Origin of the sequence: Pseudomonas sp. S32 (genome assembly GCF_016648095.1) — a bacterium.
Classification (GTDB): domain Bacteria; phylum Pseudomonadota; class Gammaproteobacteria; order Pseudomonadales; family Pseudomonadaceae; genus Aquipseudomonas; species Aquipseudomonas parafulva.
This window is the reverse complement of record NZ_JACVVF010000011.1, coordinates 55,869-112,400: the sequence shown is the minus strand read 5'-3', so window position 1 is coordinate 112,400 and position 56,532 is coordinate 55,869. Positions and strand designations below refer to the sequence as shown.

The following is a 56,532-nucleotide window of genomic DNA, read 5'->3' as shown; positions in this document are numbered from 1 at the left end:
CGCAGCGAGGCTTCATCCAAGTCCAGGCTTGGGTTGAGGCCGAGCAGGCCAGGCGTGCCGGTGGCGTCCGGGTTGGCACCGATACCGATGGTGTAAATACGCACGGCCTCCTGCGCTGCCAGCCGGGCAGCAGTGAGCGGGTGGATCTGCCCGCCGTTGTTGGCACCGTCGGTGATCAGCACCAGCACCCGGCTTTGCGCGGGGCGCTGACGCAGGCGCTTGACCGCCAGGCCAATGGCGTCGCCCAGCGCGGTGTTCTTGCCGGCGATGCCGATTTGCGCTTCGTCAAGAAAGGTGCGTACGGTGCGACGGTCGAAGGTAAGCGGGGCTTGCAGGTACGCCTGGCTGCCAAACAAAATCAGGCCAACCCGATCGCCCCGGCGGTCCTGCAAGAAGTCGCCCATCAGTGCCTTCACCAGGTCCAGCCGGCTGATATCGTCGTTTTTCCACTGCATGTCGGGGAAGTCCATCGACCCCGACACGTCCACCGCTACCAGCAAGTCGCGACCGCTGGCCGCCACTGGCACGGGTTCGCCCAGCCATTGTGGGCGTGCGGCCGCCAGCAGCAACAGCGACCAGATGATGATGAAGGGTGCCTGGTGGCGCCAGGTGGGCAGGTTCAGCCGCGCCCGGCGCCCGGCCAGGCCTTCCAGCTCGCGCAGGAAGCCCACCTTCAGCACCGGCTCGCCGCTGTCGGCAGCCGGCAGCAGCAACCGCGCCAACCAAGGCAGCGGCAACAACACGAAGACCCACGGCCAGGCCAGCTCAAACATGTTTGCGGATCCAGGTTTCGACGGCCTGGCTGAGCCCGACGATTGCCTTGTCGTCGAGCCGACACTCAGGCTTGTAGGCGCCTTCTACCAGCACCATCCAGCGCGTCAGGCCAGCCGCTGGGCAGCGGTTGTCGAGAAACGCCAGCCATTGCCGGCCATTGAGCGTATGACTGTTGGCGAAGGGGTAGTGGCTGCGGCACAAGCGCTTGAGCAATGCATTGAGCTGCTGCAGCCAGGCACCGGCCGGGGCGTTGTCGTAGGGGCGCGCCAGGCGGGCCAGCTCGTCGAGGGCGGCAACACGGGCCGGGTCCAAGGGTTGCTCGGCACGCACCACGCGGCGCTTGCGCGGCCGCCAGTGGCGCACCCGCCACAGGCCCCAGCCTGTCAGTGGCAGCAACGCCAGCAACACCCACCAGCCCGGTGCCGGTGGCCACAGGCTTACAGCGGCCGGTGCGATCAGTGGCTGCAACTGGTCCAGGGGGTTCACGGGTTGCTCCCCCCGCGCTGGGCGCTCAGGTATTCACGCAGTTGTTCGATCATCTCGCTCTGGGTGCTCAGCGGCATCAGCAGCACCCGCAGCTTCTGCGCCATCAGCTCCCAGCGTTCGACACGGGCCTCTGCCTGCTGTCGGTAGGCCAGGCGCAGGCCATCGTCCAGGGTGTCGAGCTCCAGTTGCGCGCCACGCTGGGCAAAGCGCAGCAGGCCAGCGGCCGGCAGGGCATGGTCGAGCGGGTCTGACACCGGCATCAGCAGCAGGTCGCAATGCCGCGACAGCATGGCCAGGTGCTGCTCGCACTGAGGGGTCAGCGAGCGCTCGTCACAGATCACGATGGCCAGGCTGCCGGGGCGCAGCACCTCGCGCGCACGGCGCAGGGCCAGGCCCATGCTGTCGGGCTGGGCAACGCCTTCGGTGTGCAGCGACTGGTTGACCTTGGCCAGCCGGTTGAGCAGTTGCAGCAGGCTCTGCTTGCTGCGCCTGGGCTTGATTTCGTGCGGGTCGTTGTCGCCGAACACCAGGCCGCCGATCCGGTCGTTGTGGCCCAGCGCCGCCCAGCCGAACAGTGCCGCCGCCTGAGCCGCCAGCACCGACTTGAACATCAGCCCCGAGCCAAAGAACAACCGTTGGCTTTGCTCGACCAGAATGAAGATGGGCCGCTCGCGCTCCTCATGGAACAGTTTGGTATGCGGTTCCTGGGTACGTGCGGTAACCCGCCAGTCGATGTTGCGCACGTCGTCGCCAGCCTGGTAGACCCGCACCTGGTCGAAGTCCACGCCGCGCCCACGCAGCTTGGAGTGGTGCAGGCCCACCAGCGGGCTGCGTTGGCCTGGCTTGGAGAACAGCTGGATCTCGCGCACACGGTGGCGCATGTCGATCAGCTCGGCAAGGCCGATGCGGATGCCGGGTTCGGCCAGCTGGGAGGGCGGCATGGGTCAGGCGACGGCGACGACGTCGAGGATGCGCTGGACCACCCGGTCCTGGTCGATCCCCGCTGCCTCGGCCTCGAACGAGAGGATGATGCGGTGGCGCAGCACATCGAACAGCACCGCCTGGATGTCCTCGGGGCTGACAAAGTCACGCCCGGCCAGCCAGGCGTGGGCACGGGCGCAGCGGTCCAGGGAGATGGAGCCACGCGGGCTGGCCCCGTAGGCAATCCAGTCGGCCAGCTCGGTGTCGAACTTGGCCGGGGTGCGGGTGGCCATCACCAGCTGCACCAGGTATTCCTCCACCGCATCAGCCATGTACAGGCCCAGGATTTCCTTGCGTGCGGCAAAAATGGCCTGCTGGCTGACCCGGCGCTCGGGCTTGGTTTCGCCGCCCAGGGCTTCGCCGCGGGCCTGCGCCAGAATACGGCGCTCTACAGCAGCGTCGGGAAAGCCGATCTTGACGTGCATCAGAAACCGGTCGAGCTGGGCTTCGGGCAGCGGGTAGGTGCCTTCCTGCTCGATCGGGTTCTGCGTGGCCATCACCAGGAACAGCGGCGACAAGTCGTAGGTGCTGCGGCCCACGCTGACCTGGCGTTCGGCCATGGCCTCGAGCAGGGCGGACTGCACCTTGGCCGGCGCCCGGTTGATTTCGTCGGCCAGCACCAGGTTGTGGAAGATTGGCCCCTGCTGGAACACGAAGCTGCCGGTTTCGGGGCGATAGATCTCCGTACCGGTGATGTCGGCCGGCAGCAGGTCAGGGGTGAACTGGATGCGATGAAACTGCGCTTCGATGCCCTCTGCCAGTTCCTTGATGGCCTTGGTCTTGGCCAGGCCCGGCGCGCCCTCTACCAGCATGTGGCCATCGGCGAGCAGGACGATCAGCAGCCGCTCGACCAGCTTTTCCTGGCCCAGGATCTGGGTGGAGAGAAAGGTGCGCAGCGCGATCAGCGCTTCACGGTGTTCCATCGATGGCGGTTCCTGGTAGGGGGCCACGGGCTGCTGATAGCAGCAGCCCTGGCAAGGGCTGATACTTTAATCCATCCGGGGGGGCGGCGACCAATGGCGGCTTGGAAATTTATCTGCGGCCGTGCGCCGGCAACTGCAGAAATGTCCGGCCCAGGGTGGTGCATCGGCTGATAGCGGGGCGGTGCGGGGCGGCGCTTGCTTGTGCTTTTCAGGCGAGCAGGAGCGACCATGATGAAAGCCGATAGCCCCACCTTTGAATCAACCAGCCCAGTCACGCTGCGCTTTGGCGTGTTTTTCGACGGTACGGGTAACAACCAGCACAACGTGCTGGCGCCACCACCCAAGGGCGGGAAAGGCGCGAGCTACGAGAGCGCCCTGACCAATGTGACCCTGTTGCATGCGCTCTACCCGGTGCATTCGTTGCGGGGCGAGCCATTGCAAGTGTGCTTCAAACGTTACGTGGCCGGTATCGGCACCCAGGCCGGGGAGGCGGACGATGCGTATTCGTCGGCGACCGGCCGCGGCCGTAGCGGGGTGCAGGCGCGGGTGGAGGATACCTTGGCCGACATCGCCCGGGCGTTGGCGCAGTGGCGGCAGCAGCACCCGCACGCCAGTGTGCAGTGCGTGGCGTTCGACCTGTTTGGTTTCAGCCGTGGCGCCGCAGCGGCGCGGCACCTGGCCAACCTGCTGCACGATCGCGGTGCGGTACCGCTGAACTGCGCTGTGAATGTGAATTTCGTCGGCCTGTTCGACACGGTGGCGGCCATCATCGCACCGCTACAAGGCGGTTTCGACCCGGCTGACGAACGCCTGGGTGGCCTGCGCCTGGGCCTGAGTGCCGGCATTGCCCGGCAGGTGGTGCAGTTGGTGGCTGCCGATGAGCAGCGGCACAACTTCCCGTTGGTACTCAGTGGCCACGACATCCGGTTGCCGGGCGTGCATTCGAACATCGGCGGGGGCTACCCGGACACGATCCATGAGCAGGTATTGCTGTGCAAACCCGAGTCACAGCGTGTGCCGTTGGCCGCGCGTGTCGAGAACACGGGTGCCTACGCCAGAGTGGCCGCCTTGCAGGGTGGCTTGGCTGGCAAACTGGGCGATCCGGCCCCGGAACTGGTGACCTGGGAGCACCCCATCCCCGGCGGCGCGCGGGGCGAGGAACAGAAACAGGTCTATGTGGCGCTGAGCCGGGCACGAGACGTGGCGGGGCATCTGTCGCGGGTGTACCTGAGCATCATGCATGCATTGGCGCTGCGGGCCAGCGTACCCCTCGCGCCGCTGGGCAATGACCCGCATCACCAGGTGCCTGCAGACTTGCATGCCATAAGCCGCAAACTGCATGCTTACGCGTTGGGCGAACAGAAGCAGCTGGGGCTGGACGCCGCCGAAGCCCGCCTGCTGCAAGCCCGCTACGTGCATACATCGGCGCACTGGAATGCCCTCAAAGGGCTACGCAGCAGTGCACTCGACGCGCTGTTCATCAACCGGCCCGCGGCGGCAGGCCGGGTAATACTTGCCAACCCGGTCTAGCGGCTGTTTGGGGCGCGGCTGAGCGCCAGGGTTGGCGCCACCTATCGATCACGTTGATGAATACTATCGACTGGCGTGCCTCCGGCTCTGCCGCCGAGCCCTTTACAATCACCCCCCTGATGTCACCCGCCTTGCGCCTGTTCCAGGCGCCCTGTAATGGAATTTTGCCCAATGCCAAGCGCCAGCCCGGCCCCTCGCGGTCTGCCCGAGCACAATCAACAGAGCCTGACCCAACAGTGGTTGGCGATTCTTTCGGTCGCCGTCGGCGCATTCGCCCTGGTGACCAGTGAATTCCTGCCGGTGGGGGTGCTCAACGATGTGGCCAACGACCTGGGCATCAGTGCCGGCCTTGCCGGGCTGATGGTGACCTTGCCCGGTATCATGGGAGCCCTGGCGGCACCGGCCATTTCCGTAGGGGTCGGCGGGCTGGACCGTCGTTACCTGCTGATCGGCCTGACGCTGGTGATGATCCTGGCTAACGCGATAGTGGCCTTCGCCGGCAACTTCCACCTGTTGCTGCTTGGCCGCGTGCTGCTGGGCGTGAGCATCGGCGGCTTCTGGGCAACCGCCATCGCGCTGAGCGGCCGCCTGGCACCTGACGGCATGGGCGTGGCCAAGGCCAACTCGATCATCATGGCCGGTGTCACACTGGCCACGGTGGTGGGCGTACCGGTAGGTACCTGGCTGAGTGGCTTGATGGGCTGGCGCATGACCTTTCTGGTCACTGCACTGGTCGGCGTGCCGGTGCTGTTGGCCCAGGTGTTCCTGCTGCCACGGCTGATGCCGGAGCAGGCCATCCGCGTGCGTGACCTGCCCGCGCTGTTCATCAACCCGCAGGCGCGTGTCGGCCTTATTGCGGTGCTGCTGATAGGCATGGCGCACTTTGCCGCCTACACCTACGTCGCGCCGTTCTTCAAGCAAAGTGCGGGTTTCGACGGGCCCACGATCGGTTCACTGTTGCTGCTCTACGGGGTGGCCGGCTTCATGGGCAATATCTTTGCAGGGTTCGCTGCTAACCGAAGCGTGCGCCACAGCCTGTTGCTGGTAGCGCTGCTGATTGCGCTGAGCACCGCGTTGTTCCCGCACTTCGCCACCGGCATGAGCGGTGCGGCGATGCTGATTGCCCTGTGGGGCTTCGCCTTCGGCGCGTTCCCCGCGTGCGCCAACATCTGGATGTTCGTGGTAGCGCCCAAGGATGTGGAGCGGGGCATGCCGCTGTTCGTGGCCATGTTCCAGGTGATTATCGCGGTGGGGTCGTTCTTTGGCGGCCAGGTGGTCGACCACCTGGGCACCGGCGTATTGCTGAGCATGGCCACTGCCCTTGCAGGGTGTGGCTTTGTGACCGTGCTGGTATTGGGGCGTGGTGTCAGCAATGAGTTGGCTGGGCAGCCTGGCTGATCGAAGTGGCAGCCCCATCCAACTGAACGTTGCGCAATGCTGCCCGGTCGCATCTTTACACCACTCGATAAGGATGTGCGTCATGAAAGCGATCAAGCAATTGTTCACTGGCCTTGCCCTGATTGGCACCCTGGGCGCCGCTTCGGCCTGGGCTGATCAGCCTGGCGCTGACTGGAAAGTGAACAAAGACCAGGCCGAGGCGGCCCTGAAAGGTGCCGGCTACACCCAGATCACCAAGATCGAGGCAGACGATGGTCACTGGGAAGGTGAGGGCATCAAGGCCGATGGCAAGCAGTATGAGTTCAAGGTCGACCCTCGCGATGGGCGCATCGTCAAGGATGAGTTGGACGACTGATCAGGTGCCAGGCCCGCGCAGTCGTGCGGGCCTGGTGCGTTCGATCAGCGGCGGAGCAGGCGCGACACCACCAGGGTGATGGCTGCGATAATTGCCAGTGCGGCAATGGGTTTTTCCTTGACGAAGGTCGACACGCAATCCACGGCATCGCCGTAGCTCTTGGTCACCTGGCCTGCCGCCTGGCGGCCTTCGCCTTCGGCTTCCAGTGCCGGGTCATCTACCAGCCGGCCCACAGCGCTCTGTGCCTTGCCTGCAAGATTCTCTGCTACACCTTCGATCTGTTCGCGCTTCATGGTTTGGTCATCCTTTCTCTGAACGGCATGGGTTAACAGCACAAGGTTAGGGCGCCTAGGGTGTGGAATGGTTCAAACTCAGCGTAATCGGTGCAGCCTTGGCCATCTCGCCGTCAGCGTGCCTTGTCTTCCAGCAGGCGCGCTCCGCTGCCTTGCTGGCCCAGTACGTCCTGCGGGTTACGCAGCGGGCATTCATCGAGTGACAGGCAGCCGCAGCCTATGCAGTTGTCGAGGTTGTCGCGCAAGGCCTCGAGCATGCGAATGCGGCTGTTCAGGTCTTCGCGCCAGGCGCTGGACATTTCGCTCCACTGGGCGGCCGTGAGCTTGCTGTTGGGCGGATAGCGCCCCAGGGCGCGCTTGATTTCTTCCAGGGCGATGCCGGTACGTTGGGCCACCTTGATGATTGCCAGCGTGCGCAGCACCAGGGACGGGTAGCGGCGCTGGTTGCCAGCCGTGCGGGTGCTGGCGATCAAGCCTTTGCTTTCGTAGAAGTGCAACGCCGATACGGCCACGCCGCTGCGTCTGGCCACTTCGCCCACCGTCAGCATCCGGGTTTTGTCCGCTGCCATGCGTCTTTTCTCCAGAGTCAGGGGGCAGGTGAGGGGGAGCGGTCCCGGCGCATCTGCGTCACCAGGCTAAAACGGTCGGCAGGGTGGACCGTTTCAGAGACTGCCATCAAATCACCGTTTTCTTCACGGTAGTGGCGGATGATCTCAAGCCCGGGCGCCCCAACCTCGGCTTTCAGGGCACGGGCCACCTCGGCGCTGAGCACCACAGCCCGTACCTGCTGGTCCACCACCGCGATCACCCGGCCATAGTGCTGCTCGATGAGCCCTGCAATCAGCTGATCGGGGTTTGCCTGAGCCTTCTCGATGACCTGTTCGTAGTCCCGTTGCGCGTACACATCCGTCCAGCACAGCGGCGCGGCGTTCTGCTGGTGGTCTATACGGATGCTGGACACACAGAAGTAATGCTCGCCCGGCACCAGGCCCAGCCGGGCCGCCTCGCTCAGGTCCGCCACAAAGTGACGCACGTTCTGGATTTCCCGCTGCTGGGTCTCGGCAAGGTGGGCGAGGTCGGCAATGCTGGCCAGCGAGTGGGAATAACCACCACGCGGGCTGCTGGCCTCGACCCGGGTACCCACGCGCTTGCGCCGCGACACCATGCCCTGGCCCAGCAACTGGTCAATCGCCGCCCGCACCGTGTGGCGGCTCACGCTGTACAGCTCGCACAGCTCGAACTCGGTGGGCAGCAAGCCGCCCACCGGGTAGCGGCCGCTGGCAATGGCCTCCATCAAGTCCTTGGCCACGATGGCATAGCGCGCCTTGTTCATACCTTTGGTCTGTCTCGCAAATTTCGTCGGTTGACAGTGTAACAGCGACGAGGCAAGAATTATGTACGTACATTACATATATGTACGGTCAAAAAATAACATTTCAGGATTTCAGCCCATGTCCACCACTGTTTTCGACTCCACCCTGTTCCGCGACATGTTCGGCACTGCCGAAATGCGTGCCGTGTTCTCAGACAAATCGCTGATCGAGCGGTACATCGAAGTGGAGGTAGCCCTGGCCAAGGCCCAGGCGCGCTGCGGTGTGGTGCCTGCCGAAGCGGCCGCTCAGATCGCCCGGCTGTCGCGCTACGAAGACCTGGACCTGGCGCTGATGCAGCATGAAACGGAGATTGTCGGCTACCCGATCCTGCCGTTGGTGGAGCAGCTGTCCAAGCTGTGTGGCGAGGCTGGCCGCTACGTGCACTGGGGCGCCACCACGCAGGACATCATGGACACTGCCGTGGTGCTGCAAGTACGCGCTGCACTGGCCATCGTCGGCCGGGATATCCAGGCCGTTCGCGGCCTGCTGGCGGAGCTGGCGCAGCGTTACCGTGACACGCCGATGGCCGGCCGCACGCACCTGCAGCACGCGCTGCCCATCACCTTTGGCTACAAGTGTGCCGTGTGGCTGAGCATGTTTGACCGCCATGCCGAGCGCCTGGTGCAACTGCGCTCACGGGTAGAAGTGGGACAGTTCGCCGGTGCCGCCGGTACCCTGGCTTCGCTGGGTGACAAAGGCCTGGAGGTGCAGGCCGCGCTGATGGACGAACTGGGCCTGGGCATACCGCAGGCTACCTGGCACGTGGCGCGCGACGGGCTGGCCGAAGCGCTGAACTTCCTGGGCCTGGTCAGCGCCTCGCTGGGCAAGGTGGCGCTGGACATCATGATGATGATGACCAGCGAGTTGGGCGAAGCCTACGAGCCGTTCGTCAAGGGCCGCGGCGCCAGCAGCACCATGCCGCAGAAGCGCAACCCCATCTCCTGCGAGCTGATGTACGCCGCGGCCAAGGGCGTGCGCCAGCAGGCCGGCCTGATGCTCGATGCCATGATCCAGGACTTCGAGCGCTCCACCGGCCCATGGCAGGCCGAATGGATCGCCATACCCGAAGCGTTCGCGCTGACCGCCGCCTCCCTGGGCCAGGCGCGGTTCATGCTGGCCGGGCTGGACGTGCGCACCGAGCGCATGCGCAAGAACCTGGACATGACCCAGGGCCTTATCGTTGCCGAAGCCGTGATGATGGGGCTTGCCCCGGCCTTGGGCCGCCAGGTGGCGCATGACGTGGTGTATGCCGCCTGCCGCCTGGCCAACGACCAGGGCATCAGCCTGCTGGAAGCCCTCAAGGCCCAGGGTGAAGCGACTGCGCGCCTGGACATGGCAACGCTGGAGCACCTGTGCGACCCGGGCAACTACCTGGGCCTGGCGCCACAGATGGTCGACCAGGCACTGGCCTGGCCCGCTGCCGTACCCCGCTGAAAGCCCGCTGCCCGGCCAGGTCGGGCCATGACGGGTGACTTCCTACAAAAACAATGAGAACGCTACCATGGCTTCCACTTCGAAAAAGCCGCTGTACAAGGACCTCACGTTCCAGGTGCTGGCGGCAATGCTGCTCGGTATTGCCTTCGGCTTCATCGCCCCCGAACTCGCTGCCAAGTTCAAGATGCTCGGGGACATCTTTCTCAAGTTGATCAAGACGGCCGTAGCACCCCTGGTGTTCTTCACCGTGGTGCACGGTATTGCCTCCGCCGGCGACATCAAGCGGGTCGGCAAGGTGGGCTGGCGGGCGTTGGTGTACTTCGAGCTGTTGTCCACCTTCGCCCTGGCGCTGGGGCTGCTGTGGGGCAACCTGATCGGCATCGGCTCGGGCATGCACGGGGCCCACGCCAGCGGGGCGGCCACGGCGGCGGCCAGCGCAGCGGTGGCCACAGGGCATGCGCCCACGTCCACGGTCGAGTTTATCTACGGCATCTTCCCCGACAACTTCGTCGGTGCCTTCGCCGGCGGGCAGTTGTTGCAGGTGCTGGTGATTGCGGTGCTGTTCGGCTTCGCGTTGCTGGCGCTCAAGCAGGACCGCCGGGTGGTGATCGAGGACGGCCTGAACCGGGTATCGGAATGCTTCTTCGAGTTCATCAACCTGATCATGAAGTTCGCCCCGCTCGGTGCATTTGGCTCCGTTGCCTATGCCGTGGGCAGCAATGGCTCGGCCGTGCTCATGTCGCTGGCCAACCTGGTGCTGATGTTCTACCTGGCCATCGCGTTCTTCCTGTTCGTGGTGCTGGGCGCCGTGTGCCGGCTCTCGGGCTTCAGCCTGTGGCGCTTCTTGCGCTATATCAAGGACGAGATCCTGATCGTGCTGGGCACGGCCTCGTCGGAAAGCGCATTGCCGCGCTTGCTGCAGAAGCTCGAGCGCTTCGGCTGCTCCAAGCAGAGCGTTGGCCTGGTGTTGCCCACCGGTTACGCGTTCAACCTCGACGGTACGTCCATCTACATGTCGATGTGCGTGCTGTTTATCGCCAACGCCTACGGTGTGCCGCTGGGCTGGGAGCAACAACTGGGTATTCTGGCCATCATGCTGGTGACCTCCAAGGGCGCCGCCGCCGTATCCGGTGGCAGCTTTGTGGTGTTCGCCGCCACGGTGACGGCCATCGGTATACTGCCGGTGGAAGGGCTGGCACTGCTGTTTGGCGTATACCGCTTCATGTCCATGACCATGGCAGCCTGCAACACCATCGGCAACAGCGTGGCGACCGTAGTGGTGGCCAAGTGGGCGGGGGAGTTCACAGAGCAGTCGGCGCGTGAGGAATACACCCGCGTGCTGGGCCGAGCGCCAGGTGCCGTGCTTTGACATGATTCACCCAGCAAAACGTGCCGGGGCGCTTGCGCCCCAGGCATTCAGCTGGCCGGGCGTGTTCTGAGCAACAACGCCCCCAGCGCGCAGCCGAGCAGTGCCAGGCACGCCAGGTAGAACGCGTCGCTGTAGGCCATCAGGTAGGCTTCGCGGCGAATGGTCCCGGTCAGCCCTTCCAGCATCTGCTGCGGGTGGGGCAGCCAGGTGGGCACCGTTTGGCCGAGGCGGGCCTGCACCTGGGGCTCGAATACCGTCACGTGCTCATGGATGCGCGCACTGTGAAAGCGCTCGCGGCTCGCCACCAGTTGGGTCAGCCCTGCGGTACCAATGGCACCGCCCAGGTTGCGCAGCATCGAGAACACCGCAGACGCCGAGCCGGCCTCGCGCTTGTCCAGCCCGGCCACGGCCAGTACCGACAAGGCCACCATGATGAACGGCTGCCCGATGCCACGCACCACCGTGGATGGGATGATCACGTTGTCGGCGCTGTCCGCGCTCAGGCTGGCCCCCAGCCAGCACCCCAGGGCCATGATCAGAAAGCCGCTGGCGACCATGAACTTGGCACTGGTCCAGCCCATTAGCCGCGGCATCAGCGGCGCCAGCACCAATTGCACAACCCCATAGGCAACCAAGGTGACGCCCACATCGTGGGCGCTGAACCCCTGTATCTGGGATAGATAGTTGGGCACCAGAAACACCAGGCCAAACGTGGCGGCACCGAAGATGAACATCGCCAGGCTGGCCACGCCGAAGTTGTAGCGGCCCAGCAAGCGCAGGTTGATGAAGGCGCGGCGGCCAAGCAACTGCGTCGCCACGAACACCACCAGGGCGGCCGCCGACACCACGCTCATGCCGGTGATGAAGGGCGAGCCGAACCAGTCCAGCCGGCCGCCTTCCTCCAGCACCACCTGCAGGCCCCCCAGGCCGACCACCATGGCCGCGATGCCAGGCCAGTCACCCTTGCGCAACAACTGCAACTGCATGGGTTTGGCGTCGATCGACCAGGCGATGGCCATCAGCAGGGCGATGCCGGGGAACAGCTGCAGGTAGAAGATCCAGCGCCAGGAGTAGGCATCGGTCAGCCAACCGCCGATGGACGGGCCTGCCGCCTGTGCCACACTGTTGGCCAGGCTGAACAGCGCCATGCCCATGGCCACGCGGCTGGGTGGCAGTTCGGTGATGATCAGCTGGAACGACAACGGGATCAGCACGGCCCCGGCGGCACCCTGGATAACCCGAATGGCAATCATTGCCTCCAGGTTGGGCGCCCAGGAACAGGCCACCGAGGCGATCAGGAAGATCAGGGAGCCGGTCCACATCACCCTGCGCAGCGAAAACACCTCCACCAACCATGCCGTCAACGGAATCATCACGATCTCGGCCACCAGGTAGGCGGTGGAAATCCATGAGCCTTCTTCGAAGCTGGCGCCCAGCGAGCCGCGAATTTCCGGCAGGGCAGCACTGGTGACGTGCACGTTCATGCCCGCCATGAAGCAGCCGAACAGGCCCCCCAGCACGGCCACCCAGGCACGCAACGGCACTGCAGGTTCAGGGCGCATCGGCAGGCTCCGCATCGCGAGTATCCACGGTGGCCACCACCGACATGCCTGGCCGCAGTGGGCCGTGCAGCGGTGAATCGAGCAGGATGCGCACGGGAAAGCGCTGCACGATCTTGGTGAAGTTGCCGGTGGCGTTATCGGACGGCAGCAGGGCGAAGACGTTGCCCGAGGCAGGCGAGAAACTCGCCACGTGCCCCTGCAGTGGCTTACCGGCGAAGCTGTCCACCTGAATGCGCACTGCTTGCCCGGGGCGCATACGGGTCAACTGGGTTTCCTTGTAGTTGGCCACCACGTAGGCCTGCTGTAACGGCACAACCGCCAGCAGTGGCTGGCCGGGCACCACGTACTGGCCGGCACGCGCTCGGCGTTGGCCGACGACGCCGTCGATCGGGGCGCGGATAACGGTGTCCTGCTCGTCAAGCTCGGCCAACTGCTGTTCTGCGCGGGCACGGGCCAGGGCAGCCTGGCGTTGCTCCAGTGTGGCATCGGCCTGAGCGGCAAGGGCCTTGGCCACACGCTGCTGCGCCCGCTGCTCACGCCAGGCTGCTTTGGCGCCTTGCTCGGTGGCCAGCGCCTGGCTGGCCTGGGCGCTGGCGCTTTCCAGCCGTTGCCGGGTGGCGGCTTCGTCGCGCACCAGGCCGCGGTAGCGCTGCAGGTCCAGCTGGCTTCGCTGGCGTTCGGCCCGGGCGCTGCGTACGGCTGCTTCGGCCTGGAGCACAGCCTGTTGTTGCTGGTTGATGCGCTCGGCCGCCACCTGTTGATGGGCCCGGGCCGCCGTGACTGCCGCCTTGGCTTCTGCCACGGCGGCCATGGCGCTGCCCAGGCGGGCGCGATAGTCGCGTGCCTGCAGGCGTACCAGTACATCGCCCGCTTTTACCGGCTGGTCGTCGTTCACTTCCACCTTGGCTACATAACCGGCCACACGCGGGCTGAGTGCTACCCAGTCTGCACGCACATAGGCGTCATCGGTGCTTTCCAGGTAGCGGCCTGTGGTCACCCAGTAAAAGGTAAACGCCAGCGTGGCGAGCAGGCCCACCGCACCGGCACTCATTGACATCAGGCGCTTGCTTGCCAGGCTGCGGGCCTGGGGCTCGGTAGACGCCGGTGTGGAGGTTTGTGCGGCAGCATTCATGGTGGTTGCTTCCTGGGTGAGACTGTTGCGGGTGTGTTGCAATGAACTACCGTTCGGCGACGAGGCTTACCAGCCGCCGCCCAGTGCGCGGAACAACTCGATCTGGGCACTGGCAACACTGCCTTGGGCGGCGATGTGGCGGTCTTGCAGGCGGATCAGCTCGCGCTCACTGTCGAGCAGTGCCAGGCCGTCCACGGTGCCAGCACGGTGGTTGCTGCGGGCCAGGTCATAGCCGCGCTGGCTATGCGCCAGGGCACTGGCCAGTGCCTGCAGGCGTTGCTGCGTGGCGTCATGGCGCGCCAGCGCCTGGCGGACGTCTTTCAGAGCCCCCAGCGCCACGCTCTGGTGATGGGCAACCTGGGCTTGCTGCAGCGCCTGGGCCTTGCTCAGGCGGGCACGGTTGGCCTTGAGGTTGGGGAATTCCCAGTGGATCAACGGGCCGATGCCGAAGGTAATCGCCCGGCTGCCCCCCACATTGCCCAGCCGGTGGTCTGAGGCGCTGAGTTGGGCACCGAAACTGACTTTGGGGTACAGGTCGGCCTTGGCGATCTGCGTTTGCAGGCTCGCGGCCTGCAACTCACGTTCGGCCTGGCGCACGTCTGGCCGGCGCGCAAGCAGGTGCCAGCCATCGCCGGCTGGCAACGGGCCTGTGAGCCTGGGGATGGCTATGCAGGGCGGCTGCGCCTGAACGGTTGCCTGCCCGCCCAGCATGCTCAGCTCGAACTGCGCAATGTCGCGCCCGGCCTCAAGCACTGGCAGCCGTGCCCGCACCTGGTCACGCAGGCTGAGCAACCGTTCGCTGTCCAGTGCGGTAGCGGCGCCAGCCTGGCGTTGACGATCACTGAGCCATACGCTGTTGTCCAGCGTGCTCAGGGCTTGGTGCGCGGCTGCTATTCGGGCCTGGTAGACGCACTGTTGCACGTACGCCCGGGTGGTCTGGGCGACTACCTGCAACCGCAGCAGGTCGTGGGCCGCCGCGCTCGCCTGCGCGTGCGCTGAGGCCCGCTCGATGGCGGCCTGCACCTGGCCCCAGGCGTCCACCTGGTAGGCCAGCTCGACACCGGGGCTGAACTGCCATTGGGCCGCAGCATGGGTATGGGTCGCCTCGGCGAGGGTCTGGTCATCGGTGCTTTTGCCGTAGGTGGCGGCTATGTTCAGCGAGGTGGCAGGCAGGCGCTGCGCCTGGAGTTCACCCATACCTGCCAGCATGGCCTGCAGGTTCGCCTTGGCCTGCGCCAGGTCCTGGTTGTTGGCGAGGGCCTGTTCGACCCAGCGGTCGAGTTGCGGGGCGCGCAGTAACTGCCACCACCGCTCAGGCACTGGTTGCTGGCTGATGCTAGCCGAGGTATCAGTCAGCGGGTTGGGCAGGCTGCCTGCGAACGTGAGGTCGGGTGCAGGCTGCCGGGCGCAGGCTGCCAGCAGGCTCAAGCCGATCACGGTGCACAGCCGTGTGGGGGAGGGCAGGGTTGGCAGTAAACGCATCACGACGCTCTCGGAAGGTGTGATGCGAGGTTAGCGAGAGCGCAACGGGCGGCGCTGCCGCAAGCGGGACAACCCTGCGCGTCAGCAGGACAATGTGCGCTCGCCAGGGCGGGGGTTCTGGCATTGGCTGGGGGCGTAGCCAAGGATGCGCTTGAACATCGCCGCGAAGGCGCTGGCGCTCTGGTAGCCGTGGTCCAGGGCGACAGCGAGAATGGGCTGGCCAGCCGCCAGGCGTTGCTGGCTCAGCATTACCCGCGCCCTGGCTCGCCATTGCCCATGGGACATGCCCAGTTCACGCTGGAACAGCCGGGCCACGTTGCGCGCACTCATGTTCAGCTGCTGGCCGCACTGCTCCAGGGTGAGGTCCTGGGCGGGGGCCTGCAGGAAGCGTTCGCACCAGGTGCGCAGGCGTGCATGACGGGGCATTGGGATGAAGGTATCGACGCGCACGGCACCGGCCAGTTCGGCCAGGATCAGCGCCCGCACGTGGTCGCCATCCTGTACGCCCAGCATGCGCGAGGCGGCGAGTATCAGTTCGCGCAGCAGGCCTGATACCACGATTACTTGGCAGGTTTCGACCTGCGCTTCAAGCAACAGGGACCGCATGGACACCACGCCCTCGGTGCGAATGCCATGGCTGACCCCGGCTGGCATCCATAGCGCATGGCCGCCCTGAATCACCCAGTTGCCGCGCTCGCTGCTGACATGCACCACGCCACTGGCCGCGTAGATCAACTGGTCATGGGCGTGGCAGTGACTGGCGACGACATCGCCGTGGGTGTAGTCCATTTCAAGCGTTTGCATGCAGGGGATCCTCAATAATGGATCCAATTGTAAGCCTGTCAAAGCTGCTCAAGATTGCTCAGAATGTCTGATACGTAGGGTTTATTGATCAAATATCGCTTCAATGGAGCGATCAGTGATGTTCAATTGCTTGGCTGCACACTGTTCAAGCAAGGCTGGGCGAACCGCCTACGCGTTCGCCCAAAGCGTTTAGTGGCATTCAGATTCCAGTTTGAGCAGATCCTCGAGGGTCTGCCTGCGTCGAATCATCCGCAATGTTCCGGCTTCGATAAGGAACTCTGGCAGCAGCGGCCGGCTGTTGTAGTTGGATGACATGGATGCCCCGTACGCGCCGGCATCATGAATGACCAGCAGGTCGCCCACCTGGGCCTGGGGCAGGTCCTGTGGCGTCAGTTCGTGCTCGTCCTGGGTGAACACGTCACCCGATTCGCAGAGCGGCCCGGCGACGACGGTCGGTTGCCGTGGGCGCTCCACGGGCTGGCCGTTTGCGTCCAGCAGCGTCATGCGGTGGTAGGCCCCGTACATGGCCGGGCGCATCAAGTCGTTGAAGCCGGCGTCGATCATGACGAACGTATTGCGCCCCACCTGCTTCACGGCGCGCACCTCAGCCACCAGGTAACCGGACTCGGCTACCAGAAAGCGCCCGGGTTCGATTTCCATGCGCACGGGGTGGCCCAGCATGGCTTCGACTTCCTTGCGGGCAACGGCCCAGGTTTGCGCATAGCGCTGCAGGTCAACCGGTTTGTCGGTGCTGCGGTATGGCGTGGACAGCCCGCCGCCGATGGAAAACGCCTCGATATCGGTGCCCAGGCGGCCCACGAGCTCGATCATCGACCTGGCCACCTGCTCCAGGTGCTGGTAATCCACCCCGGAGCCGATGTGCATGTGCACGCCCACCAGGTGCAAACCGTAGGCCCGGATACACGCCAGTGCCTCGTCCAGTTCTTCGTGCCAGATACCGTGCTTGCTGTTTTCACCGCCGGTATTGGTCTTGCGGCTGTGCCCATGCCCGTAACCCGGGTTGATGCGGATCCACACCCGGTGCCCTGGGGAACGTTCCCCCAACTGGCGCAGCATGTCGATGGAGCCTGCATTCACCTCGATGTGCTCGGCCACCACGCGCTCGAGGGTGGCCCGGTCCAGTGCATCGCAGGTCAGCACCACCCCGGCAGGTTCGCCATCCACGCGAGCGCCCGCGGCAAAGGCGCGTTCCATTTCACCCAGTGATACGGCATCCAGCACCAGCCCGTGGGCACGCATCAGGCGCAGTACATGCAGGTTGGGGTTGGCCTTTTGGGCAAAGCGCACGGTGTCGAACACCTGCAACTGGCTGATGCGCTCGGCGATGGTGGCGGCATCATAGGCCCAAAGCGGCGAGCCATGCTGGCGAACGGCGTCGGCAAGCAGGGTGAAGGGTGCAGTCATGGTCAGGTTCTTCATAGGTGGCAAAGGTAAGCAGCATGGGCGAAACCTTCAATTCATAAAAATAGCTTTTCTTTTGTTAATCATTCATTTTGGATATGCCCGTCCATTACTCCCGGGATTGCGATGCCACTCACTGCCCGCCACATCGAAGTGTTTCGCGCCATCATGACTGCCGGCAGCGTCACGGGCGCCGCGCGGCTGCTGTTCACGTCGCAGCCTACTGTCAGCCGCGAGCTTGCTCGCCTGGAGCAGGTTTCGGGGCTGCACCTGTTCGAGCGGGAAAGTGGCCGGCTGGTAGCCACTGCCCAGGCGCTGTTGTTGATCCAGGAGGTGGAGCGGGCGTATGTGGGGCTGGAGCGGATCGATCGCTTCGCCCAGGCCATCCGCAACTTCGAGCAAGGCCGGCTGGCCATCACTTGCCTGCCCCTGTTCTCGCAAACGTTATTGCCCCGAGCCTGCCAGCGCTTTCATCAGCAGCACCGGGGCGTCAGCGTGAGCATCCTGGCGCAGGAGTCACCGCTGCTGGAGGAGTCACTGGTTGCCCAGCAGCACGATCTTGGCCTGACAGAAACCGAGCAGGTGCCCCGTGGCGCGTATGGCGAGTTGCTGTTCAGCGCCAGCATGGTGTGCGTGCTGCCCGAGCATCACCCGCTGCAGGCCAAGGCCGAGCTCGCGCTCAGTGACTTCCACGAGGTCGACTTCATCAACCTGGCCAGCCTTGACACGTACCGCCAGCGCCTGGACCAGCAGTTCCGCGCGGCCGGGGTAAACCGGCGTACGGTGATCGAAACCACCAGTGCGGCATCCGTGTGCGCGATGGTCAGGCAAGGCCTGGGCGTGGCGATCATCAACCCGTTGAGCGGGTTGGAGGCGGCGCAGGCTGGGTTGCCGATCAGAAGGTTGCAGGTGCAGGTGCCCTACAAGGTCATGTTGATCCGGCCAGACCACCGCCCGGCCTCCACAGCCGTGGCGCCGTTCTGCGAAGCCTTGCGCGAGCAGGCCCGGCAGATGCAGCTTGCCCTGCGCTAGGCATCAAAGGTCGCAGACAAACGTACCGGTGCCATCCAGGATGTTTTCCAGGGTCTGCCTGACCTCATCCAGGTCGCTCAACTCACTGGTCAGGTTGATCTGCAGCACCTCATCGCCCTTCAGGGCATCGCGGTCGCCGGCGGCCACTTCGATCAGCAGGCGGCGGGCGCTCAGGGTCACTTTCAGCCCATCCAGGGTCGATGGCTCGTCGTCCAGGGTGAGGTCCACCGTGTCTTCGTCCGGGTAGCGAGTCAGCAGGAACATCTGGCCCTTGTCACTGTGGCAGCACAGGGTAGCCATGTTGTCTTCCTCGTCATCGCAAGGGGTAGCGAACAGCAGGGCGGTATCGATTTGCATGGCAAGGGCTCGGATCAAAGGAAACGGAAGGGAATTCTGACAGTCTTGCTGGTAGGCATAAACGTAAAGTTACCGCCCCTTGAACGAAATTGTCGCAGCGCTGCAAGCCTTGATGACCGGTCAGTCGGTAAGCTTCGCCCAGCCCTGGGCGTGCCTGCGCTCGTTCAACGCCTGATTTCACCGTTCGCCTTGGCACGGGTTGGCTATGGTAGACCCGTGCATGGCGCACGCAGCGACGCTTCAACTACTACAAAGCCCAAGCGGAGTACCACAGATGGCGTTCTTCACCGCAGCCAGCAAAGCCGACTTCCAGCATCAACTGCAAGCGGCCCTGGCGCAGCACATCAGCGAACAGTCCCTGCCACAAGTGGCGCTGTTCGCCGAGCAGTTCTTCGGCATCATCTCACTGGACGAACTCACCCAGCGCAGGCTTTCCGACCTGGCCGGCTGCACCCTCTCGGCCTGGCGCGTCATCGAGCGGTTCGACCCCGCCCAGCCCGTGGTGCGCGTGTACAACCCCGAATACGAACGCAATGGCTGGCAATCGACCCATACCGTGGTCGAGGTGTTGCACGACGACCTGCCGTTCCTGGTGGATTCGGTACGTACCGAGCTCAACCGCCGCGGCTACAGCATTCATACCCTGCAAACCACCGTGCTGAGCGTGCGCCGTGGCGCCAAGGGCGAACTGCTCGAACTGCTGCCAAAAGGCAGCCAGGGCGAAGGCGTTGGCCACGAGTCGCTGATGTACCTGGAGATCGACCGCTGCGCGAACGCCGCCGAGCTGAATGTCCTGGCCCGCGAGATCGAGCAGGTGCTGGCCGAAGTGCGCGTTGCGGTGGCCGACTTCGAGCCGATGAAGGCCAAGTTGCGTGAGGTGGTTGCCCAGGTCGAGCAGACCGCGTTCGGGCCTGCACAGCACGAAAAAGCCGAGGTCACGGCGTTTCTCGAATGGCTGCTGGACAACCACTTCACCTTCCTGGGCTACGAAGAGTTCACCGTCCAGCAAACCGCCGATGGCGGCCAGATGGTGTATGACGAACAGTCGTTCCTGGGCCTGCCCCGGCGCCTGCGGGTGGGCCTCACGGCCGAAGAGCTGCGCATTGAAGACTACGCGGTAGCCTACCTGAACGAGCCGTTGCTGTTGTCGTTCGCCAAGGCTGCCCTGCCTAGCCGTGTGCACCGCCCGGCGTACCCGGACTATGTGTCCATCCGCCAGCTGGACGCCGACGGCCGGGTGCTCAAGGAACACCGCTTCATGGGCCTGTACACCTCGTCGGTATATGGCGAGAGCGTACATGCCATCCCCTACATCCGCGGCAAGGTTGCCGAAGTGGAGCGCCGTTCCGGTTTCGACGCCAAGGCGCACCTGGGCAAGGAACTGGCCCAGGTACTGGAAGTGCTGCCCCGTGACGACCTGTTCCAGACCCCGATCGATGAGCTGTTCAGCACGGTCATGGCCATCGTGCAGATCCAGGAGCGCAACAAGATCCGCGTGTTCCTGCGCAAGGACCCTTACGGGCGCTTCTGTTACTGCCTGGCCTACGTCCCCCGCGAGGTGTACTCCACCGAAGTGCGGCAGAAGATCCAGCAGGTGCTGATGGAGCGCTTGAAGGCCAGCGACTGCGAGTTCTGGACGTTCTTCTCCGAGTCGGTACTGGCCCGTGTGCAGCTGATCCTGCGGGTGGACCCGAAAAACCGCATCGACATCGACCCGCAGCAGCTTGAGCGCGAAGTGGTGCAGGCCTGCCGTTCGTGGCAGGACGACTTCTCTGCGCTGGTGGTGGAAAACTTCGGCGAGGCCCAGGGCACCAACATCCTTGCCGATTTCCCCAAAGGGTTCCCGGCGGGTTACCGTGAACGCTTCGCCGCGCATTCGGCAGTGGTCGACCTGCAGCACGTGCTGGCCTTGTCTGAAAGCAAGCCGCTGGCCATGAGCTTCTACCAGCCGCTGACCCGGGTGGGCGAGCGCACCTTGCACTGCAAGCTGTACCACGCGGACACCCCGCTGGCGCTGTCCGACGTGCTGCCGATCCTGGAGAACCTCGGCCTGCGCGTGCTGGGTGAATTCCCGTACCGCCTGCGCCATGCCAATGGCCGCGAGTACTGGATCCACGACTTTGCCTTCACCTACAGCGAAGGCCTGAGCCTGGATATCCAGCAGCTCAACGATACTTTCCAGGATGCCTTTATCCACATCGTTGGCGGCGATGCCGAGAACGACGCCTTCAACCGCCTGGTGCTGACTGCCGGCCTGCCATGGCGTGACGTGGCATTGCTGCGTGCCTACGCCCGTTACATGAAGCAGATTCGCCTGGGCTTCGACCTGGGCTACATCGCCAGCACGCTGAATAACCACACCGATATCGCGCGGGAGCTCACCCGGCTGTTCAAGACGCGCTTCTACCTGGCGCGCAAGCTCACCCTGGACGACCTGGATGACAAGCAGCAGCGCCTCGAGCAGGCCATCCTGAGCGCACTGGATGACGTGCAGGTGCTCAACGAAGACCGCATCCTGCGGCGCTACCTGGACCTGATCAAGGCCACCTTGCGCACCAACTTCTACCAGACCGACGCCAACGGCCAGAACAAGGCCTACTTCAGCTTCAAGTTCAACCCGAGGCTGGTGCCCGAGTTGCCCAAACCGGTGCCCAAGTTCGAGATTTTCGTCTATTCCCCCCGTGTTGAAGGCGTGCACCTGCGCTTCGGCAACGTGGCCCGCGGTGGCCTGCGCTGGTCGGACCGTGAAGAAGACTACCGCACCGAAGTGCTGGGCCTGGTGAAGGCGCAGCAGGTGAAGAACTCGGTCATCGTGCCGGTGGGTGCCAAAGGCGGCTTCCTGCCCCGGCGCCTGCCGTTGGGTGGCAGCCGTGACGAAATCGCCGCCGAAGGCGTGGCGTGCTACCGCATCTTTATCTCCGGCCTGCTGGACATCACCGACAACCTCAAGGACGGTGGCGTGGTGCCGCCTGCCAACGTGGTGCGGCACGACGACGATGACCCCTACCTGGTGGTGGCGGCCGACAAGGGCACGGCCACCTTCTCGGACATCGCCAACGGCATTGCCATCGACTACGGCTTCTGGCTCGGCGACGCCTTTGCGTCGGGCGGCTCGGCCGGCTACGACCACAAGAAAATGGGTATTACCGCCCGGGGTGCCTGGGTGGGTGTGCAGCGCCACTTCCGTGAGCGCGGCATTGATGTGCAGAAAGACCCGGTTACTGTCATCGGCGTGGGCGACATGGCCGGCGACGTGTTCGGCAACGGTTTGCTGATGTCTGACAAGCTGCAACTGGTGGCCGCGTTCAACCACCTGCATATCTTCATCGACCCCAACCCGGAGCCGGCCTCCAGCTTTGTCGAGCGCAAGCGCCTGTTCGAGCTGCCGCGCTCGGCCTGGACCGACTACGACACCAGCATCATGTCCGAAGGCGGCGGCATCTTCCCCCGCAGTGCCAAGAGCATTGCCATCAGCCCGCAGATGAAGGAGCGTTTCGCCATCGAAGCCGACCGGCTGACCCCCACCGAGCTGCTGAACGCCCTGCTCAAGGCGCCAGTGGACCTGCTGTGGAACGGCGGTATCGGCACCTACGTCAAGGCCAGCAGTGAAAGCCATGCCGACGTTGGCGACAAAGCCAACGATGCACTGCGGGTCAACGGTAACGAGCTGCGCTGCAAGGTGGTGGGCGAGGGCGGCAACCTGGGCATGACCCAGCTTGGCCGGGTGGAATTCGGCCTGCACGGCGGTGCTACCAATACCGACTTCATCGACAACGCCGGCGGCGTGGACTGCTCCGACCACGAGGTCAACATCAAGATCCTGCTCAACGAAGTGGTGCAGGGTGGCGACATGACCGAGAAGCAGCGCAACCAGCTGCTGGGCAGCATGACTGACGAAGTCGGCGCCCTGGTGCTGGGCAACAACTACAAGCAGACCCAGGCGCTGTCTCTGGCGGCCCGCCGGGTGCGCGAGCGCATTGCCGAATACAAGCGCCTGATGGCAGACCTGGAAGCTCGGGGCAAGCTGGACCGCGCCATCGAGTTCCTGCCGTCCGAAGAGCAACTGGCCGAACGGCTGGCTGCGGGGCAGGGCCTGACCCGTGCGGAATTGTCGGTGCTGATCTCCTACAGCAAGATCGACCTCAAGGAGCAGCTACTCAAGTCCCAGGTGCCGGATGACGACTACCTGACCCGCGACATGGAAACCGCCTTCCCGCCGTCGCTGGTCAGCAAGTTCGCCGAGGCCATGCGCCGTCACCGTCTGAAGCGCGAAATCGTCAGCACCCAGATCGCCAATGACCTGGTCAACAACATGGGCATCACCTTCGTGCAGCGCTTGAAGGAGTCCACTGGCATGAGCCCGGCGAACGTCGCGGGTGCCTATGTGATCGTGCGTGACATCTTCCACCTGCCGCACTGGTTCCGCCAGATCGAGGCGCTGGACTACCAGGTGCCTGCCGAGGTCCAGCTGACCCTGATGGACGAGCTGATGCGCCTGGGTCGCCGTGCTACCCGCTGGTTCCTGCGCAGCCGCCGCAACGAGCAGGACGCCGGGCGCGATTGCGCGCACTTCGGGCCGAAGATCGCGCAATTAGGGCTGAAGCTGGACGAACTGCTGGAGGGTCCGACCCGGGAACGCTGGATGGTTCGCTACCAGAGCTTTGTCGATGCCGGCGTGCCTGAGCTGCTGGCGCGCATGGTCGCCGGTACCAGCCACCTCTACACGCTGCTGCCGATCATCGAAGCGGCTGATGTCACCGGCCATGAGCCGGCGCAGGTGGCCAAGGCGTTCTTCGCCGTGGGCAGCGCCCTGGACCTGACCTGGTATCTGCAGGAAATCAGCAACCTGCCGGTGGAGAACAACTGGCAGGCGCTGGCGCGTGAGGCGTTCCGTGACGACATCGACCTGCAGCAGCGGGCGATCACCATTTCTGTGCTGCAGATGGTCGATGCACCGCAGGACATGGACGCCCGGGTGGCGTTGTGGGCCGAGCAGCACCGGGTGATGGTGGAGCGCTGGCGTGCCATGCTGGACGACCTGCGCAGTGCCACAGGGCACGACTATGCGATGTACGCGGTGGCCAACCGCGAACTGGTCGACCTGGCCATGAGCGGGCAGGCGACCGTGTTGCCGTCCTGATGGTGAAGCTGCACTGAAAAAGCCCCGGCAGTGATGCCGGGGCTTTTTCGTTCGCCGTCACGGTTGCAGCGCCTGTGAGGCCGAGCGCCGCTAACGCGGCGCATCGCGAGCTGCGCTCGCTCCTACGTCTGTTTCGGGCCAGTCACGCCTGTGACAGTCGCGCGCGACCACCAGGTGGGTGCGACACGATACCCCGTCCTGCGCTAAGGGGTACGCGCGCAAATGCCCCAGGAATAATTGGCCCGAAACAAACGTAGGAGCGAGCGCAGCTCGCGATGCGCCGCGCGGGCGGCGCTCGATCTTATAGGCGCAGCCCCTGTTGCGGCGAACACCAGCTGGCCCTCAGACAATCTCGCCGTGGACCTACATCGAAGCATGTGAATGCAAAACGGTTCGCCCAGGCTTACTTGAACCTGCGTTCCACGCCTTTCTCCACCAGAATCTTCGCCGAAATCTCTTCAACCGAAAAATGCGTGGAATTGATGTTCGGGATGTTCTCCCGGCGGAACAGGCTCTCGACCTCCCGCACCTCGAACTCGCACTGGGCAAAGCTTGAGTAACGGCTGTTGGGCTTGCGCTCGTGGCGTATGGCGGTGAGGCGGTCGGGGTCAATAGTCAGGCCGAACAGCTTGTTATGGTGCTTTTTCAGCACCGGTGGCAGCTGCAGGCGCTCCATGTCGTCTTCGGTGAGCGGGTAGTTGGCTGCACGAATGCCGAACTGCATGGCCATGTACAGGCAGGTGGGCGTTTTGCCGCAGCGCGACACGCCCACCAGGATCAGGTCGGCCTTGTCGTAATAGTGGGTACGTGCGCCATCGTCGTTGTCCAGGGCGAAGTTGACCGCCTCGATGCGCTCCATGTAGTTGGAATTGCCGCCGATCGAGTGGGATTTGCCCACCGAATAGGACGAGTGGGCGGTCAGCTCCTGCTCCAGCGGCGACAGGAACGATGAAAAGATATCGATCATGAAACCGTTGGAGGTGGCCAGGATCTCGCGAATGTCCTGGTTGACGATGGTGTCGAAGATGATGGGGCGAACGCCGTCACGTTCGGCAGCGGTATTGATCTGCTGCACCATGCTGCGGGCTTTTTCAGGCGAGTCTATGTACGGACGGGTGAATTTGTTGAACGGTATGCTCTCGAATTGCGCGAGCAGACTCTGGCCCAGGGTTTCGGCAGTGATGCCGGTGCCGTCGGAGATGAAGAACGCGGTTCGTTTCATTTGCGATCTGGGCCTTAAGATGATGACGTTTCTTGGATATGATAAGTTCGCTTTGCCGAATGCGGCTGTTGGCATTCTCACTTATTTTCCAGGTACAGGCCACAAGCGTCCGGCCCAGTCAACGATGGCAGGCGGCGCCCTTGAGCTTTTCCAATACAGTTAGTGGAGAGATCACCTTGGTAGAGTACGTAGTTTCCCTCGAAAAGCTCGGCGTCCATGATGTGGAGCATGTGGGGGGCAAGAACGCATCCCTGGGCGAGATGATCAGCAATCTTGCCGGTGCCGGCGTGTCCGTGCCGGGCGGCTTTGCCACTACGGCTCAGGCGTACCGTGACTTTCTCGAGCAGAGCGGCCTGAACGACCAGATCCACGCTGCGCTGGACGCCCTGGACGTAGACGATGTCAATGCCCTGGCCAAGACCGGTGCGCAGATCCGCCAGTGGGTGATGGATGCGCAATTTCCGGCCCGCCTGGATGCCGAGATCCGCACCGCCTTCGCCGAAATGTCCAAGGGCAACGACAACATGGCGGTGGCCGTGCGCTCGTCGGCCACTGCCGAAGACCTGCCAGACGCCTCGTTTGCTGGCCAGCAGGAAACCTTCCTCAACATCCGCGGTGTCGACAACGTCATCCGTGCGGCCAAGGAAGTGTTCGCCTCGCTGTTCAACGACCGCGCCATCGCCTACCGCGTGCACCAGGGCTTCGACCACAAGCTGGTAGCCCTGTCGGCCGGCGTGCAGCGCATGGTGCGCTCGGAAACCGGTACCGCCGGCGTGATGTTCACCCTCGACACCGAGTCCGGCTTCCGTGACGTGGTGTTCATTACCGGCGCCTACGGCCTGGGCGAAACCGTGGTGCAGGGTGCGGTGAACCCTGACGAATTCTACGTGCACAAGAACACCCTGCAGGCCGGCCGCCCGGCCATCCTGCGTCGCAACCTGGGCAGCAAGGCCATCAAGATGATCTACGGCGACGAGGCCAAGGCCGGTCGTTCGGTGAAAACCGTCGACGTGGACCGGGCCGAGCGTGCGCGCTTCTGCCTGAGCGATGCCGAGGTAAACGAGCTGGCCAAGCAGGCCATGATCATCGAACAGCACTACCAGCGCCCGATGGACATCGAATGGGCCAAGGACGGTGATGACGGCCAGCTGTATATCGTTCAGGCGCGCCCTGAAACGGTCAAGAGCCGTTCCAGCGCCAACGTGATGGAGCGCTACCTGCTGAAAGAGAAAGGCACCGTACTGGTCGAAGGCCGTGCCATTGGCCAGCGCATTGGTGCAGGCAAGGTTCGCGTCATCAATGACGTGTCCGAAATGGACAAGGTACAGCCGGGTGATGTGCTGGTTTCCGACATGACCGACCCGGACTGGGAGCCGGTGATGAAGCGCGCCAGTGCCATCGTCACCAACCGTGGCGGGCGTACCTGCCACGCCGCGATCATTGCCCGTGAGCTGGGTATTCCGGCGGTGGTCGGGTGCGGCAATGCCACGCAGATCCTCAAGGACGGCCAGGGTGTGACGGTTTCCTGCGCTGAGGGCGACACCGGTTTCATCTTCGAGGGCGAGCTGGGCTTCGATATCAAGCAGAACTCGGTCGATGCCATGCCCGAGCTGCCATTCAAGATCATGATGAACGTCGGCAACCCCGATCGTGCTTTCGACTTCGCCCAGTTGCCAAACGCCGGTGTGGGTCTGGCACGTCTGGAGTTCATCATCAACCGCATGATCGGCGTGCACCCCAAGGCCTTGCTGAACTACGCCGGGTTGCCGCCCGAGCTCAAAGACAGCGTCGACAAACGCATCGCCGGCTACGATGACCCGGTCGGCTTCTACGTCGAGAAGCTGGTTGAAGGCATCAGCACCCTGGCAGCGGCGTTCTACCCGAAAAAGGTCATCGTGCGCCTGTCGGACTTCAAGTCCAACGAGTACGCCAACCTGATCGGTGGCAAGCTGTACGAGCCGGAAGAAGAGAACCCGATGCTGGGCTTCCGCGGTGCCTCGCGCTACATCAGCGAAGCCTTCCGTGACTGCTTCGAGCTCGAGTGCCGTGCGCTCAAGCGGGTGCGCAACGAGATGGGCCTGACCAACGTCGAGATCATGGTGCCGTTCGTGCGCACCCTTGGTGAAGCGAGCCAGGTGGTCGACCTGCTGGCCGAGAATGGCCTGGCCCGTGGCGATAACGGCCTGCGCGTGATCATGATGTGCGAGCTGCCGTCCAACGCCATTCTGGCCGACGAGTTCCTCGAGTATTTCGACGGCTTCTCGATCGGTTCCAACGACCTGACCCAGCTGACCTTGGGCCTGGACCGCGACTCGGGCATCATTGCCCACCTGTTCGATGAGCGTAACCCCGCGGTGAAAAAGCTGCTGGCCAATGCCATTGCTGCGTGCAACAAGGCCGGCAAGTACATCGGCATCTGTGGTCAGGGCCCATCGGACCACCCGGACCTGGCCAAATGGCTGATGGAGCAGGGCATCGACAGCGTGTCGCTGAACCCGGACTCGGTGCTCGAAACCTGGTTCTACCTGGCCGAAGGCCAGGGCGCAGCCTGATCCAACGAAACGCGGGGCAGCGTCTGGCGTAGCCCCGCCTGGTATTTCCAGGGCGAGTTCCAGCAATGGATCCCGCCCTTTTTTGTGCACCAAGCCATCTGACCTTATGCAAAGCAGCAGCACTCTTTTTCCCGTGGCCTTGCTCAGTGCCGAGCGCCGCGGTGATCTCAGCGAAGACGTCTACCGAATCAAAGCCGGCAATGGCCCCGACCCCACCGTAGAATTGGCGGTAACGCGCCTGGGGCTGGCGGACCAGCGCGTGGTCCAGGGCATCCCGATCATTCTGCTGCACGGCAGCTTCTCCAATCGGCGCTTCTGGTACTCGCCCAAAGGCCTCGGCCTGGGCGCCTACCTGGCGCGCGCCGGCTTCGACGTGTGGATCCCGGAAATGCGAGGGCATGGCCTGTCACCGCGCAACCGTGACTGGTCACATAACTGCGTCGCCGCCTATGCCCGCGATGACTTGCCGGCCATTGCCGCATTCGTGCGCGAGCAGGCAGGGCAGGTGCCCTACTGGGTAGGCCACTCCCTGGGTGGGACCACGCTGGCAGCGGCACTGGGTGGCGGGTTCTTGAGTGAGGGGCAGGTGGCTGGGGTGGCACTGTTCGGCACCCAGGTCAGCCGCCGCTACTGGCCATTGAAACTCCCGCCTGTGGTGTGGGGTGCAAAAATGCTGCTCAGGCGCTGGGGGCAGTTATCCGGCCCGCGTTTCAAGCGCGGGCCGGAGGACGAACCCATCGGCCTGGCGTTCGAAAGCCTGCGCTGGCATGGCCTGTTCGGCCGCTTTGGCGACAAGCACCAGGATTGGTGGGCCGGGCTTGCCCAGGTGAAGGTGCCGCTGCTGGCCGTTGCCGGTGCGGCCGACGCGCAAGACCCCGTGTGGGCCTGCCGCCAGCTGTTCGCGCAATGGGGCGATGCCCGCAAGCAGTTCATTTGCCTGGGGCCTGAAGAGGGGTTCGAAGCCTTCGGGCATGTCGACATGCTAGTGAGCAAGGCGGCGCAGGCACAGGTATGGCCGCTGGTGGCGCGCTGGCTGCGTGAATCGCCTGCGGCGGTGCAGCGCGCTTGCGACGTATCGCAGCCCTTGACCGCCAGCTGACCGGTGCTCGGTAGTGTTTGCGGCGTCACCGCAGGCAACACATGACTGTGCGGTCCGGGATGACTGCGGCGGCCTCGGCGGTGTAGCCTTGGCCGATACCCGTTTTCGTTGTGACTGACAGGAGCTTCCCATGCAGCATTACGTAACGCCTGACCTGTGTGACGCCTACCCCGACCTGGTGCAGGTGCTGGAACCGATGTTCAGCAATTTTGGCGGCCGTGATTCCTTCGGTGGCCAGATCGTCACCATCAAGTGCTTCGAGGACAACTCACTGGTCCGGGAGCAAGTGGACCTCGATGGCAAGGGCAAGGTGCTGGTGGTGGACGGCGGCGGCTCGCTGCGCCGCGCACTGCTGGGTGACATGCTCGCGGAAAAGGCTGCAAAGAACGGTTGGGAGGGCCTGGTCATCTACGGCTGCGTGCGCGATGTCGACGTGCTGATCCAGACCGACGTCGGCGTGCAGGCGCTGGCCAGCCACCCGATGAAAACCGACAAGCGAGGCATCGGCGACCTGAACGTGGCCGTCACATTCGCAGGCGTCACGTTCCGCCCGGGTGAGTATGTCTATGCCGACAACAATGGCGTGCTGGTTTCGCCTGGCCCGCTGCAGATGCCGGAATGACGCGCCACGCGCGCTGATGGAGCTTTGATGTTCGAGGAAGACAACGCGCAGTGGGGGCTCGTGCACGCCCTGGTGCTCGATGGTAAAGGTGGCGCACATACGATTGCCCGTACCGAACTGAATGCGCTGCAGCTGCAGCCGGAGCAGAGCCTGTGGCTGCACTGGGACCGCAGCCACCCCCAGACCCGCTCCTGGCTGATGCGCGAGAGTGGCCTGAGCGAGTTCGCCTGCGAGCTGCTGCTTGAAGAAAACACCCGGCCGCGCCTGCTGCCGATGGCGGACGAGCAGCTGTTGCTGTTCTTGCGAGGGGTAAACCTGAACCCCGGTGCCGAACCGGAAGACATGGTATCGGTGCGCATCTTCGCCCAGGCCCAGCGGGTGATATCCCTGCGGCTGCGGCCGCTTCGCGCCAGCGACGAAATCTTGCAACTGCTGGAACAGGGGAGGGGGCCGAAGTCGGCCTCCGAACTGCTGTTGCTCATGGGTGAGTTGCTGACTGAAAAGGTCCAGGGGCTGGTCAGCGACCTGGCCGAACTGGTAGACGTGGAAGAAGAAAAGGTGGAGTCCGACGAGCGGCATACACCTGAGCAAGGCAGTTTGCAGCAGATCCGTCGGCGTGCGGCTGGCCTGCGACGCTTCCTGGCGCCCCAGCGGGATATCTATGCGCACCTGTCCCGCAGTAAGTGGGCGTGGTTCGCCGATGCCGACGCCGACTACTGGAACGAGCTCAACAACAGCCTCATTCGCTACCTGGAGGAGCTGGAGCTGACCCGCGAGCGGGCAGCGCTGGTGCTGGAAAGCGAGGACCGGCGGCGCAGCGAGCGGATGAACCGCACCATGTACCGCTTTGGCATCATTACCTGCATCTTCCTGCCCATGAGCTTCATTACTGGGCTGTTGGGTATCAACGTGGGTGGCATTCCTGGTGCTCAGAACCCTTATGGCTTCCTGTTCGCGTGCCTTGTCGTGCTTGGGCTTGCGGTCGGGCAATGGTGGCTGTTCAGGCGGCTGCAATGGGTGTGACAGATGCGTCTGGGGCCGTGCTGGCGACGCCGGTTGTGACCCACTGGCCGGCGGCCTCGTCTCTTGCTGATACTGCGCGAGGTGCCCATGCACGATCCGTTTGAACAATCCCTGCGTGACCTGCTCAAGGCGTCACCCTCCGGCAACGATCGCCATGACAGCGACGACGCTGCCTGCCTGGGTCGTGTGCTGAAAACCGCCAACCGTCAGGTGGGTGCCGGTGACCTGTTCAGCCTGCTTGGCCGCTGGAGCCAGGCGCTGCTCATCGCCGTCAACAATGGCTCGGCGCATGTGGCGCCGGTGCGCAGACATTCTTCCCGCAACGCTGCCAACGGCAGCAAAGCAGATAAGGCCGATTGAATATGGAACTCGATCTCTGGACCCAGAGCCTGGTCACCGCGATGACTGCCCTTTGGACCAAAGTGGCGAACTTCATCCCTAACCTGTTTGGCGCACTGGTCGTGGTATTGCTCGGCTTTGTCGTGGCCAAGCTGCTCGACACGCTGCTTTCCAAGCTGTTGGCCAAATTTGGCCTGGACCGCCTGATGGGCGGAACCGGCTTGACCAAGATGCTGGGCCGGGTGGGCATTCAGGTGCCCATCTCCACCCTGATCGGCAAGATCGTCTACTGGTTCGTGCTGCTGGTATTCCTGGTGTCGGCCGCCGAGTCCCTGGGCCTGGAGCGTGTGTCGGCAACACTCGACATGCTCGCCCTGTACCTGCCCAAGGTGTTCGGCGCAGCCCTGGTGCTGCTCGCCGGGGTGCTGCTGGCCCAGGTGGCCAACGGGCTGGTGCGTGGCGCTGCCGAAGGCATCGGCCTCGAATACTCCGCAGGCCTGGGACGCATTACCCAGGGCCTGGTGATCATCATCAGCATTTCCGTCGCGATCAGCCAGCTGGAGGTCAAGACCGATCTGCTCAACCACGTGATCGTTATTGGCCTGATTACCGTTGGTCTGGCCGTGGCGCTCGCCATGGGCCTGGGCAGCCGCGAGATTGCCGGGCAAATCATCGCCGGCATCTATGTGCGCGAGCTGTTCCAGGTAGGCCAGCACGTGCGGATTGGCGAGGTCGAAGGGCACATCGAGGAAATCGGCACGGTCAAGACAACCTTGCTCACTGATGAAGGCGAGCTGGTGTCACTGTCCAACCGTGCGTTGCTGGAGCAGCGGGTCAATAGCCGCTGAGCGCCCAAAGCTGTTAATGTATGCCGCCGCGAAAACAGACCTGATGGGGTTTCGCGGCGACATTGACCTGACTGTCGGCCAGATCCGTTTTGAATAAAGTGCCTTCGCCGCCCATGCGTTATGAACCCCGCGAGCTCACAGACGAAGAGTTGGTGGCGCGATCGCATGAGGAGCTGTACCACGTTACGCGCGCCTATGAGGAGCTCATGCGGCGCTACCAGCGAACCCTGTTCAACGTGTGTGCACGTTATTTGGGGAACGACCGTGACGCCGACGATGTCTGTCAGGAAGTGATGCTGAAGGTGCTGTACGGCCTGAAGAATTTCGAAGGGAAATCCAAGTTCAAGACCTGGTTGTATAGCATCACCTACAACGAGTGCATCACGCAGTACCGCAAGGAGCGTCGCAAGCGTCGACTGATGGATGCGTTGAGTCTCGACCCTGTTGAAGAGGCGTCCGAGGACAAGGCGCCGAAAGCCGAAGAAAAAGGGGGCCTGGATAAGTGGCTGGTTCATGTGAACCCGATTGACCGTGAAATCCTGGTGCTGCGCTTTGTCGCAGAACTGGAGTTCCAGGAAATCGCCGATATCATGCACATGGGCTTGAGCGCAACCAAAATGCGTTACAAGCGTGCGCTCGACAAGCTTCGAGAGAAATTTGCCGGTCTCGATGAAACTTAGTGGCCAGCAAATATCTCTAACCAACCGGCGAGTTCTGCTAGACTTGCCGTCGAGTTGTCCCCCTTGTTTTTGGTGGGACTGCTTAACTATCACCAGATGGGGATTTAACGGATGAAACTGAAAAACACCTTGGGCTTGGCCATTGGTTCGCTCGTAGCCGCCACTTCGATTGGCGCTATGGCACAAGGTCAAGGCGCCGTCGAGACTGAAATCTTCTACAAGAAAGAATTCTTCGACAGCCAGCGCGACTTCAAAAACGACGGTAACCTGTTCGGCGGTTCGATCGGTTACTTCCTGACCGACGACGTCGAGCTGCGTCTGGGCTACGACGAAGTCCACAACGCTCGTGGCGACGACGGCAAGAACATCAAGGGCTCCAACACTGCCCTGGACGCCGTTTACCACTTCAACAACCCGTACGACGCTATCCGTCCGTACGTTTCCGCTGGTTTCTCGCACCAGTCGATCGGCCAGACCGGCCGTGGTGGTCGTAACCACTCCACCTTCGCCAACGTTGGCGCAGGCGCCAAGTGGTACATCACTGACATGTTCTACGCCCGTGCCGGCGTAGAAGCTCAGTACAACATCGACCAGGGCGACACCGAGTGGGCACCTAGCGTTGGTGTTGGTCTGAACTTCGGCGGTAGCCCGAAAAACCAAGCTGCTCCAGCACCTGCTCCAGTAGCTGAAGTGTGCACCGACTCCGACAACGACGGCGTTTGCGACAACGTTGACAAGTGCCCGGACACCCCGGCCAACGTCACTGTTGACGCCGATGGCTGCCCAGCTGTTGCTGAAGTCGTTCGCGTTGAGCTGGACGTCAAGTTCGACTTCGACAAGTCGGTCGTCAAGCCTAACAGCTACGGCGACATCAAAAACCTGGCTGACTTCATGAAGCAGTACCCACAAACCACCACCGTGGTTGAAGGTCACACTGACTCCGTGGGTCCAGACGCTTACAACCAGAAGCTGTCCGAGCGTCGTGCCAACGCTGTCAAGCAAGTCCTGACCCAGCAGTACGGCGTAGAATCCAGCCGTGTTGACTCGGTTGGCTACGGCGAAACCCGTCCGGTTGCTGACAACGCCACCGAAGAAGGCCGTGCTATCAACCGTCGCGTTGAAGCTCAGGTAGAAGCCCAGGCCAAGTAATTGGTTTGAAGCTTCATGAAAAACCCGGCTCAGGCCGGGTTTTTCTTTGCCTGCCTGTAATGTGTGATTGGCGCGCAGGCGAGTGGGCGGGTGAGCAGGCATTCGGGCCACGATGTGCTGTCCTGTGAGGCCTTCGCTGGCTATAATCGCCCCTCACCCATACCCCGAGCCTTGCCCGCCCATGTATAACCTGGCCCGCCAGCTGCTGTTCAAGCTTTCCCCGGAAACCTCTCACGACCTGTCACTGGACCTGATCGGTGCAGGTGGCCGCCTGGGGCTCAACGGTAAGCTATGTAAACAGCCAGCAGCGTTGCCGGTGACCGTGATGGGCCTGAACTTCGCCAACCCGGTCGGCCTGGCTGCAGGCCTGGACAAGAATGGCACGGCCATCGATGGCTTCGCCCAGCTTGGCTTCGGCTTTGTCGAGGTCGGTACGGTTACCCCGCGCCCACAGCCGGGTAATCCCAAGCCCAGGCTGTTCCGCCTGCCTGAAGCCACTGCCATCATCAACCGCATGGGCTTCAACAACCTGGGTGTCGACCATTTGCTGGCGCGCGTGCGTGCTGCGCGGTACCGCGGTGTGCTGGGCATCAATATCGGCAAGAACTTCGATACACCGGTTGAACGCGCCGTGGATGATTACCTCATCTGCCTGGGCAAGGTGTACAACGCGGCCAGCTATATCACCGTCAACGTCAGCTCGCCCAATACACCCGGCCTGCGCAGCCTGCAGTTCGGTGATTCACTCAAGCAATTGCTCGATGCCTTGGCCGAGCGCCGTGAGCAATTGGCGTCGGCAAGTGGCAAGCGTGTGCCGCTGGCTATCAAGATCGCACCGGACATGAACGACGAAGAGACTGCACTGGTGGCCGCTGCGCTGGTTGCGTCGGGCATGGATGCAGTGATCGCCACCAACACCACACTGGGCCGTGAGGGCGTCGAAGCGTTGCCGTATGGCGCTGAGGCGGGCGGGTTGTCGGGTGCTCCGGTTTTGCAGAAGAGCACGCATATCGTCAAGGTGCTAGCAGGGGAGTTGGGTGGCAAGTTGCCCATCATCGCGGCGGGCGGTATCACCGAGGGCCGGCATGCGGCTGAGAAAATCGCTGCGGGGGCCAGCCTGGTTCAGGTCTATTCCGGCTTCATCTACAAGGGCCCGGCGCTTGTGCGCGAGGCGGTCGATGCCATAGCAGCCATGCCCCGGCCTTGAATGGCCCAAAAGAAGGGCCCCTTGAAGGGGCCCCTGGGCCTCAGCCCGCCGCCCGGATGGGGCGTGCATGGTAAATCGAATTCAGCGTCCTCGATCAGCCAACGGCGTGATTTTCGTTGAGTCTATGGATGCCAGCGGTGCCCGTCATGCCGTCCCAGTTATCGCCGCGGCCCTCCCGCCAGCCGTTGATCCAGGCTTGGCGCACAGAAGGAAGATTGAAGGGGCAAAGCTCGCGGGATTTGCCGGTGACCCCGTATTGGTAGCCACGTGAATATGCTCTTTCCAACGGATCACGCTTAAGTCTTCTCATAGGGTGTTGCCCTCACTTGTTGACTGTAATGTCCCGTCGGCCTCCAAGAGGCCGGGCAGAATCGTTCTGCCGGTGTTCGCTCGCTGCCGGCGTCGCGAGCGTGTTGTGCCGCCTCGTTGCGAAGCAGCCTGAGACCAGTTCTAACCAATGCAGGACAGCGTGTGAATGATCGATTTGTCATAAGCACGTAACCTTTCCAAGGGTCAGGGGATAAGTAAATAAATGCGACTCAACCTTATTTGGCCTTGAGGCCGGTATGACCGGGGTTTGCTGAACGTTGACGTCATTTTGCCACCGCTGTTGGCGGTGCCAGGAAATATCTTGAAATGCGACGAAGGGTCACATGTGCCCCTGACGTTGCCAGAATTTTACGTACTGCCTGATGATCTAAGCTGTCTTTGCCCCGTGGCCAAGCGCGCATCCATCAGGCGGCCCGGCCCTAGTGGCACCCAAGGGGGTGTGCAGGGCCACCCGCAAGCCTGTTGGAAAGGTTTGCGGGCAAACATCGCGGGGTGATGCGTTGCCCCGTCTGTCAAATAGCCCAAGGCTCTGGATTACTCATGTCGGACCGTTTCGAACTCTACCTCACCTGTCCCAAAGGCCTGGAAGGGCTGCTCGCTGAAGAGGCGCGTGGCCTTGGCCTTGAAGAGGTGCGCGAACACACCTCGGCCATTCGCGGCGCCGCCGACATGGAAACCGCCTACCGCCTGTGCCTGTGGTCGCGCCTGGCCAACCGTGTGTTGCTGGTCCTCAAGCGTTTTTCCATGAAGAACGCTGATGACCTTTATGATGGGGTACACGCCGTGGACTGGGCCGACCACCTGGCTGCCGATGGCACGCTGGCGGTGGAGTTCAGCGGCCACGGGTCGGGTATCGACAACACCCACTTTGGCGCCCTCAAGGTCAAGGACGCCATTGTCGACAAGTTGCGCAACCGCGATGGGCTGCGCCCTTCTGTAGAGAAGATCGACCCTGACGTGCGCGTGCACCTGCGCCTTGACCGTGGCGAGGCCATCCTTTCCCTTGACCTTTCCGGCCACAGCCTGCACCAGCGGGGCTACCGCCTGCAGCAGGGCGCTGCGCCGCTGAAAGAAAACCTGGCGGCCGCGGTGCTGATACGTGCCGGCTGGCCGCGCATCGCCGCTGAGGGCGGCGCGCTGGCTGACCCGATGTGTGGCGTGGGCACGTTTCTGGTGGAAGCCGCAATGATCGCTGCCGACATTGCACCTAACCTCAAGCGTGAACGCTGGGGCTTCACGGCCTGGTTGGGCCATGTGCCGGCGTTGTGGCGCAAGGTTCACGAGCAGGGCCAGGCCCGCGCCGAGGCTGGGCTGGCCAAGCCGCCGCTGTGGATCCGTGGCTATGAAGCCGACCCGCGGCTGATTCAGCCCGGTCGCAATAACGTCGAGCGTGCCGGCCTCAGCGACTGGGTGAAGATCTACCAGGGTGAGGTCAGTACCTTCGAGCCGCGCCCGGACCAGAACCAGAAGGGCCTGGTGATCAGTAACCCGCCGTATGGCGAGCGCCTGGGTGACGAGGCCAGCCTGCTGTATCTCTACCAGAACCTGGGCGAACGCCTGCGGCAGGCGTGCATGGGCTGGGAAGCGGCGGTCTTTACCGGTGCCCCGCAGCTCGGCAAGCGCATGGGTTTGCGTAGCCACAAGCAATACGCGTTCTGGAACGGCGCCTTGCCGTGCAAGCTGCTGCTGTTGAAAGTGCAGCCTGACCAGTTCGTGACGGGTGAGCGTCGTGAACCCGGCGTAGACGCAGCGCCGGAACATGCGCAGGCGCCGCAGGCCAGTGAGCCGGCGCGCTTGTCTGAAGGCGCGCAGATGTTTGCCAACCGGCTGCAGAAAAACCTCCGCCAGCTTGGCAAGTGGGCGCGTCGCGAGCAGGTCAGTTGCTACCGCCTGTACGATGCCGACATGCCTGAATATGCACTGGCGGTAGACCTGTACGAAGACTGGGTGCATGTGCAGGAGTATGCTGCGCCCAAGTCCGTTGACCCGGATAAAGCGCAAGCGCGCTTGCTGGATGCGCTGGCGGCCATTCCTCAGGCACTGGGCATTTCGCCGCAGCGTGTGGTACTCAAGCGCCGTGAGCGCCAGAGCGGTACACGCCAGTATGAGCGCCAGGCTACTGAAGGCCGCTTCCAGGAAGTCACGGAGGGTGGGGTGAAGTTGTTGGTCAACCTGACCGACTACCTCGACACTGGCCTGTTCCTCGACCACCGCCCCATGCGCCTGCGCATTCAGCGTGAGGCGGCCGGCAAGCGTTTCCTGAACCTGTTCTGCTATACCGCGACCGCAACCGTACACGCGGCCAAGGGCGGCGCACGCAGCACCACCAGCGTGGACTTGTCCAAAACGTATCTGGACTGGGCGCGGCGCAACCTGGCACTGAACGGTTTTTCAGAACGTAATCGCCTGGCCCAGGGTGACGTGATGGCTTGGCTGGAAGCCGAGCGCGAAAGCTACGACCTGATCTTCATCGACCCGCCGACCTTCTCCAACTCCAAGCGTATGGAAGGGGTATTTGATGTGCAGCGTGACCACGTTCAGTTACTGGACCTGGCCATGGCGCGCCTGGCGCCAGGCGGTGTGCTGTACTTCTCCAACAACTTCCGCAAGTTCCAGCTGGACGAGCACTTGACGGCGCGCTATGCGGTGGAGGAAATCACGGCACAGACCCTTGACCCTGACTTCGCGCGCAACAACCGTATTCACCGGGCCTGGCGCTTGCAACTGCGGTAAACCCGGGTGACGCCGGGCCCCATCAGCGGGGCCCGGCACTGCGGTATCAGTTGGCCGCCGTACCGTTGGTCAGCTTTGGCTGGCGGTACAGGTCGAGCAGTACCTGGTCGAGTACCTGGGAGGCGCCCCACGGTTTAGGGTCGTTCAGGATCGCCGACACCGCCCAGGTGTGGCCGTTGCTGTCGCGGCTGAAACCCGCAATGGCCCGTACCGTATTGAGCGTGCCGGTCTTGATGTGGCCTTCGCCGGCCATGGCCGTACGCTTGAGGCGCTTGCGCATGGTGCCATCCATGCCCACCAGTGGCATCGAACTCATGAACTCTGCAGCGTAGGGGCTGTGCCAGGCGGCCTGCAGCATGGCCGCCATTTCCCGTGTGCTGACCCGCTCGGCGCGGGACAGGCCAGAGCCGTTTTCCATCACCAGATGCGGGGCGGTGATCCCTTTCTTGGCCAGCCATTGGCGCACCACACGTTGCGCAGCGCGGGCGTCATCGCCATCGGCATCGGTACGGAACTGCGCGCCCAGGCTCAGGAACAGCTGCTGAGCCATGGTGTTGTTGCTGTATTTGTTGATGTCGCGGATCACTTCCACCAGGTCTGGCGAAAATGCGCGCGCCAGCAGGCGGGCGCTTTTGGGGACGTTTTCGACGCGGTTGCCGCCCTGGATGGTCCCGCCCAGTTCTGCCCAGATGGCGCGCACGGCGCCTGCAGCGTAAGTGGGGTGATCGAGCAGCGACAGGTAGGTTTGCGAGTTGCAGCCGTCGCCCAGTTGGCCGCTGACCGTGACGCTGATGCCGTCGGCCTGGGGTACCGGGTTGTAGCGTACGTCGCCTGCGCAGTTCTTCGACGTCACCGCCTTGACCTGGTTGTCGATGCGAATACTGGCGATGGGCGGCTCAACCGCGATGGTGACCTTGCCGCCATCGTTGCGGGCCACGAACCGCAGCGCCTTGAGGTTGATTAGCAGCGAGTCGGGCTTGACCAGGAACGGCTTGTTCTGATCACCACCGTCGTCATTGAACTGCGGCAGGTTAGGTTGCACGAAGTGGCTGCGGTCCAGTACCAGGTCGCCGGTGATGGTGCGCACGCCATTGGCACGCAGGTCACGCATCAGCAGCCACAGCTTTTCCATGTTCAACTTCGGGTCACCGCCACCTTTAAGGTACAGGTTGCCGTTGAGCACGCCATTGCTGAGAGGGCCATCCGTGTAGAACTCGGTTTTCCACTGGTACGTGGGGCCGAGCAGCTCAAGGGCTGCATAGGTGGTGACCAGCTTCATGGTCGACGCCGGGTTGACCGACACATCGGCGTTGAACACCGTGGCGGTACCGGGCCCATCCAGCGGCAGCATGACCAGCGACAGGGCATTGTCCTGGAGTTTGTTGGCCTTGAGGGCCTGCTGCACTTTGGCGGGCAGGGTGGTATTGACGGCAGCAGCCTGGCTGGACAGTGCAAACGGCAGCAGCAAGCCGGCGAGAACGAGGGGGCGAAGCGTTTTGATCATGATAGATGGATACCCTACAACGAGGAGAAAGGGCATTGGGGCGATAAGAAGATGATGGCCCCAGGATTAAAGAATACGCATTATGCCCCAAGCGTTGCCTGGTTGGGTCAGGTTCGATGCACGCTGTATGCAAAGTCGGGTCATATAAACGAGTTGGGGCCGCTTCGCGGCACATCGCCGGCAAGCCAGCCCCTGCAAGGTTCGTGGGGAACCCGTGGGGGCCGGTTTGCCGGCGATGGCTGCAAAGCAGCCCCACATGCACACCTGGATGTTGCTACAGGTCGTGCGCTGCGATCACGTCAGGCAGGGATTATTCTGCCTTGTTGATCGGCTTTTCCGGGTACCAGGCATCCAGCAGCGGGCTGACTTCGACTTTGGTCAGTTCGCTGCGGCCTTTGAGCCAGGACTCTACGGCAGCACGCTGTTCTTCGCTGACCGAGCCACGTTTGACCGAGCACACCAGGCCGAAATCGTCACCGCCTACATAGTCCAGGCCATTGGCGTCCATGGCTTCTGCCAGGAACGCGTCGAGGAAAGCATCGATTGCCTGGTCATCCAGATCTTCCTTGAATTCCAGGTTCAGCTCGAAGCCCAATTCCTGAAACTCGTCGACACACAGCTTTTTGCGCAGACGACGGGAGCGGTTTGTGGCCATGAAACAATCCTCTTAGGTAATAACGCCGCGCAGTCTATCAGTTAACGCGCCCAGGTGCCTGCCTGCGTACAGGTTTCCAGATCCCGTGCGAGGGCCCGCTCAACCCTGCGCATATGGCGCGCAAGCGCCTGACGCTTGCGCCGCAGTTGCATAGGCGTAATGCCCGGGTGGTCCAGCGCTTCACAGGATTCCATCAGTTCACAGGCCTCAAGCATGCGTGCAGCGCTCAGCACTTTGTGTGCCTGCGCCGCGATGGCAGGGCCGTCGTGCTCAGGGTCTGCCGCCATCAAGGTGGCAAAGTCGGCCTGCAGGCTTTGCTGCAGCGCTTGCATGAACCGCAGGCGGTCTGCCGGGTCATGGCCCACGACGCCCGTGAGCCCGTCCAGGCGATAGGGCTTGGCGCGTGCTTTTTTTCGGTCAAGCGGCCGGATGCCGGCCAAGCGTTGGCTGAGGGTGCCCAGGCTGATCGGCTTCAGCAGGCAGTCATCCATGCCCGCGCTCAGGCATTTGCGCCGCACCTCCGGTTGCGCGTTGGCGGTGTAGCCAAGGATGGTACAGCGCGCTCGCCCGGTCGTGCGTTCTTCATTGCGTACCGCCGCCGCCAGTTGGTAACCGTTCATGTGGGGCATGTTGCAGTCGAGCACCAGCACGTCGAAGTCGCCTCCACGCCAGGTGGCGAGGCCTTCACGACCATCCCCCGCGCTGGTGTGCTCGATGCCCAGGTACCCCAGCTGCTGTGCCATCAGTTGCAGGTTGGCTGGGTGGTCATCGATCACCAGCACGCGCAAGCCTGGGTCTGGGACCACGAGCGGCTCGCTGACAGGGACTGGCTGGACTGCTGCGTCAACCCTGTGCAGCGGCATCTTCAACCGGACCTGTGTACCCACCCCCTCCAGGCTTTTGATGGCCAGGTCACCGCCCATCATTTCACACAGGTTCCGGCAGATGGTCAGCCCCAGGCCCGTCCCGGCACGGGCCCCCTGGCTGTGAGGGTTGGCCTGCACGAACGGGTTGAACAGCCGCTGGATGTCCTCAGGTGGGATGCCGATGCCACTGTCACGCACTTCCAGGTCCAGCACACTGGCCCCGTCGGCGCCGTCTTGCAGGCTGACGCGGATACGTACATGGCCGTGCTCAGTGAATTTGATGGCATTGCTGACCAGGTTGGACAAGACCTGCTTGAAACGAAGTGGATCAAGCAGGGCGTGGCAGCGTGCGCCAGGCTCGATGATAACTTCGAGTGCCAGCCCTTTTTGCCGCGCCTGCCCTTCGAATATACGCCCCACGGACTCGACCAGTGCGGCCAGGTCAACCGCCTCGGGCACCAGGGTCAAGTGGCCGGACTCAATCCGGATGATGTCGAGGATATCGCCAATGAGGCCCAGCAGGTCTTTGGCTGAGTGGTAGGCCAGCTCCAGGGCGTTGCGGTCGACGCGGCCTTGATCGGCGCGTTTCACTGCCAGTTCGAGCATGCCGATCACCGCGTTCATGGGTGTGCGGATTTCATGGCTGATGGTGGCCAGGAAGGTGCTTTTGGCACGGTTTGCGTCATCGGCCTGCTGCTTTGCCTGACGCAGTTCGTTGACCAACTGGCGACGGTCGCTGATGTCGATCCACCCACCAATGATCCCCTGGACCTCGCCCAGGGAGTCGCGGTAGGGGAGAATCCAATGATAAATGGTGATCTCTCGGTCCTTGATGCGCAGCGGGCGGTCCATGATCATCGGCGAGCCGGCCGCCATGACCTTGCGGTAATCCGCCTGGATCTGCCGAGTCTGCTCGCAGTCGGCGAACAGGCTGTTCTCAAGCTGCTTGCCGATCACCTCTTCGGCGCTGGCCTGGACCGCTTCGAGATAGCTGTAGTTACAGCTTTGCAGGCAACCGCTGCGATCGCGCACATACATGGGGTGTGGCGTGCCGTTGAGCAGTGCCCGCATGAACGCCAGCTGATCGTTCAGTGCCCGGTCGGCCCGCTGACACTGGCGAATCTGGCAGCGTAACCGCGCATTCCAGAGCAGCGCGAGCAGCAGGAGCACTGCACTGGCCAGTACCACCGGCACGGCCAACCGACGCAATTCCCCGCTGCTGCCTTCGTCCTGCAGGCTGTAACCGCGCCAGCGGTTGTTGATGACCCCCAGTTCCTCTGGAGAGATGCTCAGCAGTGCCTTGTCCAGAATGGAGATCAACAGTTGCGAAGGGGCGCTGGTGGCCATGGCGAAGCTGGCAGGGTTGCGGCCAACCGTCGTACGGATGACCAGCTCAGGGTTGATTGCCAGTGCATGGTTGGCGTCGATCAGGGTGGTAATGACGGCATCGACGGCGCCACTGTTGAGCAGTGCCATCGAATAGAACGGGCTCTCGGTTTCCACCCAGCCTATTTCCGGGTAATAGCGCGAGAGCATGTCGTCCAGGCCGCTGTACCGGGTGATTGCAATGCGCTTGCCACGCATCTGGTCCAGTGATACTGGGGCTTGCTTCTGCTTGCGATTGACCAGCACATAAGTGCTTTCGAGGTAGGCGCGGCTTATCAGCAAGTCGCCTTCGGCCGGGCCACCGGTTGCCAGCGCAGCAATCACATCGGCGCGGCCATCCTTGATCCTGGAGAGCATGTCGGCGATGCCGCTGGCGCGCTCAACCTCAAAGCGCAGCCCGGTGCGCAGGCTGATCAGTTCGAGCAGGTCGGCGGTGATGCCGCGAAAATGCCCCGACCCATCGAAGTACGACAGTGGGGCAGCGGTGTCATCCACTGTGACACGCATCACGGGGTGGCGCTTCAGCCATTGGGCTTGCGCGCTGGTCAGCTGCAGCTTGCGATCGGTGAGCAGCAGGTCGCTGCCGGGGCTCCAGCGCTTGAAAATGCTCGAGCGAATGGCGGCGGGCTGGTTGTCCAGCACAGCGTTGACCAACCCCAGCAGCACTGCGTCCTGCTGACGCAGCGCGAAGCCGAACCCGAGCGCTTCATGCTTGCTGAAGCTCGCCATGCGCAAACGGGGCAGTTGCCCACGGCTGAGTTGGTAGTGGGTAGAAATGGTATCGCCGATAAACACATCGGCCTGGCCGAAGGCCACGGCGTTGAGTGCTTCGCTCGTGGACCCGAATGCCATGAGCTGCGCCTGAGGGTAGGCGCTGAGTACTTCCTTGCGCGGCAGGTAATGGTAGAGCATGGCCAGCCGCATGCCACCCAGCCCTGTGTCCAGTGCGCGCTGCTCGTCCTCACGGGTCACTAGCACTGGTTGGTCGATGGCGTACGCATGGGAGAGCCGCAACCCGTCATACACGGCGTCGTAACCGTTGGCACTGCCCAGTAGATCGATGTCGCCATCCTTCAGTGCTTGCAGGGCCGCTTGGCGGTCCGGGTAGCGCATGACGCGAACCGGCAGCCCCAGTGCGTCGCCGATCAGGCTCGCATACTCGGCAGTGAGGCCCTGGTAGTCACGGGCGCCGCTGCTGATGTCAAAGGGCGGGTAGTCGGGTGCCGAGGTACCCAGCACCAGTTCGTCGCGGCTGAGCAGCCACTGTTGCTGCTCAGGGGTGAATACCGGCTGCGCCGGCTGTGCAGTCGACCGTGCCAGCAGCGTATAGGGCGCCACCTCCCGCTGCTGTGCTTGGGTCAGGGCACCGGGCAGCAGGAGCACGAGCAGCAGACAGCAAGCGAGAAGGCGCACCATGCTGCCCTCAGACCAGTGCGTTGCGCTTGGCCACTTCGATCAGGTCGACCAATGTGTTGACTTGAAGTTTGTGCATCAGGCGCTTTTTATAGGTGCTGACAGTTTTGCTGCTCAGAAACATGCCCTTGGCAATGTCCTTGTTACTGCGCCCTTGGGCGAAAAGTTGCAATACCATCAACTCGCGGTCATTGACGTGGCGCAGAAGTTCGAGGTCGTTATCGGCAGTGTGTGGGTGTTTGATCGCCTGGCTGGGGAAATAGTTATAGCCTGCCAGCACGGCCTTGATTGCGCTGAGCAACTCGCCCAGGTCTTCCTGCTTGCACACGTACCCGGCCGCGCCGGAATGCATGCAGCGCACGGCAAACAGTGCAGGTGATTGCGCAGTGAGAACCAGCACCTTCAAGGGCAGTGCCATGGACTGGAAACGCGCCAGCACCTCCAGCCCGTCAAGCTTGGGGATGCTGATGTCGAGAATGACCAGGTCGGGTGTGGTCTCGCGAATCATCTGCATGGCGTCGACGCCGTTGTCCGATTCCCCGACGACCCGGTAATTCTGGTTTTCCAGAAGCATACGAACGGCCAACCGGATGACGGGATGATCGTCGACGATAAATATGGAGTGCATGTTCAACTTCCCTGCGTTCTATGAGGGTGACAGGCGGCACCTTATCGCAGATGGAAGTCGTGGGTAACGTGAGGATTGCCCATTCTTTGTTTATGGGAAACGGCTTACAGGATAAAACAAAAGGGGCTACGTAACAGCCGATTAATTGAGGAGGTCAAAAGGTGTTTGGTAACTTTTCATTGGAATTTATGCTCGATGTTTAATAGTGCGCTCAAGTTGTAGGAAGTTTCCTAGCTGGAGCCTGCGGCACGGCCGTGCCACGCCGCAGGGGCCCTGCCTTACGGCGGGCCTGAGCGCCCCGTCATCTCCCGTGCCATTTCGCTGGCGTAGCTGTCCGTCATGCCCGCGATGAAGTCGATCATGCGCAAGAAAGCGCCATACAGCGAGCCGTGAGGGTCGGGTGCATTACTGCCCAGCAGGTCCAGCACGCGGCGGCTCTTGAAGGAAGGGCTGCGCCCACCATGCTGCTCAAGCGCCGCTCCACAGAAGGCATTGAGCAGAATTTCGAGCGTGGTATAGGCACCGATTTCGTGCAGCGTCTTGCGTTTATCCTGGAATATCTTGTTGCGCGCCATCGCCTTTGCCTGCAGCACGCAGCGTTGGGCTGGGCCATGCATGTGCTCGACCAGATCGCCATGCAGGCGACCGGCCAGCAGCGCCTGCTGTTGTTCGACAAAGGCGTAGGCTGCGGCGTTGGTCAGGTGCTCGATGGCTTTGCCGCGCAGGATCGCCAGCTTGCGCCGACGGGAGTCATTCGGCCCCAGCTGCCGATAGGTTTCCGGCAGGTCATTGCCCACCAGGTCCAGCAGCAGGGCTTCTACCTCTGCGTATTGAAGCAAGTCCATCTCCAGGCCGTCTTCCAGGTCGATGAGCCCGTAGCAGATGTCGTCGGCCGCTTCCATCAGGTAAACCAGCGGGTGGCGTGCCCAGCGTTGGTCCTCAAGCAGTGGCAAACCCAGTTTGCGCGCAATTTGTTCGAGCAAGGGCAGTTCGCTTTGGTAGCTGCCGAATTTATGCTTCTTGTAACCCAGCGCGTCGGCGTGGCGAGCGCTCCAAGGGTATTTGAGGTAAGTGCCGAGCGTGGCGTAAGTAAGGCGGGTGCCGCCGTCGAACTGGTGATATTCCAGCTGGGTCAACACCCGGAAGCCCTGGGCGTTACCTTCGAAGTTGAGAAAGTCGGCGCGCTCATCATCGCTCATGTCGTCCAGCCAGCCGCGCCCCGCAGCCTGCTGGAACCAGTGGCGGATAGCATCTTCGCCTGAGTGGCCGAACGGTGGGTTACCGATGTCATGGGCCAGGCAGGCTGACTGCACGATCATCCCCAGGTCGCTGGGTGCACACCAGTCCGGCAGGCTGTTACGCAAGGTTTCGCCTACCCGCATACCCAGTGAGCGGCCCACGCAGCTGACTTCCAGCGAGTGGGTAAGGCGCGTGTGGATATGATCGTTGCTGGTGACCGGATGAACCTGGGTTTTGCGCCCCAAGCGGCGGAATGCGCCAGAGAAGATGATGCGATCATGGTCTTTGTGGAAGGGGCTTCGGCCAAGTTCATCGGCACTGTACTGGGCTTTGCCCAGGCGTTCGCGGGTGAGCAGGGTATGCCAGTCCAAGGCGCGGTCTCCTGTGGGTCCAAAGGGCAAGCATACGCGCTGCCTGCGGCCGTGCAAGGCCGCAGGCTTAGGGGATGTGCGTATTCCGGGCCTTCAGGCGCGGCGATTACCCTGAAGGTAAAGGCGCACCAACGGCAACAAGCTGGTGCCCAGGCGTACGAGGCGTGGCAGGCTGCCGCTGCGAACACCCTTGCCGGTCAGAAAGCCCAGCGCGACGACTGCGCCGATCCCCCACAAGGGTGCATGCTTGATGCCAAGGCCTGCCTGCAGCGAGCCGCCCATGCCGCGCATGCGCCGTACCGGCTCAAGCAGTTGGCCGGTTTCGTGGCGGATTTCCTGCCGGTTCATCTCCATGCGCAAGCGCAGCAAGGCTTTACGCAATTCTTTCGGGTTTCGCGAGGTGGGCAGTTCTGGCAGGTTCATGGCAGAAGGCGCTCCCTGTCCTTGGCAAGTTCTTCGAGAGTGGCATGGAAGGGCGACGATTCATCGAACACCGCGGCCTTCAGGCGCAGACCGCAGTAGACCGCTGCCAGGCCGTAGAACACGCACAGGCCAATGATGCCGGCCAAGCGATAACTGTCCCACAGCAATACCAGTAGCAGGCCGGAGAGGGCCGTCAGCAGCAACAATGCAAACACCAAGGCCAGGCCTGCAAACAGCAACAGGCGCAACGTACGGCCTTTCTGCTCTTGCAGTTCAATGCCGAGCAGTTCGATGTGGTTATGCAAAAGCCCGAGGATGGCGGCACCCAGGCGCCGACCTGCGGCGCCGGCGCCTACAGCATCATTGTCCATGTAAACCCCTTAACGCCGGTTGGCCAGCAAACCGATCAACAGGCCTACGCCAGCGGCGATGCCGATAGCGTGCCAGGGCTTATCCTGAACATACAGTTCGGCCGTGCCGAGCGCGGCTTCACCACGCTCACGCACTGACTCCTGTGTCTCGTGCAGGGTTTCGCGGGCCTGGGCCAGACGCTCATGGATCTGCTCACGCAATTCGTCAGCCTGGTCGCCTGCCAGGTTGGCAGTGTCGGCCAGCAACTTTTCCGTGTCCCGCACCAAGGCCTGGAAGTCAGCCATCAGTACTTCTTGTGCATGCTTTGCCGATTTGCTGGCCATGTGTCTCTCCCTGTCAATCAATGATGGTACTTCGAGTGATGGCACACCCGAAGGTTCAAGTGCGTCAGCTGGTATGAGCTTTGCTAAGGGTTTGCCAGAGGGCTGCTTCGCCATGGTGCGCTGCAAGCTCTGTTTGCGCCGATCAGGGGCGCCCGTCCGAGGCCCTGGCGCTAAACCTTAACCCAAGCCACCTTAGCAGCGATGGGCAACTTCGCAGCGCGGGTCCATTTTCTCGAATGGACCACACCAGCACCGTGATGGTGCATGCCTGCGCCCCCATGAGCTGTCCTGGTGCTTTTTCGCAGGTCTGCCAAACCCATGGAAAATTCGCTCAGCGCGATGGACTCACTGGTCCACGGTTCCAACACCCTGTTCATTCTGATGGGGGCCATTCTGGTACTGGCCATGCACGCCGGCTTCGCGTTTCTTGAAGTAGGCACGGTGCGTTACAAGAACCAGGTCAACGCATTGTCAAAGATCCTCAGCGACTTCGCCGTTTCGGCGCTGGTGTACTTCTTCATCGGTTACTGGATAGCCTACGGCGTAGGTTTTTTCCAGCCAGCGGCTGCGCTCGCCGCTGACCAGGGGTATGCGCTGGTCAAGTGTTTCTTTCTGCTGACCTTTGCTGCTGCGATCCCGGCAATCATTTCGGGCGGTATCGCTGAGCGGGCACGGTTTGTACCGCAGTTGTGCGCCACGGCAGTGATTGTGGCATTCGTCTACCCGTTCTTTGAAGGCATGGTCTGGAATGGCAACCTGGGTGTACAGGCTTGGCTGCAGGCCCGGTTTGCTGCACCGTTTCACGATTTCGCCGGCTCCATCGTGGTGCATGCCATGGGCGGCTGGCTGGCATTGGCCGCAGTCGTGCTGTTGGGGCCACGCCGTGGGCGTTATCGGGACGGCCGCCTGGTGGCATTTGCGCCTTCCAGCATACCGTTCCTGGCGCTGGGCTCGTGGATCCTGATCATCGGCTGGTTCGGCTTCAATGTGATGAGCGCTCAGACGCTGCAAGGGGTCAGCGGGCTGGTGGCGATCAACTCGCTGATGGCCATGGTGGGTGGCACCTTGTCGGCACTGCTGGCCGGGCGCAATGACCCAGGCTTCTTGCATAACGGGCCGCTGGCGGGGCTGGTTGCCATCTGTGCGGGTTCTGACGTGATGCACCCGGCCGGTGCACTGGCGACCGGCCTGGTGGCCGGTGTGCTGTTCGTCTGGACCTTCACCGCCGCGCAGAACCGCTGGAAGATCGATGACGTACTGGGCGTGTGGCCCTTGCACGGCCTGTGTGGGGTCTGGGGTGGGGTGGCGTGTGGCATCTTCGGCCAGACCGCGTTGGGTGGTTTGGGCGGTGTCAGCCTGTGGAGCCAGCTGTTGGGTACCCTGGCCGGGGTGCTGGTGGCGCTGGCCGGTGGGTTTGCGGTGTATGGCACGGTGCGCGCCGTGCTTGGCTTGCGCTTGAGCCACGAGCAGGAATTCGAGGGGGCTGACCTGTCGCTGCACCGCATCGGCGCCACTACCCAGGATTGATCAGGTTTGGGTGCAGGGGCAGCGTTAACGGCCTAGAATAGCGTTCTGCACATGCAACGGAGCCCGCCCCATGCTGCCTGAATGCCAATTGTTCGGCACCCTTGGCTGCCACCTGTGCGAGGTGGCGGAGGCTGTGCTGATGCCTTTCGTCGACCATGGCCTGTTGGTCGAATTGGTGGACATTGCCGACAACGAGGCGCTGTTCGAGCGCTACGGGCTGGTCATCCCGGTGTTGCGCCGTTGCGACAACGGGGGTGAGTTGCACTGGCCGTTCGATGCCGAACAGGTCGTGGCTTTCCTGGAGCAATGAGGCCCCTGGAGGATCCCTGACCCTGCTCCAAGTGGGCGCTGATGGGTGAATGATTGGCCGGCGGCACACGGGTGCCGACCTGGTCAACCTTCATCGGAATCGCCTGTCATGCTGCTTACCCCGCACTTCACCCTCAGGGAAATGATCGTGTCCCAGCTAGCCGCCCGGGACGGGTTCGACAACACCCCGCCAGGCCCTGTGGTCGACAACCTCAAGCTGCTGTGCAACACCCTGGAGCAGGTGCGCGCCCTGTTCGACGCCCCCATCATCGTTAGCAGTGGCTACCGCAGCGAGCGCCTTAACACGTTGATTGGTGGCTCCGCCAAAAGCCAGCATGTGCAGGGGCTGGCGGCCGATTTCACGGTCATCGAGGTATGCCCGCGTGAAACAGTACAGCGCATCTGCGACAGCCCCATTGGGTTCGACCAGCTGATTCTGGAGTTCGACAAGTGGGTGCACCTGTCAGTCAGCCGTGGGGCGCCAAGGCGGCAGGTGTTGACCATACGCAAGGGCAGCGGTTACCTGCCCGGCCTGCAATAGGGTGCATTGACGACCACGGAGGGATGTTCGTATGCTGTATATAAATACAGTATCGAGGTGAATCCATGCTCAATGTCGAGCAATTGAAGTACAGCGTCAACCGCATGCCTGTTGAGCGGGTGGCCGACGCTGTCCTGGAGCTGCGCCTCGAAGGGCTGGTGACCGACAACCTCACGCCTTTTGGCAAAGTGCATTTCAATACCTGTTTTGCCGAGATCGAGGCCTTGTTCCAGCGTGCGGGGTACCACCGTGGCCTCGATGTGGTGGGTTATGAGGGGCTGCTGTACGCCCTCTACGACCCGGGGCGCTGGGAGCCCGTGCAGGTGTTGCGGTGGTTGAAGGCACGCAGCGAGGCGTTGGCCCAGGCTGGCTGACAGCGCAAGCATGGGGGATAATGCGCGGCCTTGCCCGCTTCGAGCCACGCCATGACCACGCCCTTCGACCCCGCCCAGCAGCAAGCCAGCACGGTGTGCTTGCCACCGGGGGGCTGGGCAACCGTGCTCGACTGCTTGTGCGATCACTTCAAGGCCATCGACCGTAGCCAGTGGCTCGACCGTTTTGCCCGTGGCCGGGTGCTGGATGCGCAGGGGCGGCCGGTAGCCGCCAGCCTGCCGTACAAGCGGGGCATGCGCCTGCATTATTTTCGCGAGGTGCCCAATGAGCGGGTCATTCCTGCCCAGGAAGTGGTACTGCATGCTGACGAACACCTTGTGGTGGCCGACAAACCGCATTTTCTGCCCGTGACGCCTGGCGGCGAATACGTGGAGCAAACGCTGCTGCGCCGGTTGATCCGCCGCCTCGACAACCCGAACCTGGTCCCGTTGCATCGGATAGACCGCCATACTGCGGGCCTGGTGCTGTTTTCTGCCAACCCGAACTCCCGCAGCGCCTACCAGCGGCTGTTCCCCGAGCGGCGTATCGAAAAACGCTATCAGGCCATTGCCGCCGCCATGCTGCAGCACAGCTTTCCGCTGGTGCATAAAAGCCGTCTGGAGCACGGGGAGCCGTTTTTCCGCATGCATGAGGTGGACGGGCAGGCCAACAGCGAAACCGTGGCTGAAGTGCTGGAAAAGAATGGCGGGCTATGGCGCTACGGCCTGTCCCCGGTAACGGGCAAGACCCACCAACTGCGGGTTCACATGGCCGCGTTGGGGGCGGGTATCAGCAACGATCCTTTTTACCCCCACCTGCGCACTGTCGAAGATGACTACCAACAACCGCTGAAACTGTTGGCCCAGAGCTTGCGTTTTGTCGACCCGCTGTCTGGCGAGGAACGCTATTTCCAGAGCCGTCTGCAACTCGACTGGTAACGCCTGCAAAGGCGCCCGGTAACGGGCGCCTGGCGTACAGGCCTCAGCGGTTGAACCGCTCCACCAGCGAATACTGGCTGCCGGCAGTCGTGTTCAGCTCCTCGCTCAACAGCGCCGAATGCTGCGCCTGCTCGGCTGTTTGGTCAGCAAGGTCGGCAATGGTGCTGATGTTGCGGCTGATCTCGTCGGCCACTGCGGTCTGTTCTTCGGTTGCGGCGGCAATCTGGGTGGCCATGTCGGTGATGTTGGCCACTGCCTCACTGATGCCCACCAGCGCCTCGTCGGCCTGCATCACCCGATCCACCCCCTCTTGCGCCTGACGGTGGCCGCTTTCCATGGTGGTGACGGCATTGCTGGCGGTCTGTTGCAGCTTGGCGATCAGGCTGTGGATCTGCCCAGTGGACTCGGCGGTACGCTGGGCCAACTGGCGCACCTCATCGGCGACCACCGCGAAACCACGCCCCATCTCACCCGCGCGCGCTGCCTCGATGGCTGCGTTGAGGGCCAGCAGGTTGGTCTGGTCGGCAATGCCTTTGATCACATCCACCACGCCGCCGATCTCGTCGCTGTCCTTGGCCAGCTGGGTCACGGTCTGCCCGGTTTCGCCAACTGCCGCCGACAGGCGCTCGATGGCTTCACGGGTTTCACCCGCAATCTGCCGACCCTGGCCAGTAAGGCGGTTGGCCTCCTGGGTGGCATCGGCGGTGCGTTGCACGTGGTTGGCCACTTCCTGGGTAGTGGCGGCCATCTGGTTGACGGCGGCAGCAACCTGCTCGGTTTCCACCCGCTGGCGTTCCAGCCCCGAAGAGCTCTTGTGTGCCAGTACATCGGATTGACGCGCCTGGTCGCTCAAGTGCTCGGCGGTATCCTGCAGGCGTGTCAGGCAGGTTTTCATGCGTGCGTCCTGGCTCAGCATGGCCATTTCCAGGCGTGCCTGCACCCCGCGGCTGTCGGTGTACATTTGCGCGATCAGCGGGTCGGACGTGGTCTGTTCGGCCAGGCGCAGCAGGCGCTTGAGCCCGCGCTGCTGCCAGGTCAGGCCCAGCAGGCCCAAGGGCACGGAAAGCGCCGCGGCCAACGCGAAGCCCCAGGAGTGTCCCAGCCATATGCCAATCAGGAAGCCGATCTGGCTGATCAGAATGAACGGCAGCCAGTCCTGCAGCACCGGCAGCCAGCGGTCGCGGCGCGGGACCGCGGGTTTGCCCTGGTTGATGCGCTGGTACAACGCCTCGGCGCGGCGGATCTGCTCAGCGGTCGGCTTGACCCTGACCGATTCGAAACCGACAACCTGGTTGTTTTCGAAAACCGGTGTGACATAGGCATTGACCCAGTAATGGTCGCCGGTCTTGCAGCGGTTCTTGACGATACCCATCCAGGGCTGGCCCTGCTTGAGGGTTTGCCACATGTGGGCAAAGACGGCGGGCGGCACGTCGGGGTGACGGACCAGGTTATGCGGCGCACCCATCAGCTCTTCGCGGGTAAAACCGCTGATTTCGATGAACGCATCGTTGCAGTATGTAATAACGCCTTTGGCATTGGTGGTGGAGATCAACCGCTGCTTGGCAGGGAAAGTCCGTTCTCTCTGGGTAATCGGCTGGTTGTTACGCATGGCTTGGATGTCCGCGGGGCTTTGGAGGGCTATCGGCACGCCGCGTGTTTTGTTGAGGGAATATTTGCAGGGCTTGATCCAAAGCAATACGCCAGTAACGCACTTGAATTACCAAACGTGACAGTTCGCAGCTGATAGCCGCAATAACGCGCTTTTTATTGCGTTTAAGTGACGGCGCGGTGAACTATTCATTGCGCTGATTGTAGGGGCACCTGCGCGCAGGGCGCAGATGCCCTATTGCCTTCACGCCGCTATGAGTTGGCGCAACACGTAATGCAGGATGCCGCCGGCCTTGAAGTATTCCACTTCATTGAGGGTGTCGATGCGGCATAACACCTCGATGTCCAGCTGTTGCCCATCCTCGCGGATGATGCGCAGTGGCAAGCTCATGCCGGGGTGAATGTGCACGCCTTCAAGGCCGGTTAGCTCGATCTGCTCCCTGCCGGTGAGGCCCAGCTGCTTGCGGTCATGCCCAGCCTTGAACTGCAGAGGGAGCACGCCCATGCCGACCAGGTTCGAGCGGTGGATACGCTCGAAGCTCTCGGCAAGCACAGCCTTGACCCCCAGCAGGTTGGTGCCCTTGGCCGCCCAGTCGCGGCTGGAACCAGTGCCGTACTCCTGGCCAGCAATCACCACCAGCGGTGTGCCGTCCTGTTGGTAACGCATGGCGGCATCGTAGATGGACAGTTTCTCACCCGTGGGTACGTACAAGGTGTTACCACCTTCCTCGCCGCCGAGCATTTCATTGCGGATGCGAATATTGGCAAAGGTGCCCCGCATCATGACTTCGTGGTTGCCGCGGCGCGATCCGTAGGAGTTGAAATCCCTGGGCTCCACACCTTTGTCACGCAAATAACGCCCTGCCGGGCTGTCGGCCTTGATGTTGCCCGCAGGCGAGATGTGGTCGGTGGTGACCGAGTCGCCCAACAGCGCCAGTATGCGTGCGCCACGGATGTCGGTGATCTGCGGGGCGGGGCCCTCGATCCCCTCGAAGAAAGGCGGGTGCTGGATATAGGTGGAGTCGTCTTGCCACACATAGGTCGCAGCCTGCGGCACTTCGATGGCCTGCCACTGTGCATCGCCGGCAAACACCTCGGCGTACTCCTTGTGGAACATCGCGGTATCGACCTTGGCTACCGCAGCAGCCACTTCCTGCTGGGTGGGCCAGATGTCCTTCAGGTAGACAGGTTGGCCATGCTTGTCGGTGCCCAGCGGGTCCTTGGTCAGGTCCACACGCACACTGCCTGCCAGGGCATAGGCCACCACCAGAGGCGGGGAGGCCAGCCAGTTGGTCTTGACCAGTGGGTGTACCCTGCCTTCGAAGTTGCGGTTGCCCGACAGCACCGAGGCGACGGTCAGGTCGGCGTTGGCAATGGCTTTTTCAATTGGCTCGTCCAGCGGCCCGGAGTTACCGATGCAGGTGGTGCAGCCATAGCCCACCAGGTCGAAGCCCAGTTCGTCGAGGTAGGGCGTAAGCCCGGCCGCGTGGAAGTACTCCGTGACCACCTTCGAACCAGGGGCCAGCGAGCTCTTGACCCACGGCTTGCGTTGCAGGCCTTTTTCCAGGGCCTTTTTGGCAACCAGGCCTGCCGCCATCATGACGCTGGGGTTGGACGTGTTGGTACAGGAGGTGATGGCCGCAATGACCACGGCGCCGTCGCGCAGTGTGTGGGTCTGCCCCTGGTGGCTGTAGTCGATTTCACCGGCTTGGTCAGCATTGCCAACGGCCACGCCGCCGCCGCCCTCGCTCTCCAGCCGCCCGACTTCGCGGGCAAGCGGTTTGGGCTGCAGTTCGATGAAGTGGTCGAAGGCTTGGCTGACTTGGCCCAGTGCTACCCGATCCTGCGGGCGCTTGGGCCCTGCCAGGCTGGATTCCACATCGTGCATGTCCAGGGCCAGCGTGTCGCTGAACAACGGTTCCTGGCCCGGTAGGCGCCACAGCCCCTGGGCCTTGCAGTAATGCTCCACCAGTTCCACGGTGGCAGCCGGTCGGCCCGATAGCCTCAGGTAGTCCAGGGTTACATCATCCACCGGGAAGAAACCGCACGTGGCGCCGTATTCCGGTGCCATGTTGGCGATGGTTGCACGGTCGGCCAGGGGCAGCTCGGCCAGGCCGTCGCCGTAGAATTCGACGAACTTGCCCACCACGCCTTTCTTGCGCAGCATTTGGGTCACCGTCAGCACCAGGTCGGTGGCGGTGATGCCTTCGCGCAGCTTGCCGGTCAGCTTGAAGCCAATCACCTGCGGTATCAGCATCGATACGGGCTGGCCGAGCATCGCCGCTTCCGCTTCGATGCCGCCCACACCCCAGCCCAGCACGCCCAGGCCATTGATCATGGTGGTGTGCGAGTCGGTGCCCACCAGCGTGTCGGGGAACGCGTAGGTACGGCCGTCCGCCTCGCGGGTCCAGACCGTACGGCCCAGGTATTCAAGGTTGACCTGGTGGCAGATGCCGGTGCCCGGTGGTACCACGCTGAAGTTGTCGAAGGCACTTTGGCCCCAGCGCAGGAATGCGTAGCGCTCGCCGTTACGCTGCATTTCGATGTCGACGTTTTCGCCGAAAGCCTGTGCAGTGCCGTAGTGGTCGACCATCACCGAGTGGTCGATGACCAGGTCCACCGGCGACAGCGGGTTAATGCGTTGTGGGTCGCCGCCAGCCTTGGCCATGGCCGCGCGCATGGCGGCCAGGTCGACCACTGCAGGGACGCCGGTAAAGTCCTGCATCAGCACGCGGGCCGGGCGGTACTGGATTTCGCGGTCCGAGCGGCGCTCGGTCAGCCACTGGGCCAGCGCTTGCAGGTCGTCGCGGGTGACGGTTTTGCCGTCCTCCCAGCGCAGCAGGTTTTCCAGCAGCACTTTCAGCGACATGGGCAGGCGCTGCAGGTCACCCAACTGGCGGGCGGCCTCGGCAAGGCTGAAATAGTGGTAGGTCTGGTTGCCGACTTGTAGCGGCTTGAGGGTTTTCAGGCTATCGAGCGAGGGCATTGCCAACTCCTTCTGCGCCGGTGCCAGGCAACGACGCAAGGGGTTGCCAGTAGCACCGCTGTGTACCAGCCCGCACGGCACGGGCCTGGCTGAATGGTCAGGTTAGTCCGGTTTGCGTTACCTGACCCTTTTCTGGACCGGCGGGGCATGTCGCAGGTTCCGAACTTCCTTTATCATCGCGGCCCTGCCGGCGCCTTGGGTGCGCCAGCCGTCGTGGAGTGAGAGATGAATACCCTGTTCATGCATTGCCGGCCCGGTTTCGAGGGCGAGGTGTGCGCCGAGATCAGCGAACACGCTGCCCGTGTGGGCGTTGCCGGTTACGCCAAGGGCAAGGCGCATGGCGCCTGCGCCGAGTTCGTCTGTAGCGAGGCGGGCGCTGCCGAGCGGCTGATGGGCGCGCTGCGCTTCAGCCAGCTAATCTTTGCGCGGCAGTGGGCATGTGGTGGGTACATCGAGTTGCCGGAAACCGACCGCATCAGTGTGCTGCTGGAGCAGCTGGCGGGCCAGCCGGTGTTCGGCAGCCTTTGGCTGGAAGTGCTGGACAGCAATGACGGCAAGGAACTGTCCACGTTCTGCCGCAAGTTCGAGGCGCCGTTGCGCAAGGCGCTGGAGAAGGCTGGCCGGCTGGTCGAGGACACTTCACGCCCGCGCTTGCTGCTGACCTTCATCAGCGGCCGACGGGTGTTTGCCGGAAGTGCACCGCCTGCCAACAGCGCGCTTTGGCCAATGGGCATCCCGCGCCTGAAATTCCCCCGCGAGGCGCCCAGCCGTTCGACGTTGAAGCTGGAAGAAGCCTGGCACCAGTTCATCCCGCGGGACCAGTGGGAGCAACGCCTGGGCGACGACATGACGGGGGTGGACCTGGGTGCTTCGCCTGGCGGCTGGACGTATCAGCTGGTGCGACGGGGCATGCTGGTCACGGCCATCGATAACGGGCCTATGGCAGAAAGCCTCATGGACACGGGGTTGGTGCAGCATTTGATGGCCGATGGTTTCACCTGGCGGCCGAAGCAGGCGGTGGACTGGATGGTGTGTGACATCGTCGAGAAGCCGGCGCGAACCACTTCGCTGATCGAAACGTGGTTAGGCGAAGGGCTGTGTCGGGAGGCGGTAGTCAACCTCAAGTTGCCGATGAAACAGCGGTATGCAGAGGTGCGGCGGTTGCTGGATCGGATGGAGGCAACGTTCAAGGCGAGCAAGGTGAGGGTGTCGATTGCTTGCAAGCAGCTTTACCATGACCGTGAGGAGGTGACCTGTCACTTGCGCCGGTTGGATCTGAAACCGCGCCGGTGATGGCAACCACGGGCATGCCTTGGCTCAAGTGGTGGCGCTCGGTCTCGCAAGCAAAAGCACTATCGAGGAGGGCACCATCAAGCTTGGTCCACACCGAACAATGCGCGACAATGGCAATCATTTTGCG

At 63.0% G+C, this 56,532-nt stretch carries 48 protein-coding genes (1 of these 48 cut by a window edge); 23 read left to right on the top strand and 25 right to left on the bottom strand.

Annotated elements, in window-relative coordinates; translation table 11 throughout:
- The 4 genes in view from IAE38_RS08710 to IAE38_RS08695 are tightly spaced (at most 3 nt apart) and all read right to left on the bottom strand, a layout consistent with a single transcriptional unit that may run on beyond the window.
- A protein-coding gene (locus IAE38_RS08710; protein ID WP_060482135.1) for a vWA domain-containing protein crosses the window boundary here: on the bottom strand, positions 1–773 show its 5' portion. Its footprint begins 304 nt before the window's first position; 773 of the gene's 1,077 nt are visible here — the first part of the coding sequence; it begins with the start codon at positions 771–773; its stop codon lies beyond the left edge, outside the window.
- Positions 766–1,260: a DUF4381 domain-containing protein gene (locus tag IAE38_RS08705; RefSeq protein ID WP_060482136.1), complete on the bottom strand. Its 495-nt coding sequence runs from the start codon at positions 1,258–1,260 to the stop codon at positions 766–768. Before IAE38_RS08705 ends, IAE38_RS08710 begins: the two co-directional genes overlap by 8 nt.
- The gene (locus tag IAE38_RS08700) at positions 1,257–2,201 is read right to left on the bottom strand and encodes a DUF58 domain-containing protein (RefSeq protein ID WP_201217079.1); all 945 of its coding nucleotides are present in this window, start codon (positions 2,199–2,201) and stop codon (positions 1,257–1,259) included. The genes IAE38_RS08705 and IAE38_RS08700 overlap by 4 nt, the downstream gene beginning before the upstream one ends.
- Before the next feature lie 3 nt (positions 2,202–2,204).
- Positions 2,205–3,164, bottom strand: a complete 960-nt coding sequence (locus IAE38_RS08695) for an AAA family ATPase (protein ID WP_003247242.1) — start codon at positions 3,162–3,164, stop codon at positions 2,205–2,207.
- 228 nt (positions 3,165–3,392) lie between these two features.
- Between IAE38_RS08695 and IAE38_RS08690 the strand changes: the two genes are divergently transcribed.
- From IAE38_RS08690 to IAE38_RS08680, 3 genes are all read left to right on the top strand, one after another.
- Positions 3,393–4,694, top strand: a complete 1,302-nt coding sequence (locus tag IAE38_RS08690) for a T6SS phospholipase effector Tle1-like catalytic domain-containing protein (protein WP_201217076.1) — start codon at positions 3,393–3,395, stop codon at positions 4,692–4,694.
- 171 nt (positions 4,695–4,865) lie between these two features.
- Positions 4,866–6,092 (top strand): MFS transporter, encoded by a 1,227-nt coding sequence (locus IAE38_RS08685; protein ID WP_201162690.1) that lies wholly within the window; start codon positions 4,866–4,868, stop codon positions 6,090–6,092.
- An 82-nt stretch (positions 6,093–6,174) separates the two neighbouring features.
- Positions 6,175–6,447: a PepSY domain-containing protein gene (locus IAE38_RS08680; protein ID WP_028632404.1), complete on the top strand. Its 273-nt coding sequence runs from the start codon at positions 6,175–6,177 to the stop codon at positions 6,445–6,447.
- A gap of 44 nt (positions 6,448–6,491) precedes the next feature.
- Here the strand turns inward: IAE38_RS08680 and IAE38_RS08675 are convergent, their stop codons facing one another.
- The 3 genes from IAE38_RS08675 to IAE38_RS08665 all read right to left on the bottom strand — a co-directional run bounded on the left by IAE38_RS08675 (position 6,492) and on the right by IAE38_RS08665 (position 8,073).
- On the bottom strand, positions 6,492–6,740 hold the full coding sequence (locus IAE38_RS08675) for a CsbD family protein (RefSeq protein WP_201217073.1): 249 nt from the start codon (positions 6,738–6,740) through the stop codon (positions 6,492–6,494).
- A 113-nt stretch (positions 6,741–6,853) separates the two neighbouring features.
- Complete coding sequence (gene soxR / locus IAE38_RS08670; protein WP_201162692.1) at positions 6,854–7,309, bottom strand: redox-sensitive transcriptional activator SoxR; 456 nt, start codon at positions 7,307–7,309, stop codon at positions 6,854–6,856.
- A 17-nt stretch (positions 7,310–7,326) separates the two neighbouring features.
- Positions 7,327–8,073 (bottom strand): GntR family transcriptional regulator, encoded by a 747-nt coding sequence (locus IAE38_RS08665; RefSeq protein ID WP_201217070.1) that lies wholly within the window; start codon positions 8,071–8,073, stop codon positions 7,327–7,329.
- A gap of 118 nt (positions 8,074–8,191) precedes the next feature.
- Here IAE38_RS08665 and IAE38_RS08660 point away from each other — a divergent pair, with 118 nt between their 5' ends.
- Both IAE38_RS08660 and IAE38_RS08655 read left to right on the top strand, forming a co-directional pair.
- Positions 8,192–9,547, top strand: coding sequence for a class-II fumarase/aspartase family protein (locus IAE38_RS08660; RefSeq protein ID WP_201217067.1), 1,356 nt, complete (start codon positions 8,192–8,194; stop codon positions 9,545–9,547).
- A 67-nt stretch (positions 9,548–9,614) separates the two neighbouring features.
- Entirely contained in the window at positions 9,615–10,916 is a 1,302-nt protein-coding gene (locus tag IAE38_RS08655) for a cation:dicarboxylate symporter family transporter (protein ID WP_201217064.1), read from the top strand.
- Between the two features lie 47 nt (positions 10,917–10,963).
- Here IAE38_RS08655 and IAE38_RS08650 read toward each other — a convergent pair whose 3' ends face one another.
- The 5 genes from IAE38_RS08650 to lysA form a co-directional block, all read right to left on the bottom strand.
- The gene (locus tag IAE38_RS08650; RefSeq protein WP_201217061.1) at positions 10,964–12,478 is read right to left on the bottom strand and encodes a DHA2 family efflux MFS transporter permease subunit; all 1,515 of its coding nucleotides are present in this window, start codon (positions 12,476–12,478) and stop codon (positions 10,964–10,966) included.
- Positions 12,468–13,535, bottom strand: a complete 1,068-nt coding sequence (locus IAE38_RS08645) for an HlyD family secretion protein (protein WP_442968272.1) — start codon at positions 13,533–13,535, stop codon at positions 12,468–12,470. Before IAE38_RS08645 ends, IAE38_RS08650 begins: the two co-directional genes overlap by 11 nt.
- Before the next feature lie 141 nt (positions 13,536–13,676).
- The gene (locus IAE38_RS08640; RefSeq protein ID WP_201217057.1) at positions 13,677–15,092 is read right to left on the bottom strand and encodes a TolC family protein; all 1,416 of its coding nucleotides are present in this window, start codon (positions 15,090–15,092) and stop codon (positions 13,677–13,679) included.
- Positions 15,093–15,173: 81 nt separating this feature from the next.
- Positions 15,174–15,896: an AraC family transcriptional regulator gene (locus IAE38_RS08635; RefSeq protein ID WP_201162706.1), complete on the bottom strand. Its 723-nt coding sequence runs from the start codon at positions 15,894–15,896 to the stop codon at positions 15,174–15,176.
- A 189-nt stretch (positions 15,897–16,085) separates the two neighbouring features.
- A complete protein-coding gene (gene lysA, locus IAE38_RS08630; protein ID WP_201217054.1) occupies positions 16,086–17,321 on the bottom strand; it encodes a diaminopimelate decarboxylase in 1,236 nt (411 codons plus the stop codon).
- Positions 17,322–17,444: 123 nt separating this feature from the next.
- On the opposite strand from lysA, the gene IAE38_RS08625 reads away from it, so the two are divergent.
- Entirely contained in the window at positions 17,445–18,350 is a 906-nt protein-coding gene (locus IAE38_RS08625) for a LysR family transcriptional regulator (protein ID WP_201217051.1), read from the top strand.
- A gap of 3 nt (positions 18,351–18,353) precedes the next feature.
- On the opposite strand, the gene IAE38_RS08620 is transcribed toward IAE38_RS08625, so the two are convergent.
- Positions 18,354–18,707 (bottom strand): hypothetical protein, encoded by a 354-nt coding sequence (locus tag IAE38_RS08620; protein ID WP_201162712.1) that lies wholly within the window; start codon positions 18,705–18,707, stop codon positions 18,354–18,356.
- Positions 18,708–18,981: 274 nt separating this feature from the next.
- Here IAE38_RS08620 and IAE38_RS08615 point away from each other — a divergent pair, with 274 nt between their 5' ends.
- A complete protein-coding gene (locus tag IAE38_RS08615; RefSeq protein WP_201217048.1) occupies positions 18,982–23,847 on the top strand; it encodes an NAD-glutamate dehydrogenase in 4,866 nt (1,621 codons plus the stop codon).
- 403 nt (positions 23,848–24,250) lie between these two features.
- On the opposite strand, the gene ppsR is transcribed toward IAE38_RS08615, so the two are convergent.
- Entirely contained in the window at positions 24,251–25,069 is an 819-nt protein-coding gene (ppsR, locus tag IAE38_RS08610; protein ID WP_028632418.1) for a posphoenolpyruvate synthetase regulatory kinase/phosphorylase PpsR, read from the bottom strand.
- A gap of 176 nt (positions 25,070–25,245) precedes the next feature.
- Between ppsR and ppsA the strand changes: the two genes are divergently transcribed.
- The 9 genes from ppsA to IAE38_RS08565 all read left to right on the top strand — a co-directional run bounded on the left by ppsA (position 25,246) and on the right by IAE38_RS08565 (position 34,588).
- Positions 25,246–27,621 (top strand): phosphoenolpyruvate synthase, encoded by a 2,376-nt coding sequence (gene ppsA / locus IAE38_RS08605; RefSeq protein WP_201162716.1) that lies wholly within the window; start codon positions 25,246–25,248, stop codon positions 27,619–27,621.
- A 106-nt stretch (positions 27,622–27,727) separates the two neighbouring features.
- Positions 27,728–28,720 carry an alpha/beta fold hydrolase gene (locus IAE38_RS08600; protein WP_201217045.1) on the top strand — a complete coding sequence of 331 codons (993 nt, stop codon included), beginning with the start codon at positions 27,728–27,730 and terminating at the stop codon, positions 28,718–28,720.
- Between the two features lie 130 nt (positions 28,721–28,850).
- A complete protein-coding gene (rraA, locus tag IAE38_RS08595) occupies positions 28,851–29,342 on the top strand; it encodes a ribonuclease E activity regulator RraA (protein WP_201162720.1) in 492 nt (163 codons plus the stop codon).
- A gap of 27 nt (positions 29,343–29,369) precedes the next feature.
- Complete coding sequence (locus IAE38_RS08590) at positions 29,370–30,365, top strand: zinc transporter ZntB (protein ID WP_201217042.1); 996 nt, start codon at positions 29,370–29,372, stop codon at positions 30,363–30,365.
- Positions 30,366–30,452: 87 nt separating this feature from the next.
- Positions 30,453–30,725, top strand: a complete 273-nt coding sequence (locus tag IAE38_RS08585; protein ID WP_028632423.1) for a hypothetical protein — start codon at positions 30,453–30,455, stop codon at positions 30,723–30,725.
- Positions 30,726–30,727: 2 nt separating this feature from the next.
- Positions 30,728–31,552, top strand: coding sequence for a mechanosensitive ion channel family protein (locus tag IAE38_RS08580; RefSeq protein ID WP_201162724.1), 825 nt, complete (start codon positions 30,728–30,730; stop codon positions 31,550–31,552).
- Between the two features lie 113 nt (positions 31,553–31,665).
- The gene (gene sigX, locus IAE38_RS08575) at positions 31,666–32,232 is read left to right on the top strand and encodes an RNA polymerase sigma factor SigX (protein WP_033727927.1); all 567 of its coding nucleotides are present in this window, start codon (positions 31,666–31,668) and stop codon (positions 32,230–32,232) included.
- Positions 32,233–32,343: 111 nt separating this feature from the next.
- Positions 32,344–33,381, top strand: a complete 1,038-nt coding sequence (locus IAE38_RS08570) for an OmpA family protein (RefSeq protein WP_028632426.1) — start codon at positions 32,344–32,346, stop codon at positions 33,379–33,381.
- A gap of 181 nt (positions 33,382–33,562) precedes the next feature.
- Positions 33,563–34,588, top strand: coding sequence for a quinone-dependent dihydroorotate dehydrogenase (locus tag IAE38_RS08565; RefSeq protein WP_201162728.1), 1,026 nt, complete (start codon positions 33,563–33,565; stop codon positions 34,586–34,588).
- 94 nt (positions 34,589–34,682) lie between these two features.
- On the opposite strand, the gene rmf is transcribed toward IAE38_RS08565, so the two are convergent.
- A complete protein-coding gene (gene rmf, locus IAE38_RS08560; RefSeq protein WP_003248687.1) occupies positions 34,683–34,898 on the bottom strand; it encodes a ribosome modulation factor in 216 nt (71 codons plus the stop codon).
- A gap of 560 nt (positions 34,899–35,458) precedes the next feature.
- Between rmf and rlmKL the strand changes: the two genes are divergently transcribed.
- Positions 35,459–37,651, top strand: a complete 2,193-nt coding sequence (gene rlmKL / locus IAE38_RS08555; protein WP_201217039.1) for a bifunctional 23S rRNA (guanine(2069)-N(7))-methyltransferase RlmK/23S rRNA (guanine(2445)-N(2))-methyltransferase RlmL — start codon at positions 35,459–35,461, stop codon at positions 37,649–37,651.
- A 46-nt stretch (positions 37,652–37,697) separates the two neighbouring features.
- On the opposite strand, the gene dacB is transcribed toward rlmKL, so the two are convergent.
- The 8 genes from dacB to IAE38_RS08515 all read right to left on the bottom strand — a co-directional run bounded on the left by dacB (position 37,698) and on the right by IAE38_RS08515 (position 46,831).
- Entirely contained in the window at positions 37,698–39,155 is a 1,458-nt protein-coding gene (dacB, locus tag IAE38_RS08550) for a D-alanyl-D-alanine carboxypeptidase/D-alanyl-D-alanine endopeptidase (RefSeq protein ID WP_201162732.1), read from the bottom strand.
- A 310-nt stretch (positions 39,156–39,465) separates the two neighbouring features.
- Positions 39,466–39,810 (bottom strand): YggL family protein, encoded by a 345-nt coding sequence (locus IAE38_RS08545; RefSeq protein ID WP_028632430.1) that lies wholly within the window; start codon positions 39,808–39,810, stop codon positions 39,466–39,468.
- A gap of 41 nt (positions 39,811–39,851) precedes the next feature.
- Entirely contained in the window at positions 39,852–43,478 is a 3,627-nt protein-coding gene (locus IAE38_RS08540) for an ATP-binding protein (RefSeq protein WP_201217036.1), read from the bottom strand.
- 7 nt (positions 43,479–43,485) lie between these two features.
- Positions 43,486–44,103 (bottom strand): response regulator transcription factor, encoded by a 618-nt coding sequence (locus tag IAE38_RS08535; protein WP_060482156.1) that lies wholly within the window; start codon positions 44,101–44,103, stop codon positions 43,486–43,488.
- Between the two features lie 278 nt (positions 44,104–44,381).
- Positions 44,382–45,713, bottom strand: coding sequence for a deoxyguanosinetriphosphate triphosphohydrolase (locus IAE38_RS08530; protein ID WP_201217033.1), 1,332 nt, complete (start codon positions 45,711–45,713; stop codon positions 44,382–44,384).
- Between the two features lie 93 nt (positions 45,714–45,806).
- Positions 45,807–46,136: a hypothetical protein gene (locus IAE38_RS08525; RefSeq protein ID WP_028632442.1), complete on the bottom strand. Its 330-nt coding sequence runs from the start codon at positions 46,134–46,136 to the stop codon at positions 45,807–45,809.
- On the bottom strand, positions 46,133–46,507 hold the full coding sequence (locus IAE38_RS08520) for a phage holin family protein (protein WP_028632443.1): 375 nt from the start codon (positions 46,505–46,507) through the stop codon (positions 46,133–46,135). The genes IAE38_RS08525 and IAE38_RS08520 overlap by 4 nt, the downstream gene beginning before the upstream one ends.
- A gap of 9 nt (positions 46,508–46,516) precedes the next feature.
- On the bottom strand, positions 46,517–46,831 hold the full coding sequence (locus tag IAE38_RS08515) for a DUF883 family protein (RefSeq protein WP_201217030.1): 315 nt from the start codon (positions 46,829–46,831) through the stop codon (positions 46,517–46,519).
- Between the two features lie 318 nt (positions 46,832–47,149).
- Here IAE38_RS08515 and IAE38_RS08510 point away from each other — a divergent pair, with 318 nt between their 5' ends.
- From IAE38_RS08510 to IAE38_RS08490, 5 genes are all read left to right on the top strand, one after another.
- Positions 47,150–48,358, top strand: coding sequence for an ammonium transporter (locus IAE38_RS08510; protein WP_201217027.1), 1,209 nt, complete (start codon positions 47,150–47,152; stop codon positions 48,356–48,358).
- Positions 48,359–48,428: 70 nt separating this feature from the next.
- A complete protein-coding gene (locus IAE38_RS08505) occupies positions 48,429–48,668 on the top strand; it encodes a glutaredoxin family protein (RefSeq protein WP_060482159.1) in 240 nt (79 codons plus the stop codon).
- A gap of 108 nt (positions 48,669–48,776) precedes the next feature.
- Positions 48,777–49,208, top strand: coding sequence for a D-Ala-D-Ala carboxypeptidase family metallohydrolase (locus IAE38_RS08500; RefSeq protein WP_201217024.1), 432 nt, complete (start codon positions 48,777–48,779; stop codon positions 49,206–49,208).
- Between the two features lie 65 nt (positions 49,209–49,273).
- Complete coding sequence (locus IAE38_RS08495; RefSeq protein ID WP_060482161.1) at positions 49,274–49,582, top strand: hypothetical protein; 309 nt, start codon at positions 49,274–49,276, stop codon at positions 49,580–49,582.
- 51 nt (positions 49,583–49,633) lie between these two features.
- Positions 49,634–50,518 (top strand): pseudouridine synthase, encoded by an 885-nt coding sequence (locus IAE38_RS08490; RefSeq protein ID WP_201217021.1) that lies wholly within the window; start codon positions 49,634–49,636, stop codon positions 50,516–50,518.
- A 43-nt stretch (positions 50,519–50,561) separates the two neighbouring features.
- Here the strand turns inward: IAE38_RS08490 and IAE38_RS08485 are convergent, their stop codons facing one another.
- Positions 50,562–52,127: a methyl-accepting chemotaxis protein gene (locus IAE38_RS08485; RefSeq protein ID WP_201217019.1), complete on the bottom strand. Its 1,566-nt coding sequence runs from the start codon at positions 52,125–52,127 to the stop codon at positions 50,562–50,564.
- 243 nt (positions 52,128–52,370) lie between these two features.
- Positions 52,371–55,112: an aconitate hydratase AcnA gene (gene acnA, locus IAE38_RS08480; RefSeq protein ID WP_201217016.1), complete on the bottom strand. Its 2,742-nt coding sequence runs from the start codon at positions 55,110–55,112 to the stop codon at positions 52,371–52,373.
- A 225-nt stretch (positions 55,113–55,337) separates the two neighbouring features.
- Here acnA and rlmM point away from each other — a divergent pair, with 225 nt between their 5' ends.
- Positions 55,338–56,405, top strand: coding sequence for a 23S rRNA (cytidine(2498)-2'-O)-methyltransferase RlmM (rlmM, locus tag IAE38_RS08475; protein WP_201217013.1), 1,068 nt, complete (start codon positions 55,338–55,340; stop codon positions 56,403–56,405).
- Positions 56,406–56,532 lie beyond the last annotated feature (127 nt).

What these genes read in the sequence shown, in the direction of transcription:
- IAE38_RS08700 (WP_201217079.1), bottom strand. Translation starts at nt 2,201, where the DNA reads ATGCCGCCCTCCCAGCTGGCCGAACCCGGCATCCGCATCGGCCTTGCC.
- IAE38_RS08695 (WP_003247242.1), bottom strand. Translation starts at nt 3,164, where the DNA reads ATGGAACACCGTGAAGCGCTGATCGCGCTGCGCACCTTTCTCTCCACC.
- IAE38_RS08690 (WP_201217076.1), top strand. Translation starts at nt 3,393, where the DNA reads ATGATGAAAGCCGATAGCCCCACCTTTGAATCAACCAGCCCAGTCACG.
- IAE38_RS08685 (WP_201162690.1), top strand. Translation starts at nt 4,866, where the DNA reads ATGCCAAGCGCCAGCCCGGCCCCTCGCGGTCTGCCCGAGCACAATCAA.
- IAE38_RS08680 (WP_028632404.1), top strand. Translation starts at nt 6,175, where the DNA reads ATGAAAGCGATCAAGCAATTGTTCACTGGCCTTGCCCTGATTGGCACC.
- IAE38_RS08675 (WP_201217073.1), bottom strand. Translation starts at nt 6,740, where the DNA reads ATGAAGCGCGAACAGATCGAAGGTGTAGCAGAGAATCTTGCAGGCAAG.
- soxR (WP_201162692.1), bottom strand. Translation starts at nt 7,309, where the DNA reads ATGGCAGCGGACAAAACCCGGATGCTGACGGTGGGCGAAGTGGCCAGA.
- IAE38_RS08665 (WP_201217070.1), bottom strand. Translation starts at nt 8,073, where the DNA reads ATGAACAAGGCGCGCTATGCCATCGTGGCCAAGGACTTGATGGAGGCC.
- IAE38_RS08660 (WP_201217067.1), top strand. Translation starts at nt 8,192, where the DNA reads ATGTCCACCACTGTTTTCGACTCCACCCTGTTCCGCGACATGTTCGGC.
- IAE38_RS08655 (WP_201217064.1), top strand. Translation starts at nt 9,615, where the DNA reads ATGGCTTCCACTTCGAAAAAGCCGCTGTACAAGGACCTCACGTTCCAG.
- IAE38_RS08650 (WP_201217061.1), bottom strand. Translation starts at nt 12,478, where the DNA reads ATGCGCCCTGAACCTGCAGTGCCGTTGCGTGCCTGGGTGGCCGTGCTG.
- IAE38_RS08645 (WP_442968272.1), bottom strand. Translation starts at nt 13,535, where the DNA reads ATGTCAATGAGTGCCGGTGCGGTGGGCCTGCTCGCCACGCTGGCGTTT.
- IAE38_RS08640 (WP_201217057.1), bottom strand. Translation starts at nt 15,092, where the DNA reads ATGCGTTTACTGCCAACCCTGCCCTCCCCCACACGGCTGTGCACCGTG.
- IAE38_RS08635 (WP_201162706.1), bottom strand. Translation starts at nt 15,896, where the DNA reads ATGCAAACGCTTGAAATGGACTACACCCACGGCGATGTCGTCGCCAGT.
- lysA (WP_201217054.1), bottom strand. Translation starts at nt 17,321, where the DNA reads ATGACTGCACCCTTCACCCTGCTTGCCGACGCCGTTCGCCAGCATGGC.
- IAE38_RS08625 (WP_201217051.1), top strand. Translation starts at nt 17,445, where the DNA reads ATGCCACTCACTGCCCGCCACATCGAAGTGTTTCGCGCCATCATGACT.
- IAE38_RS08620 (WP_201162712.1), bottom strand. Translation starts at nt 18,707, where the DNA reads ATGCAAATCGATACCGCCCTGCTGTTCGCTACCCCTTGCGATGACGAG.
- IAE38_RS08615 (WP_201217048.1), top strand. Translation starts at nt 18,982, where the DNA reads ATGGCGTTCTTCACCGCAGCCAGCAAAGCCGACTTCCAGCATCAACTG.
- ppsR (WP_028632418.1), bottom strand. Translation starts at nt 25,069, where the DNA reads ATGAAACGAACCGCGTTCTTCATCTCCGACGGCACCGGCATCACTGCC.
- IAE38_RS08600 (WP_201217045.1), top strand. Translation starts at nt 27,728, where the DNA reads ATGCAAAGCAGCAGCACTCTTTTTCCCGTGGCCTTGCTCAGTGCCGAG.
- rraA (WP_201162720.1), top strand. Translation starts at nt 28,851, where the DNA reads ATGCAGCATTACGTAACGCCTGACCTGTGTGACGCCTACCCCGACCTG.
- IAE38_RS08590 (WP_201217042.1), top strand. Translation starts at nt 29,370, where the DNA reads ATGTTCGAGGAAGACAACGCGCAGTGGGGGCTCGTGCACGCCCTGGTG.
- IAE38_RS08585 (WP_028632423.1), top strand. Translation starts at nt 30,453, where the DNA reads ATGCACGATCCGTTTGAACAATCCCTGCGTGACCTGCTCAAGGCGTCA.
- IAE38_RS08580 (WP_201162724.1), top strand. Translation starts at nt 30,728, where the DNA reads ATGGAACTCGATCTCTGGACCCAGAGCCTGGTCACCGCGATGACTGCC.
- sigX (WP_033727927.1), top strand. Translation starts at nt 31,666, where the DNA reads ATGCGTTATGAACCCCGCGAGCTCACAGACGAAGAGTTGGTGGCGCGA.
- IAE38_RS08570 (WP_028632426.1), top strand. Translation starts at nt 32,344, where the DNA reads ATGAAACTGAAAAACACCTTGGGCTTGGCCATTGGTTCGCTCGTAGCC.
- IAE38_RS08565 (WP_201162728.1), top strand. Translation starts at nt 33,563, where the DNA reads ATGTATAACCTGGCCCGCCAGCTGCTGTTCAAGCTTTCCCCGGAAACC.
- rmf (WP_003248687.1), bottom strand. Translation starts at nt 34,898, where the DNA reads ATGAGAAGACTTAAGCGTGATCCGTTGGAAAGAGCATATTCACGTGGC.
- rlmKL (WP_201217039.1), top strand. Translation starts at nt 35,459, where the DNA reads ATGTCGGACCGTTTCGAACTCTACCTCACCTGTCCCAAAGGCCTGGAA.
- dacB (WP_201162732.1), bottom strand. Translation starts at nt 39,155, where the DNA reads ATGATCAAAACGCTTCGCCCCCTCGTTCTCGCCGGCTTGCTGCTGCCG.
- IAE38_RS08545 (WP_028632430.1), bottom strand. Translation starts at nt 39,810, where the DNA reads ATGGCCACAAACCGCTCCCGTCGTCTGCGCAAAAAGCTGTGTGTCGAC.
- IAE38_RS08540 (WP_201217036.1), bottom strand. Translation starts at nt 43,478, where the DNA reads ATGGTGCGCCTTCTCGCTTGCTGTCTGCTGCTCGTGCTCCTGCTGCCC.
- IAE38_RS08535 (WP_060482156.1), bottom strand. Translation starts at nt 44,103, where the DNA reads ATGCACTCCATATTTATCGTCGACGATCATCCCGTCATCCGGTTGGCC.
- IAE38_RS08525 (WP_028632442.1), bottom strand. Translation starts at nt 46,136, where the DNA reads ATGAACCTGCCAGAACTGCCCACCTCGCGAAACCCGAAAGAATTGCGT.
- IAE38_RS08520 (WP_028632443.1), bottom strand. Translation starts at nt 46,507, where the DNA reads ATGGACAATGATGCTGTAGGCGCCGGCGCCGCAGGTCGGCGCCTGGGT.
- IAE38_RS08515 (WP_201217030.1), bottom strand. Translation starts at nt 46,831, where the DNA reads ATGGCCAGCAAATCGGCAAAGCATGCACAAGAAGTACTGATGGCTGAC.
- IAE38_RS08510 (WP_201217027.1), top strand. Translation starts at nt 47,150, where the DNA reads ATGGAAAATTCGCTCAGCGCGATGGACTCACTGGTCCACGGTTCCAAC.
- IAE38_RS08505 (WP_060482159.1), top strand. Translation starts at nt 48,429, where the DNA reads ATGCTGCCTGAATGCCAATTGTTCGGCACCCTTGGCTGCCACCTGTGC.
- IAE38_RS08500 (WP_201217024.1), top strand. Translation starts at nt 48,777, where the DNA reads ATGCTGCTTACCCCGCACTTCACCCTCAGGGAAATGATCGTGTCCCAG.
- IAE38_RS08495 (WP_060482161.1), top strand. Translation starts at nt 49,274, where the DNA reads ATGCTCAATGTCGAGCAATTGAAGTACAGCGTCAACCGCATGCCTGTT.
- IAE38_RS08490 (WP_201217021.1), top strand. Translation starts at nt 49,634, where the DNA reads ATGACCACGCCCTTCGACCCCGCCCAGCAGCAAGCCAGCACGGTGTGC.
- IAE38_RS08485 (WP_201217019.1), bottom strand. Translation starts at nt 52,127, where the DNA reads ATGCGTAACAACCAGCCGATTACCCAGAGAGAACGGACTTTCCCTGCC.
- acnA (WP_201217016.1), bottom strand. Translation starts at nt 55,112, where the DNA reads ATGCCCTCGCTCGATAGCCTGAAAACCCTCAAGCCGCTACAAGTCGGC.
- rlmM (WP_201217013.1), top strand. Translation starts at nt 55,338, where the DNA reads ATGAATACCCTGTTCATGCATTGCCGGCCCGGTTTCGAGGGCGAGGTG.